The 44,885-nt window shown below is 57.3% G+C and carries 46 protein-coding genes and 1 pseudogene (1 of these 47 running past the window's edge); 20 read left to right on the forward strand and 27 right to left on the reverse strand.

Translation table 11 applies throughout. From position 1 onward, the window contains the following. Positions 1-565, forward strand: the 3' portion of a protein-coding gene (locus EI77_RS19120) for a TIGR00266 family protein (RefSeq protein WP_133796912.1). 458 nt of this gene lie to the left of the window's left edge; 565 of the gene's 1,023 nt are visible here — the last part of the coding sequence; its start codon lies beyond the left edge, outside the window; its stop codon occupies positions 563-565. A gap of 37 nt (positions 566-602) precedes the next feature. Here the strand turns inward: EI77_RS19120 and EI77_RS19125 are convergent, their stop codons facing one another. Continuing rightward, the gene (locus EI77_RS19125) at positions 603-1,973 is read right to left on the reverse strand and encodes an NCS2 family permease (protein WP_133796913.1); all 1,371 of its coding nucleotides are present in this window, start codon (positions 1,971-1,973) and stop codon (positions 603-605) included. 132 nt (positions 1,974-2,105) lie between these two features. Between EI77_RS19125 and EI77_RS19130 the strand changes: the two genes are divergently transcribed. The 3 genes from EI77_RS19130 (at position 2,106) to EI77_RS23445 (ending at position 4,991) form a co-directional block, all read left to right on the forward strand. Next, positions 2,106-3,596 (forward strand): sulfatase family protein, encoded by a 1,491-nt coding sequence (locus EI77_RS19130; RefSeq protein WP_166647368.1) that lies wholly within the window; start codon positions 2,106-2,108, stop codon positions 3,594-3,596. A 178-nt stretch (positions 3,597-3,774) separates the two neighbouring features. Continuing rightward, complete coding sequence (locus EI77_RS19135) at positions 3,775-4,794, forward strand: OmpA family protein (RefSeq protein ID WP_208300413.1); 1,020 nt, start codon at positions 3,775-3,777, stop codon at positions 4,792-4,794. Between the two features lie 50 nt (positions 4,795-4,844). Beyond that, a complete protein-coding gene (locus EI77_RS23445; protein ID WP_166647369.1) occupies positions 4,845-4,991 on the forward strand; it encodes a LamG domain-containing protein in 147 nt (48 codons plus the stop codon). On the opposite strand, the gene EI77_RS19140 is transcribed toward EI77_RS23445, so the two are convergent. The 10 genes from EI77_RS19140 to EI77_RS19185 form a co-directional block, all read right to left on the reverse strand. Beyond that, on the reverse strand, positions 4,992-5,684 hold the full coding sequence (locus tag EI77_RS19140) for a DUF2238 domain-containing protein (protein ID WP_133796916.1): 693 nt from the start codon (positions 5,682-5,684) through the stop codon (positions 4,992-4,994). A gap of 86 nt (positions 5,685-5,770) precedes the next feature. Further along, entirely contained in the window at positions 5,771-6,250 is a 480-nt protein-coding gene (locus EI77_RS19145; protein WP_133796917.1) for a hypothetical protein, read from the reverse strand. Further along, complete coding sequence (locus tag EI77_RS19150; RefSeq protein WP_133796918.1) at positions 6,247-6,573, reverse strand: hypothetical protein; 327 nt, start codon at positions 6,571-6,573, stop codon at positions 6,247-6,249. Before EI77_RS19150 ends, EI77_RS19145 begins: the two co-directional genes overlap by 4 nt. An 80-nt stretch (positions 6,574-6,653) precedes the next feature. Continuing rightward, a complete protein-coding gene (locus EI77_RS19155; protein WP_133796919.1) occupies positions 6,654-8,399 on the reverse strand; it encodes a sialate O-acetylesterase in 1,746 nt (581 codons plus the stop codon). 113 nt (positions 8,400-8,512) lie between these two features. After that, positions 8,513-8,755: a hypothetical protein gene (locus EI77_RS19160; RefSeq protein WP_133796920.1), complete on the reverse strand. Its 243-nt coding sequence runs from the start codon at positions 8,753-8,755 to the stop codon at positions 8,513-8,515. Between the two features lie 126 nt (positions 8,756-8,881). Continuing rightward, complete coding sequence (locus EI77_RS19165) at positions 8,882-9,865, reverse strand: c-type cytochrome (RefSeq protein WP_133796921.1); 984 nt, start codon at positions 9,863-9,865, stop codon at positions 8,882-8,884. Between the two features lie 81 nt (positions 9,866-9,946). After that, entirely contained in the window at positions 9,947-10,507 is a 561-nt protein-coding gene (locus EI77_RS19170) for a hypothetical protein (protein WP_133796922.1), read from the reverse strand. Between the two features lie 69 nt (positions 10,508-10,576). Next, positions 10,577-11,455: an aminoglycoside phosphotransferase family protein gene (locus EI77_RS19175; protein WP_133796923.1), complete on the reverse strand. Its 879-nt coding sequence runs from the start codon at positions 11,453-11,455 to the stop codon at positions 10,577-10,579. Positions 11,456-11,494: 39 nt separating this feature from the next. Then, positions 11,495-12,589, reverse strand: a complete 1,095-nt coding sequence (locus tag EI77_RS19180) for an amidohydrolase family protein (RefSeq protein ID WP_133796924.1) — start codon at positions 12,587-12,589, stop codon at positions 11,495-11,497. 398 nt (positions 12,590-12,987) lie between these two features. Next, the gene (locus EI77_RS19185) at positions 12,988-13,806 is read right to left on the reverse strand and encodes a DUF899 domain-containing protein (protein WP_133796925.1); all 819 of its coding nucleotides are present in this window, start codon (positions 13,804-13,806) and stop codon (positions 12,988-12,990) included. A 122-nt stretch (positions 13,807-13,928) separates the two neighbouring features. Between EI77_RS19185 and EI77_RS19190 the strand changes: the two genes are divergently transcribed. Further along, complete coding sequence (locus tag EI77_RS19190) at positions 13,929-15,149, forward strand: helix-turn-helix domain-containing protein (RefSeq protein ID WP_133796926.1); 1,221 nt, start codon at positions 13,929-13,931, stop codon at positions 15,147-15,149. 10 nt (positions 15,150-15,159) lie between these two features. Continuing rightward, the gene (locus EI77_RS19195) at positions 15,160-15,819 is read left to right on the forward strand and encodes a Vgb family protein (RefSeq protein ID WP_133796927.1); all 660 of its coding nucleotides are present in this window, start codon (positions 15,160-15,162) and stop codon (positions 15,817-15,819) included. Here the strand turns inward: EI77_RS19195 and EI77_RS19200 are convergent. Then, positions 15,816-16,706, reverse strand: a complete 891-nt coding sequence (locus EI77_RS19200) for a LysR substrate-binding domain-containing protein (protein WP_133796958.1) — start codon at positions 16,704-16,706, stop codon at positions 15,816-15,818. The two genes, EI77_RS19195 and EI77_RS19200, sit on opposite strands and share 4 nt — an antisense overlap. 206 nt (positions 16,707-16,912) lie before the next feature. Between EI77_RS19200 and katG the strand changes: the two genes are divergently transcribed. Together katG and EI77_RS19210 are read left to right on the forward strand one after the other, a co-directional pair. Further along, a complete protein-coding gene (gene katG / locus EI77_RS19205) occupies positions 16,913-19,171 on the forward strand; it encodes a catalase/peroxidase HPI (protein WP_425606560.1) in 2,259 nt (752 codons plus the stop codon). A 202-nt stretch (positions 19,172-19,373) separates the two neighbouring features. Beyond that, complete coding sequence (locus EI77_RS19210; protein WP_133796928.1) at positions 19,374-19,880, forward strand: hypothetical protein; 507 nt, start codon at positions 19,374-19,376, stop codon at positions 19,878-19,880. Positions 19,881-19,902: 22 nt separating this feature from the next. On the opposite strand, the gene EI77_RS19215 is transcribed toward EI77_RS19210, so the two are convergent. The 3 genes from EI77_RS19215 to carB form a co-directional block, all read right to left on the reverse strand. Next, complete coding sequence (locus EI77_RS19215; RefSeq protein WP_133796929.1) at positions 19,903-21,555, reverse strand: FAD-dependent oxidoreductase; 1,653 nt, start codon at positions 21,553-21,555, stop codon at positions 19,903-19,905. A gap of 121 nt (positions 21,556-21,676) precedes the next feature. Further along, a complete protein-coding gene (locus EI77_RS19220) occupies positions 21,677-22,291 on the reverse strand; it encodes a transposase (protein ID WP_166647370.1) in 615 nt (204 codons plus the stop codon). A 279-nt stretch (positions 22,292-22,570) separates the two neighbouring features. Then, entirely contained in the window at positions 22,571-25,879 is a 3,309-nt protein-coding gene (gene carB / locus EI77_RS19225) for a carbamoyl-phosphate synthase large subunit (RefSeq protein WP_133796931.1), read from the reverse strand. A 186-nt stretch (positions 25,880-26,065) separates the two neighbouring features. On the opposite strand from carB, the gene EI77_RS19230 reads away from it, so the two are divergent. Continuing rightward, the gene (locus EI77_RS19230; RefSeq protein WP_166647371.1) at positions 26,066-26,629 is read left to right on the forward strand and encodes a Uma2 family endonuclease; all 564 of its coding nucleotides are present in this window, start codon (positions 26,066-26,068) and stop codon (positions 26,627-26,629) included. A 36-nt stretch (positions 26,630-26,665) separates the two neighbouring features. Here EI77_RS19230 and EI77_RS19235 read toward each other — a convergent pair whose 3' ends face one another. Both EI77_RS19235 and EI77_RS19240 read right to left on the reverse strand, forming a co-directional pair. After that, on the reverse strand, positions 26,666-27,499 hold the full coding sequence (locus tag EI77_RS19235; RefSeq protein ID WP_133796933.1) for a hypothetical protein: 834 nt from the start codon (positions 27,497-27,499) through the stop codon (positions 26,666-26,668). 16 nt (positions 27,500-27,515) lie between these two features. Then, positions 27,516-29,213: a serine/threonine-protein kinase gene (locus EI77_RS19240; RefSeq protein WP_133796934.1), complete on the reverse strand. Its 1,698-nt coding sequence runs from the start codon at positions 29,211-29,213 to the stop codon at positions 27,516-27,518. Positions 29,214-29,341: 128 nt separating this feature from the next. Here EI77_RS19240 and EI77_RS19245 point away from each other — a divergent pair, with 128 nt between their 5' ends. Together EI77_RS19245 and EI77_RS19250 are read left to right on the forward strand one after the other, a co-directional pair. Beyond that, positions 29,342-30,082 (forward strand): RNA polymerase sigma factor, encoded by a 741-nt coding sequence (locus EI77_RS19245; RefSeq protein ID WP_133796935.1) that lies wholly within the window; start codon positions 29,342-29,344, stop codon positions 30,080-30,082. Between the two features lie 86 nt (positions 30,083-30,168). Continuing rightward, on the forward strand, positions 30,169-31,056 hold the full coding sequence (locus tag EI77_RS19250) for a DMT family transporter (RefSeq protein WP_208300415.1): 888 nt from the start codon (positions 30,169-30,171) through the stop codon (positions 31,054-31,056). A gap of 51 nt (positions 31,057-31,107) precedes the next feature. Here EI77_RS19250 and EI77_RS19255 read toward each other — a convergent pair whose 3' ends face one another. The 5 genes from EI77_RS19255 to EI77_RS23455 form a co-directional block, all read right to left on the reverse strand. Beyond that, positions 31,108-31,551 carry a TA system VapC family ribonuclease toxin gene (locus EI77_RS19255; protein WP_133796936.1) on the reverse strand — a complete coding sequence of 148 codons (444 nt, stop codon included), beginning with the start codon at positions 31,549-31,551 and terminating at the stop codon, positions 31,108-31,110. A gap of 21 nt (positions 31,552-31,572) precedes the next feature. Beyond that, entirely contained in the window at positions 31,573-31,827 is a 255-nt protein-coding gene (locus tag EI77_RS19260) for an antitoxin (RefSeq protein ID WP_133796937.1), read from the reverse strand. Between the two features lie 61 nt (positions 31,828-31,888). Beyond that, entirely contained in the window at positions 31,889-32,647 is a 759-nt protein-coding gene (locus EI77_RS19265) for an inositol monophosphatase family protein (RefSeq protein WP_133796938.1), read from the reverse strand. A gap of 42 nt (positions 32,648-32,689) precedes the next feature. After that, positions 32,690-33,340: a phosphopantothenoylcysteine decarboxylase domain-containing protein gene (locus EI77_RS23450; protein WP_166647372.1), complete on the reverse strand. Its 651-nt coding sequence runs from the start codon at positions 33,338-33,340 to the stop codon at positions 32,690-32,692. Then, positions 33,337-33,882 (reverse strand): flavoprotein, encoded by a 546-nt coding sequence (locus EI77_RS23455; protein ID WP_166647373.1) that lies wholly within the window; start codon positions 33,880-33,882, stop codon positions 33,337-33,339. Before EI77_RS23455 ends, EI77_RS23450 begins: the two co-directional genes overlap by 4 nt. Before the next feature lie 85 nt (positions 33,883-33,967). Between EI77_RS23455 and EI77_RS19275 the strand changes: the two genes are divergently transcribed. The 9 genes from EI77_RS19275 to EI77_RS19315 all read left to right on the forward strand — a co-directional run bounded on the left by EI77_RS19275 (position 33,968) and on the right by EI77_RS19315 (position 40,472). After that, positions 33,968-34,468: a hypothetical protein gene (locus tag EI77_RS19275; protein WP_133796939.1), complete on the forward strand. Its 501-nt coding sequence runs from the start codon at positions 33,968-33,970 to the stop codon at positions 34,466-34,468. A 66-nt stretch (positions 34,469-34,534) separates the two neighbouring features. Further along, positions 34,535-35,131 (forward strand): TetR/AcrR family transcriptional regulator, encoded by a 597-nt coding sequence (locus EI77_RS19280; protein WP_133796940.1) that lies wholly within the window; start codon positions 34,535-34,537, stop codon positions 35,129-35,131. 63 nt (positions 35,132-35,194) lie between these two features. Continuing rightward, positions 35,195-35,512 (forward strand): thioredoxin, encoded by a 318-nt coding sequence (gene trxA, locus EI77_RS19285; protein ID WP_133796941.1) that lies wholly within the window; start codon positions 35,195-35,197, stop codon positions 35,510-35,512. Between the two features lie 28 nt (positions 35,513-35,540). After that, positions 35,541-35,978 (forward strand): DUF5069 domain-containing protein, encoded by a 438-nt coding sequence (locus EI77_RS19290; RefSeq protein WP_133796942.1) that lies wholly within the window; start codon positions 35,541-35,543, stop codon positions 35,976-35,978. Between the two features lie 33 nt (positions 35,979-36,011). Continuing rightward, positions 36,012-37,034, forward strand: a complete 1,023-nt coding sequence (gene ahr / locus EI77_RS19295; RefSeq protein ID WP_133796943.1) for an NADPH-dependent aldehyde reductase Ahr — start codon at positions 36,012-36,014, stop codon at positions 37,032-37,034. 16 nt (positions 37,035-37,050) lie between these two features. After that, positions 37,051-38,127: an alkene reductase gene (locus EI77_RS19300; protein WP_133796944.1), complete on the forward strand. Its 1,077-nt coding sequence runs from the start codon at positions 37,051-37,053 to the stop codon at positions 38,125-38,127. Then, the gene (locus tag EI77_RS19305) at positions 38,127-39,353 is read left to right on the forward strand and encodes an MFS transporter (RefSeq protein ID WP_133796945.1); all 1,227 of its coding nucleotides are present in this window, start codon (positions 38,127-38,129) and stop codon (positions 39,351-39,353) included. The genes EI77_RS19300 and EI77_RS19305 overlap by 1 nt, the downstream gene beginning before the upstream one ends. After that, entirely contained in the window at positions 39,350-39,745 is a 396-nt protein-coding gene (locus EI77_RS19310; protein ID WP_133796946.1) for a nuclear transport factor 2 family protein, read from the forward strand. The genes EI77_RS19305 and EI77_RS19310 overlap by 4 nt, the downstream gene beginning before the upstream one ends. A gap of 49 nt (positions 39,746-39,794) precedes the next feature. After that, positions 39,795-40,472, forward strand: coding sequence for a 3-keto-disaccharide hydrolase (locus tag EI77_RS19315; RefSeq protein ID WP_133796947.1), 678 nt, complete (start codon positions 39,795-39,797; stop codon positions 40,470-40,472). Between the two features lie 89 nt (positions 40,473-40,561). Here EI77_RS19315 and pncA read toward each other — a convergent pair whose 3' ends face one another. The 5 genes and pseudogenes from pncA to EI77_RS19345 all read right to left on the reverse strand — a co-directional run. Then, the gene (gene pncA, locus EI77_RS19320) at positions 40,562-41,158 is read right to left on the reverse strand and encodes a bifunctional nicotinamidase/pyrazinamidase (protein WP_133796948.1); all 597 of its coding nucleotides are present in this window, start codon (positions 41,156-41,158) and stop codon (positions 40,562-40,564) included. An 11-nt stretch (positions 41,159-41,169) separates the two neighbouring features. After that, on the reverse strand, positions 41,170-42,630 hold the full coding sequence (locus EI77_RS19325; protein WP_208300416.1) for a nicotinate phosphoribosyltransferase: 1,461 nt from the start codon (positions 42,628-42,630) through the stop codon (positions 41,170-41,172). A 686-nt stretch (positions 42,631-43,316) separates the two neighbouring features. Further along, positions 43,317-43,766 carry an IS200/IS605 family transposase gene (tnpA, locus tag EI77_RS19335; RefSeq protein ID WP_133796951.1) on the reverse strand — a complete coding sequence of 150 codons (450 nt, stop codon included), beginning with the start codon at positions 43,764-43,766 and terminating at the stop codon, positions 43,317-43,319. A gap of 373 nt (positions 43,767-44,139) precedes the next feature. Next, positions 44,140-44,481, reverse strand: a pseudogene (locus EI77_RS19340) (hypothetical protein); the annotation flags it as partial. A 64-nt stretch (positions 44,482-44,545) separates the two neighbouring features. Next, positions 44,546-44,885, reverse strand: a 340-nt coding sequence (locus EI77_RS19345; protein WP_208300418.1) for a transposase, incomplete at its 5' end; no start/stop codon positions are given.

Genomic DNA, 44,885 nt, shown 5'->3' on the forward strand with positions numbered 1-44,885 from the left:
CATGACGCATTTCACCAACCGTGCTTCTGCCGGGAAAAAACGCGTCGCTTTTGCCGCCCCCTATCCGGGTAAAATCATTCCGCTGAAGCTCACGGACTACGGTGGTGAAATCCTGTGTGAAAAGGATGCCTTCCTTTGCGCAGCCTATGGAACATCGGTGGGTATCGCCTTTCAGAAGCGATTTGGTGCAGGCCTCTTTGGTGGTGAGGGATTCATTTTGCAGCGTCTCCAGGGGGATGGAATGGCCTTCATCCATGCGGGTGGCACGATCATCAAAAAGGAGATGAAGGGGGAGACATTGCGCGTGGATACAGGCTGCCTCGTCGCCTTTACGCAGGGCATCAGTTATGACATTGAGCGGGCGGGAAATTTGAAGAGCATGTTTTTTGGCGGTGAGGGTCTGTTTCTCACCACCCTTACCGGACATGGCACCGTCTGGCTGCAGAGCCTGCCCTTCTCGCGGCTGGCGGATCGCATCCTGGCCAATGCACCTTCTGCAGGTGGCAAGGCAACGGGTGAGGGTTCCGTTCTCGGTGGCATCGGCCGCATGTTTGACGGGGAATAAACTCCGATTAAAGATCGCTGAAGGGGCTGGTGCAGGTTCAGTGCACCAGCCCCATTGTGTAATAAGCGGCGCACAGACCAGCCAGCACCCACATGCCAGCATTCAACTCCCGGCCCCGGCCGGCAGCCACTTTTAGGACCGGGTGGATGACGAAACCTGCGGTTAGGCCGTTGGCAATGTTGTAGGTGAAGAGCATCATGACGATGGTGGCAAAGGCGGGCACCCATTCGGTTAGGTCGTCGAAATCAATGCGCCTGACGGAGGACATCATCAGCACGCCCACGGCGATCAATGCCGGGCCATAAGCAAAGCGGAGCTGCTGCAGCGGCTCAATGAGCGGGATGAAAAACAGCGAGAGGGCAAACAGGCCTGCGGTGACCAGGGCGGCGAGTCCGGTGCGCGCACCTTCTGCAATGCCCGTTGCAGATTCGATATATGCGCCGCTGGTGGAGGTGCCCACCAGTCCGCTGAACATGCAGGTCAGTGCATCCACAAGCATAGGCTTTTCAATCTGTGGAAAATTGCCTTTTTCATCCAGCATGTCTGAGGCGGCACCTAGCCCAGTCAGGGTGCCGAGCGTGTCCAGGAAGCTCATCAAAAAGAGAGTGAGAAGGACCGGGAGAAAGCTCAGTTTCAATATGCCCAGGATGTCCAGTTTAAAGGCGATGGCAGTTAGATCATAGTCTCCAATGAAAGGCAGCGCAGCCAGCCCTTTGGGAGCGTGTCCGAAACCGCATAGGCCACCGATAAGCCCCGTGATAACCATGCCGATGAGAAGGGCACCGCGCACTTTGCGGATCATGAGAATGGTCATGAGCACAAATCCAAAGAGGGCTAGAAGGACCTGTGGATCTCGCAGGTTGCCGATCTTAACCGGAACTGGAGGAGCCGCAAGAAGCTCCCCTGCCCCGGTGGCCAGGGCCTGGACAGGCATGCCAGTGATGAAGCTGGTAACGATGCCCGTTTCATACAGTCCGATGAAGGCCAGGAACAGGCCGATGCCGACTGCAAAGCTATGCTTCAATCCCGTTGGAACTGCATTGGCCAGCCAGCCACGGATGCCTAACAAAGTGATGAATAAAAACAGTGCGCCACTGACGAAGACCGCGCCGAGCCGTTGCTCCCACCCAATGCCGAGGGCCACCAGGCCAAAGGCGATGAAGGCATTTTCCCCCATGTAGGGTGCGACGGCGATGGGCCGGTTGGCGATCAGACCCATCAGCAGGCAACCGAATACCGCCGTCAGGATCGTGGCTACTGTGCCTGGTCCTGAGGGAATGCCTACGAAGGCGAGGATGGCCGGATTCACCACCATGATGTAGGCCATGGTAATGAAGGTGGTGACGCCGCCTAACAACTCCTGACGCACCGTGGTGCCGCGTTCGTGCAGTTTGAAGAAGGCTTGCATGATTTCTGATGATGGGAGCGCAGGCTATCTAAGCCGCAATCGGAAAAATGAAAATGCCATGAGAGTCAGCTTTGCACTTTGATGAATCAAAGGCCGTCATGTGGCGTTGTAGTGGCGAACTGGAACACTTTCATGAAACGCCTCTTCTGCTCCCTTGTACTCCTGCTGATACCGCACATCCAGGCCGCCACTCCCAAGCCGGATGTGCTGGTCATTCTGACGGATCAATGGAGCCCGCGTTACTTGAGCTGGGAGAACCCGGAGGTAAAGACGCCGAACCTGGACCGCATCGCCAAAGAGGGGATGATTTTTGATGCCTGCTATACGACCTCCCCCGTATGCATGCCGGCGCGCATCTCGTTGATCACGGGCCTGTATCCGCACAATGGCGGGCATTCGGTTTGGGGGAATGTCAGCAATTACGCGGTGCCCACGGAAGCGGCACCGATGTTTCGTGACATTCGTGCGGCGGGTTACACAACGGCGCAAGTGGGCAAGCTGCACTGGACGGGCGGTGGAGCGTGGAGGGAGAAGTTTGCGTCTCAGGCTGAGTATCAGACCGCCCTGGGGCTGGATCATGTGGTGGATGTTCCAGGTCCGCCGGATTCCGCCACAGACCGCAGTGCCTATGGACAGTACCTGAAGAAGCTGGGGCTGTTGGATGCCGTCGCCAAGGACCTGCATGACCGCTATGTGAAGTGGGAATTCGAACCGCGTGCCAGTGTGGTGAAGCCGGAGGATTACCACGATACCTTCGTGGCCGGTGCCGCCGTGGATTTCATCGACGGTCAGCCCAAGGAGAAACCGCTTTGCCTTGTCGCCAGTTTTCATTCTCCCCATCCACCGCTGGATGCGCCTGGGGAGTTTGCGACGATGTATGATCCTGAGAAGTTGACGCTGCCTGCTAATGTGCCGGATGTTTATCTGCGCGAAGGCCATGCGCTGAACCATGCGGAGACCCGCGAGGCCCTGGCCAATTACCTGGGCAAGATCGCCCTGGTGGATGAATGCGTGGGCAGGCTGGTGGAAGCGCTGAAGAAACGGGGTACGTGGGACAATACGTTGGTGCTTTTCACGGCTGATCATGGGGAGATGATGGGTGCGCATGGCTACCTAACCAAAGGTCGTTTTTATGAAGAATCCGTCCGTGTGCCGCTGGTGGTGCGTTGGCCCGGCCAGGTGAAGGCCGGACGAACACAGGCCAGAGCGCAGATGATGGACGTTTACCCGACCATCGTGGAGGCCATTGGTGGTGAACTTTCACCTGGTCGTTTTGCGGTGTCCCAACTGCCCGTGGCCACCGGCCAGAAGAAGACGGTGCGCCGTGTCGCCATCAGCGAGATTGGGACCGTGGCACCGCTGCGTGTGATGGCCCGTGACGCCCGCTACAAGTGGTGGGCGGAAGAGGAGAAGGAGTTCCTATTCGACCTTCAGGAGGATCCTCTCGAAATGAACAATCTGGCCGACAAGCCGGAGCATCGCGAGACCCTCCAGCACATGCATGATGAAATGCTGCTGCATCTTCGCAGCACCCAGCTCAACCTTTCCGCAGGCTATAAATCCAAAGTGGCCAGGCTGCGGGAAGCGGAAGGGAACACGAAGGAGAAAAAAGCGAAGGAGTGAATCTGGAAGGGTGCTCTACCAGACCTGACGTGCGGATGGCCGCTTATCTGTTGGCTGACGGACGTTTCATCAGCCCCCCTAACTTTATTTACTTACTCATCTCGACAGCTTGCACAGGAAGGTTTTACATCGCGGTCTCATGAAGACCTCTCTTTCGTTTTGGTTGGTGGCCACGAGTATGGTCGCCCTTAATTTTGGCCACGCTCAAACAAGTCCTGAGTTTACCAAGGATGCACCAGGTTCAAAAGACCATCCCATCCTGAAGCGCATTGAGGGATCGGTGATCCTGAAATATGCGACGAAGAAATTTGATTCCCATCAGGTGGCGCTGGGTCCGGTGATCTTTGACTATGCGGAGCAAAAGACCAAGGAGTGGAAGAAGATCGATGCTGAAGGCGCAAGGACGACGCTATTCTATCGTGCACCGGCCGATGCCAGCACGCTGGAATGCCTGCGGTCTTATCAGGCTGATTTGAAGGAGAAAGGTTTTGAGATCCTCTTTGAAGGATACAGTGGCGGTAAGCCTCAGGAGGATGGTAATACTCTGGACAATGGCTATGGCCGATTTGTTGCAGGCGTGTACAAAACGGAGACCGATTATGGTCTCCAGGAATACACGTTGCCGGGTTCAGAAGACTTCCGGTATACGGCGATGAAGAAAACGGGAGAAGGCGGAGCCGGAGATGTGTATGTGACCATCTTTGCCGCTGCCGTGACGGATTCCTGGAAGGATCCTGAAAAAGGTATCCTGGCGGGCACCGTGGTGGCGCGAGTGGATGTCATCGAAACCCAGGCGATGCAAAACCGCATGGTGATGGTGAAGGCGGATGAAATGGAAAAGCAGATCACCACCACAGGCCGCGTGGCTCTTTACGGCATCTATTTCGATACCAACAAGGCGACGCTGAAACCGGAATCCGACGAGACTTTGGCTGAGGTGCAAAAACTGATGAGTACGGATCCCGGCATCAAGCTGCTTGTTGTCGGACATACCGACAATGTGGGAGAATTCGAATTCAACCGGGACCTTTCCAACCGCCGCGCTGCCGCCGTGGTGGAGGCATTGACGAGCCGTTATGGGATCTCCTCCCAGCGTCTATTTCCTTTTGGATGCAGCTTTGCCAGCCCAGCCGCTCCAAATGCGACTGAGGACGGCCGGACGAAGAACCGTCGTGTAGAGCTGGTGAAGTGGAATTAACTGGCTAGGGGCGGGCGTGCCGTGCCGGGATCTGTCGCTTATCATCTGCCATGTTTACACGTCGTCATCTCCTCACCACGGGGACTGCCGGGCTGCTGCTGGATTTTCACGGCACTCTGGCTGAAGTGGCCATCTATCCCCGTGTGCTGAGCGCCCGGGAAATCGCGGATAACGATCGCGCAGGCAGGGCGGGGTGATCAAATCGGAGAGATGTTCGGATGCGCAGCCACCTTCAGGCTGTCTGACCATTCACGGGCGAAGTCCCGCTGGTAACGCCAGTTGATGAAGGCGATGATGAGCACGGCGATCAATGCACCCAGACCGGCCAGTGCCATGTCCTTGTGGGCATCCCACACATCGCCCTGCGTGCCCAAATAGGCCGCACCCAGTTCGCCGCCGAAGGCCCCCGCGGCGGCCCATTCGATGAGTTCGAACAAGGCCGAGGTGGAGAGCATCACATCCAGGGGAAGGAAGTAAGACCAAAATCCGCGCACCCTGGCCACGCGCAGAAAGATCTCGCGAAAGGGATAAGCACACAGCAGGCCATACAGGAAATGGAGAAGGCGGTCGAAGTGGTTCCGCTCCCAGCCCATGAGGGCATTGAAGCTGCCGCCAGTCAGTGCCTGCCACCATTCATCGTACGGCACCTTTTCGTACGTGTGATGTGCACCGATTTCGTGCAGGCAGAGAAACACAAAGATGAGCGTGTGTGACACCCGCGAAAACAGCCGCCTTTTCCAGCCCCAGATCAGCAGGGCCGCAGCCGGTACGAGCATCACATTTTCCAACAGCCAGTCATGCCGGTAAGAAGGGCTGATGGCCAATGCCGCCCACCACAGAACAAAAAGAACGAGCAGTGTGCAGGTATACCTCTCATAGCTGAGTTTCATGGTGGGGATGAAACGGGAGCGCGGAGAACGTGCTGTGAAATTGAAACAATTGGATGAATATTGAAGGAAGCACAGCGCTTCAAAATTCAGTTGGTTATGCGAATCAAATTTTGAATGAAGGTCGAAAATCTGATTACCTCATGCCATGGAATTTCTGGATAGGAATAAATAGCCGGGCATTCTACTTCGCTGCGTCCATTCAGCCACGGGTATTCAGGATTTAGACGCTCTATTCCGCCTACAGGCACCAAATTCTGAATTCTCTCTGCCCACGGAATGATTTTATCTATATAACTTTTGAATTGTTTAGGATTATTCGAAAACTTCAGACGGTCCCGTATCTCTGGTCGTGAGGGCAACATCCGGAGAAAGGAAACCAAGACAAGATGGGATTTTTCATCCAGGCTTTCATTTCCGGTCAACATGAAAAACTTCGCCAGCTTTTCAGTCGCCATCTGCAGATAATGCAGGCGATGGCACATTGGAATTTGAGGCTGGGCTTTGAGATGGATAAAAACCTCGTAATCACTTATCGCCTGCTGACGAAAAGCCTCTTTCCATGTCATCTTGACTCCTCCGTATTGAGGAGTTCTGCTTCCTCCCAAGTCCCCCAGCCTCTGGGGAGTCCAAGTCTGCCGTCTTCGCCGTCACGGATTAGGGCAACACCGGATGGGGCGGGCAGATTGTGCTCAGGAGATGCAGGAAAATAAAAAGGCTGAATGTTATCGATTAGAGATGGTTGCATGTCTGTCGCCACCTCAACAAGCCGCACCTCATTATCAGCGGGGAACCAGTAGAACTTAATGATATTAGGATCCGTCCGCCGCGCCTCTTCTGCTAGCAGTTGGGCTTGTTTCTGGATCGTTGTATTGAAAGTCAAGGTGCTCATAACTTCTTGCTGAAGAACGTATTCAGATTCAGGTGCTAAGCAATTTGCTTTCCATGGATAGCTCTGAAGTGGCCTCCGCTTTACTTCTTCGGAGCCAGGGTCTTGAGTTCAGCCAGCATACCCTGGATCTTTTTGCGCAGGGCTTTGAATTCGTCGCTGCCTTTATCGAGCTTGCTCAACTGGTCGTTGAGGGTCTTGATTTCGAGAGCCTTGGCGCGGCGTGCTTGAACGCCTGTGGCGGAAACGGGGCCTTCTTTGGGCTCCACGTCATCCCAGTCATCGGTGCGGAAGACGGAGGCGGGCAGGTCTTCGCTATTCACCAGATTTGCGCCTTCAGGATTGGAGGCCCAGGCGTAGCGAACGGCAGCGGGCTCTTTCACTTCTGGGCTGCTCACGACCACGCGGTCCGCGCCTTCAATCTTCGCGGTTGCCCAATGCCAGACGCGGTCTGCACCAGCGATTTCAAAGCGCTTTAAGTCACCTCCGTCGCGGGCTTTTAATCCGGTGCCAGCATGGTCAAAGGTGATGTGCATGGCACTGTCTTTAACTTCGGACGATTTGTACAGGGGACTGCTGTAAATGAGGTCGCGACCATAGTCCTTGGCCAATGCCCAGCGTGCGAGCCGGTAGCCGGGAGTCATCTTGTCTTTCGGGTGGATGTCGCTGACCTCGCCCACGTCATTGATGACGGCCATGCCCGTCTTCGGTGTGGTCTGGAGAATGAGGCGCATGCGGTCCTGGAGCAGGGCCCAGTAATCCTGGGTGCCAGGGGCGGTGGAGGGGGTGCGGTAGTTGGCAAGTTGGACGAAGTAAAAAGAGAATTCATCATTCCAGCGCTGGCGCCAGTCTTTGATCATGAGGGGCAGCGTCTGGTCATACGGCACAGCTCCAGCCTTCGCGTTACCTTCTCCCTGATACCAGATGGCTCCACGCATCGTGTAACCGGCAAAGGGGTTGATCATGGCATTAAAAAGCACGCCCGGCTTTCCTTCGGTGATGAGCGGAGGTTTCGGCGCGGCCGGTTTTTTGGGCAGGCGTTTGCGTGCTTCTGCGGGTTTGTCTTTTGCTGCTGCCATGGTGGCCTTCCACTGTTCCAGACGTTTGGCATATTCGGCGTCGGCGCTGGCCTGATTGTAGGTGGCGGCTTCGGTCATCAGCTTGTCAACGAGTGCCTTGGTACCAGGAAGAGTGTTCAGGGCTTCACGGCTGGTGAAGGTCTCCACGGGTTTGCCACCCCAGCAGGTTTTAAGTACACCGACTGGTATCCCCAATTCCTGATGCAGTTTCAACGCATAGAAAAAGGCAACGGCAGAATAACCAGGAACTGTTTCAGGACTGCACAGCGACCATTCACCCTCAATGTCATCCTGGGGTTCCGCTGCCGTTACCAGCGGCGCGTTGAACATGCGAAGGCCGGGATAATTGGCCTTGGACATGAGCTCCTCGTAAGCAGGCACCCGGTTCATGGTGAAATACATGTTGGATTGCCCGGAGGCCAGCCACACTTCTCCCACCAGCACATCGGAGACAGCGATGCTTTTGTCTCCTGATGCCACTTTCAGTTCCGCGCCTTGAGCATCCGCTGCGCCGGTTTCAATGGCCAACCGCCATTGGCCCTCCGCATCCGCTTTGGCCGTTGCAGTCTTGCCTTTGAAAGACACGTTGACCGCCGCATCGGGTTCCGCCTTGCCCCAGATCGAGGCAGCTCGCTCGCGCTGGAGGACCATGTGGTCACTGAAGAAATGAGGCAAGGAAAGCTGGGCCCACGAGCTGGCAGGCAGGCTCAGGGAAAGGAGGGCGGATAGGACGAACAAATAAGGCTTCATGGCAGATAGGCTGCTGGCAGAACGAAATCCACGCAGCAGACTTTCAGAAAACCTGGAACAGCTCCGGTCCTTTCGTCCCAAGTGACCTTCAAGTCCCAAGCGCACTCCCGAGCTTAATAGTGGCGGTAGCTGCGGCGGTGACCCGAGTGGTGATGGTGCCCGCGATGTGAGCGGTAGTTGTTGTTATTGTTGGCCAGGCCATAGGCGAGCAGGCCCACTGCGGCTGCGCCGACAACGGCGGTGCCGGGGTCCACCACCTGGATAGGACGGCCGTAAGCATCATACGCAGTGGTACAACTCGTGACAGTGGTAATGAGGGTGACGGCGGCCACCAGACGAATCAATGAAGTTTTCATACACTGATTCTGACGGGAGCCTCCCCCGCCTATTCAAAAAACAATGCTGAATTTCCGAGATTCAGACAGTGGCATGCCGACCCGTGGACTAACGTTTATGCCAATGAGGCAGCGAGCGTCTCCAATTTATTTCTTTGCTGCGGTCCAGCGTTCCACTTGGTTTTCGATTGCGGGAAGGGTTTTGAGGTATTCGTAGAGGGCACCCAGGTCCTCCTTGGTCATGCCTGAATACATGGTCCAGGGCATGACGGTCTGCATTTCGCCCTTGCTGGCATCCACCGGTGGGGGGGTGAATGTAGCAGGGTCATAAGCCTTGAAGCGTTCCACAAACATCTGCTTCGTCCAGGCACCAATGCCCGTGGTCGCGTGAGGGGTGATATTGGGAGAGCGGACGGTACCGCTGGGCATGGCAAATTCGAATCCACCCGCATAAGGTTCCCCTGCAGGCTTTCCCTGGACCATTTTGGTGTGGCATTCGGTGCAGCCTGCGGCGTTGGCCAGATAACCGCCATAGGCTACCGCGTCAGAGGGTGCGGGTAGGGTGACGGGTGCTGCAGGCCTCGGCATCAGGTGCATGATGATATTTACCGGCGGAGCCGCTTTGGAAGGAGTCGTGCTGTTTTCCACCGCAGGCAGACTGCGGATATAAGCCATGATGCTGTAGATGTCCTCCGTCGCCATTTTCCGATAAGCCGGATAAGGCATGATGGGGAATAACGGATGGCCGTCCTTGCTGACGCCGCTGGCGATGGCGCGATAAAGTTCCCCGTCGCTCCAGTCCTTCAAAGCATGAGGGGTGATATTCGGGGCGATGAAGGCCCCGGGAAAATTCATCGTCTCGTCAAAGCGTTCGCCGCCCATGCCGAGAGTACCTGGCTTCAGCGGGCCGGAAAACAGCGCCCAGTCCCGGCTGCTATGACAATCCATGCATACAGCCACATTGTGGGCTAAATACTTCCCGCGCGCGATGCGCTCGGATGTCGCCTCGACCCTCAGCTCCTGCTGAACAGGGATGGCAGGCAAGAAATTGACCACAAACAATGCGCTTGCTGCACCGAGAAGAATAACAACGGCGACGAGGATGGCCAGGATTTTAAGCGGCTTTTTCATGGGGGTGCAGTCTGCTAGTCGAAAGCCGTCTGAATTTCAAGAGGTAGGAGTGAGCGCACCAATTACAGATTGTGCCACCTGCTATTCCCGGGTGTCTTCCCCCTGACCGAGGCGGGGCTCATAACCTTTGGCAATACGCTCAATCCAAGGCGCATACTTTTTCTCTTCAGCATGTGGATAATTGATGCCCCATCCTGAGACATAATGTTTGTTAGCTGTGAAGCGTTCGTAGAATGCGGAGCCGTCCTCGCTGACTCCAGAGATGACGTACCAGTCCTTCGTCTTGCGCTTGTAAGTGACTTTACGGCCAGGGAGGTTGAGGTCCGTTTTATACCTCGCATCAATGTCGTCATTTCCTTCGATAAAAAAAGCGCTGTAAACGTGGAACTGAACCTGGTTATCCAGGGAGGCGAAGGCCTGGCCGTCGCCATTGTACGGTGGGATCAGCGCGCGCATCCCGGGTGGAACAGGGATCACGGCACCAAAGCGGGCATTTTTGTAGATCATCCAGCCATCGGCTCCAAGGGTCACTGGGACTTGGACTTCTTCTTCTTCCTGCTGAGCCCCGAGATGAGGAGCATTCAGAGCGAATAATGAGAGGGCACAGATGAGGAGACCATGGAATGTAGGGGCAGGCTTCATGAGAAATTCCGGTGTTATCAGATGCCCACTTCTATCCTAAACAAGGCAAATCTGCCAGCACTGTTCCAATCAAGAGTCGATGGCCGAGAGCCAGTCTAGACGGAACTGCAGTTTTGCTTTACGCTCCGCATTTGGATTTGGATATAGGATGGGATACCAGGCAGACATGACGGCTGCTCTCGCGACGAGGCATTGATGAAGGGCTTGCTCGTTGTAGCTGCCACCCGCTTCAAGGTAAGCGTTGAGGATCTGGTTCACCGTTTCGTGGTCTTCTTCCAAAATCCGGGCGTTCCAGATGACAGAGGCGAGATCCCATTCGACAGGCCCAGAAAAGGTATCCTCCCAGTCTGTCCATAAAAGGCCAATTGTGGTGTTCATGAGATTCCCAAGGTGGGCATCTCCATGAAGCGGCTGATGCGGGAAAGTGTCCAGAATGGCAGTGGATTCCGTCAAATGCCGGCGCAGCAAATCAAGCGTGGCAGCAGGCAATAGCTGGCGCTGTGCCAGAGTGTCCAGCAGAGCCAGGCTTTCTGTGAGGATGGCCAGCTTTGGCAGAACTGCCGGGAAGCTCCGCAAAAGATCATGGCACTGCCACAGGGTTCTGCCTACACCCTTCGGCTCGGGTGGAGCCGGGACCGCAGTAACGTATAACCAATAGTTAATTGGATACCCCAGGTGCTGATGCGGTCCTGGAGGCAGAGCTGGATGAAGCGGAATGATGGGTGCTCCATGTTGCGTGAGATGGAGAGCCATCGCATTTTCTCGCGCAAACCATTCCGTGCCCTGCCGTGGCCCGTCCACATCCTGTACCACTCGGGCGACGAGGGTCTCCGTCAGCCGGAGCACCAGGGTGCTTCCGTCTTGAAGAATATCGCAGCGGTCCGGTGTGATGCCATGAGCCTGGGCGGTTTCCGTGGCGGCGCGGATGGGGAGCGTAAGATGTGACATCAAAATCCAGGGCAGTAGTGGTGGACAGGATGCCGTGATTCAGGCCAAAATCCGCCAAGTCAGCTCCAGACCCATGCCTGCGGGCAGAGGCATGACGGGTCCGGCGGGTGTCTCCAGGACCGGTGTCTGTGAGGCTGTCTTTTCCATCCGGAACCTCTTTGATGATGCAGGGAAGCCGTAATAGGCAGGTCCGTTAAGACTCAGGAAACGCTCAAAGAGTGTTTGTCCATCGGAGCTGCCCAGATCGGCACCTGCTTCTTCAAAAGCCATTGCATAGAGCTGGGGTGCGCAACCCCCGGTGAAGCAGCCTGCTGCACAGCCACAGGCGGTGGCTTTGGTCGTGTGGGGAGCGCTGTCGGTTCCTGCGAAAAACTTGGTCTGCCCGGCCTTGGTGACCTGCTGGCGTAAAGCTGTGCGGTCATCCTGAAACTTGACGATAGGAAGGCAGTAAAGGTGATACTTCAGCCCCTGAATCAAATGCCCCAAGGTGTAAAGCAGATGCTGGGGCGTGATGGTCGCACCCACATGCTCCGGTGCGGCCGCGACGAACTCTGCAGCCGTGCGTGTGGTGATGTGCTCACAGACGATGCGCAGTTTCGGATGTGCTGCTAGCAGGCGCGGCATCCGCTCGGAATAGAAGCGTGTCTCAGCATTCTGCTGCGCATCAATGTAGTCTGGTCCGCTCAGCGCGTGCTGCTCACCATGAATGCAGAGGATAATGCCATGCTCCTCCATGGCCCCGAAAACCTCACCTCCGATGAGGTCATCCATCGGCATACCATGTTCGGAGTTGGTCGTGCCGTGAGGCGGATAATATTTGCAAGCACGCAGCAGGCCTGTGGCAGCCCCTTCGCGAATCATTTCCGCCGTGGTCTGACGGGTCAGGTAAAGAGGGACGATGAGCTGCTCAAACGCATCCGCTCCCGCTGCACGCAACTCGGCAGAATAGCTTTCGATGGACCAGCCATCCGCCTGCGCCGCACCGGACACTTTGGAAACAGGCGGCTGGGTATTCGGCATCGCCAGTGCTCCTGCGCATCCCATGTCATGATGAGCCTGGATATAAGCCGCCGTGGCAGGTCCTTGGCGGAAGTGAGTGTGGAGGTCAAACCATCTGGGCAGATCAAGTGTCATGCTGTTCTGTTAGCGCGAGAAAGCGAGGGATCAATACCCAGGTGAAAGAGTCGTGATGACTCCTTCATCCTGGGCTATATGCCGCGTCTGCTGAGCTTACCGCTAATGAACCCTTCGCGTCTAACGCGGCCTTATTTTCGAACCCGCACTTCCACGCCAGAGCTTGTGAAGCCCGTGGACCACGAGGCAGGCCAGAACGCTGAGGCAAGCCATGAAGAGGCCCCACCGCAGGTGTGAAGCCACGGCGGTGGAGACGCTGATCCCGGTGATAAGCGCCACATAAGCAGCCATGCATACAGGACACTTGGGCATCAGGATGAGCGTCACACTGGAAAGGAGAAAGCCTGTGAAGTGCGTCACTCGTCGTTTTGACACTTCTGTGCAGCAGGGAAGTTTGTTCATCTATGTGCGGCGGGTTGGCAGCAGGACGTTGTGTTGGGAATCGCGGGACCATATTGATCATGGTGACGCCACCAGACCCCGCCCTCTTCATTGCGACCTAGCGGAGCCCGATCCAGCCAGGGATACATGCCCCACAGACCGTCCACACCCCGCGAGTAGGTGGAGTAAGTGTGATAGACTGTGCCGTCTTTCTGGATGAATGCACTCATCCCTGGTCTCTGCCGAAGATAGGTCGGTGTATTGACACCGCAGAGAGTGGCAAATTCGAATTCAGCCCCTTCGCCTCCACCCGGTTCACCAGCACGCCATTGCTGCTGCGGCTCCCGGGTAAAATTATAGTCGAGCCCCTCACGCTGCTGAGCTTCGGTATAGGAGGCGCAAAAATCGGAGTTGAAATCGCCGCCCATGGATGAAGCCCAAGGAAAGGTCCAATCCATGCGCTTCCTGAAGGCCAGGAGTTTTTCCAGGGGTGCCAGTGACACTGCTGTCAGCATGACATCGTGATTGGCCAGGTGAACACAAATGCCGTTAAACCCATCCGCAATGGACGAGCAGGAGGGACAGCCTGCCGTGTAGTCCGGTCCATACATAAAATGATAAACCAGTAGCTGGGAACGGCCCTGAAATAGGTCCTCCAGCCGGGCCTCGCCAGCTTCGGTCATGAAGGGGTAATCTTTGGCGACTGGCACCCATGGCAACTGTTGGCGGCGCTGGGCCAGCTCGTCACTTTTCCGAGTGAGTTCCTTTTCTGCTTTCAGCAGTTCCATGCGTTCTGTGAGCCATTCTTCATGGGTTCCGATTCGGTGTGCGGTCATGTGTATTCCTCCGTGGATTGAAATGTTGGTTTCCTGATCGTGACAACCCTGTTTGGGCTAGCCGGGATCAAGTTATCGCTTGGCAGCAGCGTGTGTGAGTGACAACGGTGGCGTGATTTTTCATGGACTCGCTCATCACTGCGGCTGCCTCTGCCCTCGCTGCGGGTGACCCCCTGCGTGCCCTGAATTGTGTGGCTCTGCGTGAAGACGCACCCGCTCTGGCACTGAGGGGCATCGCCATGGCACAATTGGGGGATCTCACTCAGGCTCGCCATCTTTTGAAGCGGGCCGCGAGAGCCTTTGGGCCGAAGCAGGCCGTGGCCCACGCCCGTTGTGTGCTCGCCCAGGCGGAGATCGCCTTTGTCTCCCGGGACCTAGGATGGCCGGTGAAAGCGCTCGCCGCAGCCCAGGCAGCTCTTGAGCAAAATGGGGATGCGATCAATGCCATCCATGCCTGCCATCTCCAGGCCAGACGCTCTCTTTTGTTAGGCCAATTAGATGAAGCAGAGCGAGTGCTGAGGGCAGTGGAGCCGGCGCTTTTGCCACCCATACGGCGCGCTGCGCATGAAATGATCCTTGCAGGCATCGCCATGCAGCGGCTGCGCACGGCTCCTGCACGTGCAGCCTTGGTCCGTGCTCAAGCCGCTGCCGATCTCTCCCGCATCCCAGCTTTAAAGGCAGAGGTAGCGACTGCTGCGGAGCGTTTGGATGCACCGGTGGCGCGGCACATTGCGGGTGGCAAAGAACGCCTCATTGCCCTGGCAGATGTGGAGGACTTATTAGCCTCAGGGACACTGGTGGTGGATGCCTGCCGTCGTGTCGTGCGTCGTGGTAAAGTGGTGGTCCCGCTGGCTTCACGTCCGGTCCTGTTTGCCCTGGCGCGCGCATTAGCAGAAGCCTGGCCTAACGATGTATGCCGAACGGATCTCCTGCGAGCCGCCTTTCAGGCAAAGCGGGTAGATGAATCCCATCGCGCACGGCTGCGGGTCGAGATGGGTCGCCTGCGTCAGTTGCTGCGGCCATTAGCCGATGTGCTGGCAACCTCACGTGGTTTTGTACTTCAACCTCGCCAAGCCTCCGCCGTGAACGTTTTAGCCTGGCCGGTGGAGGAGGAGTATGGCGCGGTGCTGGCCTTTCTTGCCGATGGTGAGGCCTGGTCCAGCTCCGCCCTCGCCTTGGCTCTCGGCATCAGCCAGAGGACGGTGCAGCGTTCTCTCGACACTCTAGCGGCTGAGGGAAAAGTACAATGGTTTGGGCGTGCGCGTGCGCGGCGTTGGACAACCGCGACAGTGCCAGGATTCACGACGATAATGTTACTCCCCACCCTGTTATCCGACGGTTAGAATGGACCCCATGAACCCAACATCCCCAGCCGATATTGTTTGCGAATTTGGTCCTTTTCCGGGCAACGCCAAAGTTCACGGAGTCACCTACGATGGCGAGGTTGTCTGGTGGGCCTCGGACAATAAACTCAATGCGCTCGATCCTGCTAGTGGTGAGATCGTCCGTTTCCTGGAGGTGCCCGCCCATTCTGGGACTGCCTATGACGGCAAACATCTCTACCAGATCTCCGAGGGCCGCATTCAGAAGATCAATCCTGAAACTGGCGATATCCTCACCACCATCCCTGCCCCTACTGCCGATGACAACACTGGCCTCGCCTGGGGTGAAGGCAGCCTCTGGATTGGCCAGCGTGATGGCCGCAAAATTCATCAGCTTGATCCTCAAACCGGAGCCATCCTCCGCACCATTCCCTCCAACCGTGTCGTCACGGGTGTGACCTGGGTGGATGGCGATCTCTGGCACGGCACCTGGGAAGATGATAGCGAGTTGCGCCGCATCGACCCTCACTCCGGCGAGGTTTTAGAAAGCCTCGCCATGCCTCCTGGCATCGGCGTTTCCGGCCTCGAATCCGATGGTAAAGATCGCTTCTTTTGCGGCGGTGGCAGCGCCGGAAAGTTGAGGGTGGTGCGCAGGCCCAAGCGCCGGACTCATGCAGGTGGTGGTGCTTAATGCACCGAAGAATGAGCGGATTGCAGACGCACATGCTCCATCAGGGCTTTGACGGCTTTCCCTTGGTAGCGATAAGAGTTCCACATCATTGCCACGGTGCGAAAAGGTTTTTCTCCGGAGAAGGAGCGATAGACGCGCCTATCACTGAGGTCGAGCCTGCGCGCCATCTCCGGGACGATGGAGACACCATGGTCCAGCGCCACGAGTTCTTGAACGGTTGTGAGCTGGCTGGTGCGCTCGATGGTGACGGGTTGAACCGACTGCCGCCTGCAGAAGGAGGAAATGTTTTCCGAGAGGCAATGCGCCTCATTTAACATGACAAAAGGATACCCGTCCACGGCCTCAACCAAGAGGGGATCTTGGGTGGCCAAGGCATGTCCAGCGGGCAGAACGAGGAGCAATTCTTCAGAGAATAGCGGCTCGATCTCCAAAGCCTTTGCAATGATGGGCAGCGCGACGATCGCCAGATCAATGTCCCCCTGATTGCAGTTTTTAATGAGAGTCTCCGTCGTGTCTTCCTGAACGATCACGGAGATATCGGGATATTTTTCGGCGAAGCTGCTGAGAAAATTCGGCAGAAAATAAGGTGCGATGGTGGGTATCGTCCCCAGGCGGACGCGGCCTCGGCGGCCAGCTTCATCCAGCTCCGAAAAGGTGTCCTCGACCAGCTTTAGGATTTTCCTGGCACGCTCAAGGAGGAGCTCGCCAAAGTCAGTCAATACGACCTCGCGCGGTTTGCGCTCAAACAAGGACTGGCCAAGCTGGTCTTCGAGCTTTTGAATGGCCCGGCTAAGAGCCGATTGAGAGAGATTTAAGTCCGCCGCCGCACGCGTGAAGTTTTTGGCTCGGGCCAGGGCGACGAAATGTTCGAGCGATTGCAGATCCAGGCCATTTCTCATTCCGGAAGCTTAATGATGCGTTAAGCGCATGGCAACCATTCAAATAATGCATTGGATGCATCGCACATCTTCAAGCAAGTGGGAGATGCGGATCCAACCCAATCCGCAACACAACACCCAACCCAACCAAAACAGCTATGATATTACCAAGATTCAGGGCTCTGCTTTCCACTCTGATGCTGGCTCCGGTCATGATGGCTTCAGCCCAGGACGGCACGGCTCCGACCGTAACGGACAAGCCTGAAGAAGCCGTCGGCAAATGTCCCGTCATGGGCACGCCAGCGGGTCCCATGAGACACACCGCAGCAGGAGGCATGACCAATAGCGACTGGTGGCCGGAGCAACTGAATCTCAAGATTTTGCACCAGAATTCGCCCAAAGGAAACCCGATGGGTGGTGAGTTCGATTACGCCAAGGAATTTCAGAAGCTGGACCTGGAAGCCTTGAGGAAGGACCTGCGGGAACTGATGACCAGCTCCCAAAAATGGTGGCCGGCGGACTATGGCAACTACGGTCCCTTTTTCATCCGCATGGCCTGGCACAGTGCCGGTACTTATCGTCTGAGCGATGGCCGGGGCGGTGCTGGATATGGCACTCAGCGGTTCGCCCCGCTCAATAGCTGGCCGGACAATGCTAACCTGGACAAGGCACGTCGCCTCCTTTGGCCCATCAAACAGAAATATGGCAATAAGATCTCCTGGGCCGACTTGATGGTGCTCACGGGAAATGTGGCGTTGGAAACCATGGGCTTTAAGACCTTCGGTTTCGGTGGTGGCCGTGAGGATGTTTGGGAACCGCAGGAAGACATCTACTGGGGCCCTGAAAGTGAATGGCTGGGTGACAAGCGTTACAGTGGTGACCGGGAGTTGGAAAAGCCTCTCGCTGCTGTCCAGATGGGTTTGATCTACGTCAATCCGGAAGGCCCCAATGGCAATCCTGATCCCCTGGCTGCGGCCAAGGACATCCGCACCACCTTTGGCAACATGGCCATGAACGATGAGGAGACCGTCGCCCTCATCGCCGGTGGCCACACCTTTGGCAAGGCGCACGGTGCTGCAAAGCCGGATGGAAACGTCGGCCCTGAACCTGAAGGTGCCCCGCTGGAGGAGCAGGGTCTCGGCTGGAAAAATAAGCATGGCAAAGGCAACGCCGAAGATACTATCACCAGCGGCCTGGAAGGTGCCTGGACACCCACACCTGCCGCCTGGTCCCATGGTTACTTCACCAACCTGTTCGCCTTCGAATGGGAAAAGACCAAGAGCCCGGCTGGAGCCACCCAGTGGATCCCCAAAGGCGGTGCTGGCAAGGACATGGTGCCTGATGCGCATAACCCCGCCAAGCGCCACGTGCCCATCATGTTCACCACGGACATCGCTCTGCGCGAAGACCCGGCCTATGCCAAAATCTCCAAGCGGTTCCTCGATAACCCGGACCAGTTTGCTGAGGCTTTTGCCAAAGCCTGGTTCAAGCTCACCCATCGCGACATGGGCCCAGCCGAACGCTATCTAGGCCCCCTGGTTCCCAAGGAGAAACTCCTGTGGCAGGATCCCGTTCCTTCCGTGGACCATGAACTCATTGTCGAGCAGGACATCGCTGCTCTGAAGAGCAAGATCCGCGAGTCTGGCCTCACCATCCCTCAGCTCGTCTCCACCGCCTGGGCCTCTGCGTCCACGTTCCGTGGCAGTGACAAGCGCGGCGGTGCCAATGGTGCCCGCATCCGTCTAGCCCCGCAGAAAGACTGGGAAGTCAACCAGCCGAAGCAGCTTGCCAAGGTCCTGGAGACTCTTGAAAAGATCCAGAAAGAATTCAACGACGCGCAGTCCGGTAACAAGAAGGTCTCCCTGGCGGATCTCATCGTGCTCGGCGGCAGCGTCGGCGTGGAAGAAGCTGCTAAGAAGGCTGGTCACACCGTCCAGGTAGCCTTTCACCCTGGTCGCACAGACGCCACCCAGGAAATGACCGACGTGGATGCCTTTGCCGTGCTGGAACCGAAGTCCGATGGCTTCCGCAATTTCCTCGGCCATGAGCTTGACCGCCCCGCTCCAGAAAACCTCGTGGACCGCGCCCAGTTGCTGAAGCTTTCCGCTCCAGAAATGGCCGTCCTCGTCGGTGGCATGCGTGTCCTCGGCACCAACGTTGGCGAGCCGAATCTGGGCGTGCTGACCAAGCGGCGCGAAACCCTGACCAATGACTTCTTTGTCAACCTGCTGGCCATGGGCACCGACTGGAAAAAGTCCGAAATGTGCGAGTACTTCTATGAAGGCCGTGATCAGGAAACCGGTGAGCTAAAGTGGACTGCCACTGCTGTGGACCTCGTTTTCGGTTCCAATTCCCAGCTACGAGCCATCTCCGAAGTCTATGCCAGCGCCGACGCCGAGCCGAAGTTCGTTACCGACTTCGTCGCCGCCTGGAGCAAAGTCATGAACGCAGATCGCTTTGATCTCGTGAAATAATCTCCCGAGCCAACCCCCCCCGGACTTGTCCTTGCGGATAAGTGGCAAACCCATCTCAGCCCCTGGCTGGGGTGGGTTTTTGGTGTAGATACTTCGACAGGAACAACATCACGGATGCAAAGTGTGAAACTAATCTAATGTGGATTGTACTTATGGCATGACGCCAGATCTTAGAATCAGGAAATCAGATTTACATTAAGAAATGGCCAGTTTTCATCACCTATATGATCCAGAGGAAGAGATCTGGAACATCTATCTACAATTCGAATTTGCAGATTTAGAAAAGGAAGCACCACCATCACTTGAGCGAGTGATTCAGTGGTTTCAACAATACCCTGGGTTTGAGGGTTATCCCGGATTCATCGTCAAAGAAGGGGTCCCCTTAAAAAACGTCACGGGAAAAACTATTCGGGAGATTAGTTCTAACCACGGTATTGAGTTTGTGGAACTCTCCATCAAGCACGCCGTTAATAACTTCAGCAATAAACAATTGCTGCCAGGGCAGTCTAGGCTTCTGGCTGAAGCTTTCATGTCAGAATTTGAGTCACCTCTGGTTTTTTGCAACCAGTGTCGAGGCTCCGGCCCCCACTATTGGACATCTGGTTTCGGCGGCGTCACCCATCCTGAATTCGGCCACACCATCGAGTATTTTCTCTGCTGCATTGACCACAAGCGAATCGGATTTGTGTTCACGTTGAATGATGAATGATATGCGCCTCAGGATGCGGGTTCTATTCGGCCAGCGGAGGAACAATCTTTTGGCCTCGCTCAAGGAGCTTTTGCTGAAGTTGCGGATAGGGGACGTCCTGGACCGCGCAATCCTTTTCCAAAGCCATAACCGCAGCAGCACCTGCCGATTGACCCAGAACCATGAAGGTCCATTCCAAGCGGATGGCACCGTAACCTGCGTATGAAGCGGAGAGGGCGGAGGGGACCAGGAGATTGGTGCACTCGCTGCGCTTCGGAACGATGGCGCGATAGGGGATGCCAAAAGGGGCGTAGTTTTGGTAATTGATGAAGGCACCTTCATTATAGATATGACCATCGCGAATGACGGTGCGGGCGGCATGGAGATCCACAAACCACCAGCAGATGCCAATGGGGTCGTCCACAGGCGGAGTAGGCTGTAGAGTGCCACCAGTGGCACTTTCTCGCGGACGGGCGAGCACGTCGGCCTCGGTGATGACGTAATCGGAAACCATGCGGCGGGTGCTGCGCAGGTAAAGCATGCGGGGCCAGCCGCCATTGTCGGTGAACTCATCCGCACACAGCCCCCACTGCGACCATTCCTGACGGATCTTTTCAGGCACGGAGGCATCGGTGGAGAGGAAATAAATGAGCCCCTGCGTGTACCGCCGATGCTCGTCATAGATGGCCTTGCGCGCGCTGTAGCTGCCATTCGGGTAGCCATGGTTGCGGCCATAAAAATTGGCGGAGAGCTCGTGCCAGCTACCCAGGTCAACGAGGCGTTTTTTGGGATCGGTGCTCGGACTTCCAGGGCCATTCAGCCAGTCGTTCATGCCGCCAGCCGCTAGGAAACGACGGTAGATCTCATAGTCGGAGGACTGGTAGCCTTCCGGGGCGGTAATGGCGATTTTATTTGAATCATCTTTGGTTAGGGGCAGCCGGAAGCAGAAACCCATCGCGCTTTTGTCAGGTGCACCATGTTCACCCACTTCCTCATTCTGCACCCCGACGATGGTGCCGGAGGAAGGATCGCCAGGCGTTTTGTACGGATCCACCTTGACTCGAAACTGCTGCTCCAGCGTAGGATTGATGACCCCGCCCACGGTCTCCCCATATTTGGCATTGCCCTCCCGGCCCCATGCATAACTGACGCCGGAAAATGCCATAAGATCGCCCTCGACGGTGCCATCAATGAAGACCTTGCCGCTGATGCGTGTGCCATCCTCACAAAGAAAGCTGGTGATGCGGCCATCCTCTTTCACCACAGCACCCGGCGCTTCTGAAATGCGCTTGCTGCGCAGCACGGGGATCTTTTTCTCCGCCAGCCAATCATCCATCACTTTTTCCGCGATGGAGGATCGAAATCTGTATCGGGGTTCCGTCGCCCTGGGATCGTGGGCGCGGGCGATGCGGACAAAGAACTCTCGTGCGAGTCCTCCGACGGGCTCTCCATTTCCCGCCCGTTTGTCCACATCCTGATTGCCCAGCCCCTCCGCGATGATCCCGCCTAAATGCTGCACCGGGGAAACCAAAAGCACCTTCTGCCCGCCATCCGCCACCTCAATCGCCGCCATGATCGCCGAAGGCGAGTCCCCGTAGACAATGATGTCCGCCGAGTGCTCTTGGGGCGCATCTGCGAATGCAGACAGGGCCGTGAAGAAGCTGAGTAAACAAGTGAGCAAGTAGCGACGGATCATGCGGTGTTGAGGGGAGCGCGGAGACTCCTCTCCGCAATCGAAAACACAAGCGGCGAAGCCGCGACATTGAACGATGCGGGCAGGTGCGTAGCCGCGAAGCGAATGCCCACGCTCCTCTCGATCAACTTCGTTCCCACAGGATGAAGCCGGACTTCAGCCCAGCTTTCGCGGGATTCTCGCGGATGTAGGCGCTCACGGTTTCAAGATGTTCGGGACTGCGGATGAGACGGTCAAAGTATTCGGGCTGCCAGAAAGGATTGAGGTCGCAAAGACCGTTTTTGTGAATAAATCGACTGGAGACACCCTTCCAGCCTTGGAGGATGGCAGGGAGTGACTCGGCTACTTCCATCGAGAAGAGAACATGCACATGGTTAGGCATGATGACGTAACTTTGTAAGCGGTAGCGCTGATTATCGAAGTGATGCAAGCGCGCTTGGACGATCTGGGCAATGGGCGGAAGACGCAAAACAGCGGACCCGTGACCCGCATCCAGGGCTTCATCCAGCTTGTTTGAAAACAGTCCGTGGAAGCAAGCTTCCGTGATTTCATCCCAGGGTTGGGGGTGGTTGATGAAAAACATTTCCCGCTCAGTATGCCAGGTATCTACGACCTCTCGGGGCAATGAATCCGCCAGACGAAACGTCACAAAGACAGGCACTTCATCCTGCTGCCAATGAGGCAGCCTGTGCTCCGTCTTTTCGATTTCACCCCTCGGATTGAAGAACTTCACAGACACGAGGGGAGCGTGGAGACTCTTTTCCGCAATCGAAAAACTAGGCGGCGAAGCCGCGATGAGAAGATGCGGGCAAGAGTGCCCACGCTCCTCTCGGGATCTTTCGACTCGAAGGTACTTTTGGTGATTTGAGAGATTTCCCTCAACGTCCGTTAATGCCCTGGATTTGAAATGGCCAAGCGATGCGAGGGGAGCGCGGAGACTCCTCTCCGCAATCGAAAAACATAGGCGGCGAAGCCGCGACATTAAACGATTGCCCACGCTCCCCTCAACCCTGCTTGCTTACTGGTGATACTCCTGCAACGCCCTGACCTCCACCTCACTCCCTTGCAATGACTTGATCGCTCTCATCGCAGCATCCGCCCCACGCAGCGTGGTCATGATGGGGATGCGGTTTTGCATGGCGGCGGTGCGGATCTTGATTTCGTCTTCGCGGGGGTTTTTGCCGCTGGGGGTGTTGATGACGAGGGCCATGTCCTTGTTCTTCATGAGATCAATGACGTTCGGGCGCTGGCCGCTGGCGAGCTTCGGCAGGATATTGACGGGGGTGCCGCTTTCGGAGATGACCTGGCCGGTGCCGGCGGTGGCGTAGAGGGTGAAGCCGAGGTCGGCGTAGCCTTTGGCGATGCGGGCGACATTGGGGCGGTCGGTCTCTTTGACGCTGATGAAGACATTGCCTTTCGTCGGCAGGGTGCCGCCAGCGGCCATCTGGCTTTTGGCAAAGGCGAGGCCCATGTCCATGTCGATGCCCATGACTTCGCCGGTGGATTTCATCTCAGGCCCAAGGGCGATGTCCACGCCCTGGAACTTGCTGAAGGGGAAGACGGCTTCTTTGACGCTGAAATGCTTCGGATGGACTTCCTCGGTGAAACCCAGTTCCTTGAGGGTCTTGCCAGCCATGATCTTGGCGGCGAGCTTCGGCAGCGGAATGCCGATGGCCTTGCTGACGAAGGGGGCGGTGCGGGAGGCGCGGGGGTTCACCTCGATGACGTAGAGGTCGTCGCCTTTGACGGCGAGCTGCATGTTCATCAGGCCGCGCACGTTGAGGGCTTTGGCCAGCTTTTTGGCGGCATCGCTGATGCGGCCCTGCATCTCGGCGGTGAGGCTGAAAGGAGGGATGACGCAGGCGCTGTCGCCGGAGTGAATGCCAGCCTCTTCGATGTGCTCCATGATGGCACCGATGACGGTGGTCTCGCCATCGCTGATGCAGTCCACATCCACCTCGGTGGCGTCTTCCAGGAAGCGGTCCACCAGCACGGGGCGGTCGGGTGTGGCCTCGACGGCGTTCTTCATGTAGTGGGTCAGTTCGGCATCGCTATAGACGATCTGCATGGCGCGTCCACCGAGCACGAAGCTGGGGCGCACAAGGCTGGGGTAACCGATGCGGGCGGTGATGGCCAAAGCCTCCTCCAGGGAGGTGGCGGTGCCGCTGGGGGCCTGATGCAAGCCGAGCTCATCAAGCAGGGCAGCGAAGAGCTTGCGGTCCTCGGCCAGCTCGATGTTTTTCGGGCTGGTGCCGATGATGCGCACGCCGTTTTCCTCCAGGCCTTTAGCGAGGTTCAGCGGGGTCTGGCCGCCGAACTGGACGATGACGCCCAGCACCTGGTCGTTGCGGTTTTCACGCTCGTAGATGTTCAGCACGTCTTCCAGGGTCAGCGGCTCAAAGTAGAGCTTGTCACTGGTGTCGTAGTCGGTGGAAACGGTCTCCGGATTGGAGTTCACCATGATGGTCTCATACCCCAGCTCGCGCAGGGCGAAGGAGGCATGGACGCAGCAGTAGTCGAACTCGATGCCCTGGCCGATGCGGTTCGGACCGCCACCCAAAATCATGACCTTCTTGCGGTCGTTGTCGCGGACTTCGTCTTCGGTGCCGTAAGTGGAGTAGTAGTAAGGCGTCTGCGCTTCGAACTCAGCGGCGCAGGTGTCCACGAGGCGGTAGGTGGGGATGATGCCCGCCGCTTTGCGGAAATTACGGACATCTTTCTCCGAATTGAGTTTGTGAAGGCCAAACTCGGTGCCTCCTTTAACTCCCAAAATTTCGAGCTTCGTGCGATGGGAGATTTGGCGATCTGAAAAACCGAGACGTTTAAGTTTGCGAATCCGATCAACATTCCAAATTCGGGCGGCCGCGTCGGGCTGTCTTTCCTGATTGATGGCATCGCCAATAAGCTCGTCATCTTGCTTCACAATCTCCTCAATCTGCCTCAGGAACCACCGGTCGATCTTGGTCAGGCCAAAGACCTTCTCCACATCCCAGCCGATGGCAAAGGCCTGGCCGAGGAAGAAGATGCGTTCGGCATTGGGGACGGTGAGTTTGGTGGTCAGGGTCTCTTCGTCCACGACCACATCGGCACCGTCGCCGATCAATCCGAAGCGTTTGATTTCCAGGCTGCGCAGCGCCTTCTGCATGGATTCCTTGAAGGTGCGGCCAATGGCCATGGCCTCGCCCACGGACTTCATCTGTGTGGTCAAGGTTTCATCGGCACCGGGGAATTTTTCGAAGGTGAAACGGGGGACTTTGGTCACCACGTAGTCAATGGTCGGCTCAAAGGAGGCGGGGGTCTCGCGGGTGATGTCGTTCTTCAGTTCGTCCAGGGTATAACCCACAGCGAGTTTGGCGGCGATCTTGGCGATGGGGTAGCCGGTGGCCTTGGAGGCGAGCGCGGAGGAGCGCGACACACGCGGGTTCATCTCGATGACGATCATGCGGCCCGTGTCAGGCTGGATGGCGAACTGGATGTTCGATCCGCCTGTTTCCACACCGATCTCGCGAATGCAGGCGAAGGACGCATCGCGCATGATCTGGTATTCGCGATCCGTCAACGTCTGGATGGGGGCCACGGTGATGCTGTCACCGGTATGCACGCCCATGGGGTCCAGGTTTTCGATGGAGCAGATGATGACGCAGTTGTCCGCCTTGTCCCGCATCACTTCCATTTCGAATTCCTTCCAGCCCAGCAGGGACTCTTCGATGAGCACCTCGCTGACGGGGGAGAGGTCCAGGCCGCGACCCGTGATGTATTCGAATTCTTCCTTGTTATACGCAATGCCGCCGCCGGTGCCGCCCAAGGTATAGGCAGGGCGGATGATGAGGGGCATGGTGCCGATCTCCTCGGCAATGACGCGCGCTTCCTCAATCGTATGGGCGACGCCAGACTGTGGCAGGTCCAGCCCGATGGCGAGCATGGCGTTTTTGAATTTGAGGCGGTCTTCACCTTTCTCGATGGCGTCCGGTTTCGCACCGATCATACGCACGCCGTGTTTTTCCAGCACGCCGGAATGATGCAGGGACATGGCCGTATTCAGAGCTGTCTGGCCGCCCAGGGTGGGCAGGAGTACGTCCGGCTTTTCCTTGATGATGATCTTCTCGACGATCTCTGGGGTGATCGGCTCGATGTAGGTCCGGAAGGCGAATTCCGGGTCGGTCATGATGGTGGCCGGGTTGGAATTGATGAGCACGACCTCATAACCTTCCTCGCGCAGCGCCTTGCATGCCTGGACGCCGGAATAGTCGAACTCACAGCCCTGGCCGATGACGATGGGGCCGGAACCGATGACGAGGATGCGTTTGATGGAGGGATCTTTGGGCATGGAGGCGGAGGGCGGAAAGAGAAGAGAAAGCTTAGGTTGGGGCTTTCAAGGCTGCCACAGGTGGAGGCGGCGGTTCCGGGAACCGCTCATCTTTACGGCGGCAGCCGGGAAAGCGCGGCATCTTGCACAGAGCAGACGCGCTGTAAAGGGCGGAGGATGAAGATGTGTTGCCGGAAGGCCCTGTTTGTGGCATTTTCTGCCCCGGAATTCATGAGTGCGCTACGGATGCTGCCGGAGATCCCAAACCAGACGGCCTATAATCTGGACCGCCGGGATGAACTGGGCCGTGAGGTCCAGGTGCGAAACTGGCCCGGTAGGGTCGAAACGGACCGCTTTGGCCGGATGGTGATGTTACGATATGAAGAATATGACCATGGTTTCCAAATGGCGTCCATCTCGGCGGAAATGAAGCGCCTGCTCAGCGATGGAAGCCTGTCCTTTGCCTGCCCCATCTCCACCTCTGATGGCGTGAAGGTGGCGGATGTATCCTGCGTCTCGAAAAAGCGCCTGCTCAAAATTGGTGGCCGCACCGCTCTGTCCGCCGCACCCGAGATTTGCGTGGAGGTCATTTCCCCTGCCAATACCCGGGGCGAGATCGAAGAAAAACGCCGCCTCTACTTCGAAGCCGGTGCCAAGGAGGTCTGGATTTGCGACAAAAAAGGCCGAATGATTTTTTTCCTCAAGGACGCTCCATCCCTCGCGGCCAAGCTGTCAAAACTCTGCCTACAAATGCCCAAAAACATTGTCTGAGGCGGAGGAAAACAGGCATGTTCTCGAAACAGCAGGCTAGGGCGGATTGGCGAGCCGCCCAAACACCGTCCGCATCTGCTCCACGCTACCAATGGCCAGGACCACCTCATACTCAAAAACGAGTCCCGGTTTCAGGGCAAAGGTCCGAATGGGGGCACAGTAGGAGCAGTCTCCCCGGTTGCCATTCCGTACGCGGTAGCTGGTCAGCTCCTGTGCGTGCGGAACATAAAGCCCCAGGCCGGAATCCCGGGCATCCACCCAGGCGGCCCAGGGTTTCGGACCCAGGCGAAAAAGCTCATTGGGGAAGCCAGGTTGTTTTCTTTGGAGGCTGCCGTCTTCCCCCACAAAGACCAGGGTTTCCAGGGTCGGCTTCACAAAGAGCGCGGGCAGCTCCTGGTGGTAGGGTTTGTGCTCCTTTTCCCCTGTGTAGGTGACTTTGAACTTCAGCCGTGCTAGGCCGCCTTCCAGCTGCAGCCATTGCTCCAGAGTCACTTCCTTCAGGAGTTCTCCAGTCGCCCAGTGGCGGGGGATGATTTTGGCATACAGCAGGTCCTTTTCCTCCCGGCTTTCCACGATTTGGGCGGGCTGGTTACGCCAGCTCCCGCCCTGCACAGGGTTGTAGCGCCAGGGTTTGCCATTCCAGTCACTACCGTCGGCATCTCCGTAATAGGACTGCTGGAGGTAACGCCCCACATCGTAGGCATTGAGGAGATTGTCCGAGGAATGTGAATGTGAAAACCAGCCGATGCAGCCACCTGCGCTGAGGTTGGCTCCCAGCCTTACCTTTCCGTTGTCCAGGAATACCCAGTGCTCAACGGCGAAGCAGGCGCAGGATTGCACCATCAGGATGAAGAGGAGACGATGAATCATGCGCGTAGCTCTAAAGTCATTTTACCCCGAGTATTTCCAGAGCTTTTTCTTCGCTGAGGCCATCCAGGAGCATGCATTCGATGTCACGAAATTCACCATTCATGGACCAGAGGGAAATACCACCGTTGGTGACAGGTCCCACCACAGGATAGGGCATTAACGGGCGGTCATCCACCCAGCCATAGGCATTGTCTCCTACCACCGCCAGGGTCAGCAGGACTGGAGAATCCGTTCCCTCCCGGGGTTTGAGCTTCAATGCGCTGGGCGCATTTTCCTCCTCGGGTCCCTGGCCAAACCAGACTAAACGGGTGCCGAAGTTCAATTTGATACCTTGCGGTCCTCTGACCCTTGCTTGAAGGCCGGACATTTTGACTCCAGCAGGACGTTGCAGGCGAGTGCGCACTGCGATGTCGGTGCCATACACGCCCAAGCTTTTTCCATGAGTCGCCTTGAGCACTCCTTCGGGAGTGACGACCAAGTCACCCAAAGATGGATTTCCAGGGTAGAAACGAATGGGAAACCACTGCCCCGGGGATTTTGGAAAAAAAGACAGGGGTGTTTTGTGAGGCACAGCCGCTGCCGTTTGTAACGTCGTCGTGCGCCACCAGGACCCTAGCGCGATGCACATGAGCAGGAGGCACAGAACAGCCAGGGCCAGTAGTGGAGATTTGAGACGCCTCGAGCCGGTACCTTTTTCTGGAATGTGTGTAGTCTTGGACCTGCCCGCTAAACTGCCCAGGCTTTCATTGATTTTGAGTGGGCTTGTGTAAACCCGCTCCCGTGCACCCGCCTTGATCACGGGCTGCGTCATGATGCGGTCCAGGTCGGCACGCATGTCGGATGCCTTGGGGTAGCGTAGATCGCGGTCTTCGCGCAACGCTTTGGCGATGATGCCGTCATAGCGTGGATCCAGCCCAGGCACCTGCATGGAGGGTAGCTCAAACAAGCCCTGGGGCAGTTTCCCGGTCAGCATGTGGTAAAGCATCACGCCCAGGGCATAGATGTCTGCCCGCAGATCCACCGTCATGTTCGGAGTCAACACTTCAGGGGCCATGTAGTGGGGAGTGCCCAGGGTACCGCCGCTCTGGGTCAGGTGTTGACTTTCGCCTCCCTCATGGAGCTTGGCCAGGCCAAAGTCGGTCACTTTCACCGCCCCGTCAGACCTGACCATGATGTTGGACGGTTTGATATCCCGGTGGATGATACCTTTCTCATGGGCGTATTGAAGGGCATCACAGACATGGGTGGTGATGACCATGGCGTGTTCCGTATGCAGGCGATGATTGGCCGTGATCAGCTTTTGGACATCCGTACCTTCCACATATTCCATGACGATGAAGAGCAGCCCGCAGGAAGTCTCTCCAAAATCATAGACAGTCACGATGCCCGGATGGCTCAGCCTGGCCATCGCCCGGGCTTCGTTTTTAAAACGGCTGCTGGAGCTGGTTTCGGTTTTTTCCATACTGCTTGGAAGGATCTTGATGGCCACCTGCCGGTCAAGATTCGCCTGCCGACCCTGATACACCGCGCCCATACCACCCCGGCCTAGCATGCGCTGGATCAGATATTGGGGCAGCAAAGCTTGCAGGTCCTCCACCTCCGGCGGTTGCCACCCATGGCCATGCTTGCTCGTGCCTAACAATACATCCTGCATCGCTGACGCCTGGCCCGCCGGGAAGCCGTCAGGGGATGGAGCCGGAACATCGTTACTCATGGGACGTGATTAAACAGAAAGAAAACGCGGGAACTAACAAGGCCCTTTATATGAACTCCGCACCTGCAAAAAGGGCAAAAGTGGGGTGGCGCTGCTTTTGAAGTCTGGTAAGGCATTCTGCTGAACAAATGTCCGTTCCCCCCGCCCATGGCCCCAGTTTTCAGACCACCCGCTGGACGCAGGTGATCCGGCTGCGTGAAGGGGCCGGTGAAGCTGAGCGTGATTCCATCCTGCAGCAGCTTTGCCAGGCTTACTGGCTGCCGCTTTACGAGTATGCCCGGCGGTCTGGAAAGTCCCCCCACGATGCGGAGGACATGACCCAGGGCTTTTTCCAGCATGCCCTTGGCCAGGACCTGTTTGCCAAAGCGCGCCAGGACAGTGGAAAAATGCGCAGTTTTCTCCTCACCGCTTTTCAAAACTACATCTCCAATCAGTACCAGCGGGACACGGCGGCCAAACGCGGAGGGAAAACACCGGCCCTGTCTCTTGATGTCATGCAGGCTGAGGCGCGATACCAGAGTGAACCCCGGCATACTGCCACACCGGAGGAGCTGTATAACCGCCGCTGGGCCCGGGATTTCTTCATCGCAGTCCAGGAGAGTTTACGCACGGAATACAGAAGCAAAGGCAAAGAGCCCTTTTTTCATGCCCTCCAGCCCTGGCTGTTTGTGGAAGCGAAAGCGGCGGACATTTTACTTCAGGCAGAAGCTCTCGGGGTCACGGAAGGTAACTTGCGCATCATGCTCCTGCGCTTCCGCAAGCGTTACCGTGAGCTCTTCCATCAAGGCGTGGCGGATACATTGGACTCCGCCTCCAAAGAAGAAATTGATCAGGAAGTCCGGGAATTGATCCGGCTGGCGGCTGCGTGATGACGACGGGCATTTTCGTCTCATTAGTATAGGGAGCGGTGCCCGTCCCTCCTTGAGCGGTGGGGTAGCCCGTGTTATCTGCGGGGGTGCCTCCAACCCTTGCCACCATTGTTTATCCGCTGATCGCCGCGCTGTTGTATGCTTTCGGAGCTTTGGTACTGAAGCGGTCCAGCGAACTGGGCGTGGGCCTATGGCGCACCACCTTCGTGGCCAATTTCATTGTGGCCGGTCTCTTTTCCCTCCTCTGGCTGCTGGGTGGACCGCCCATTGAAAAGGAACTGCTCTGGCAGCCGGGCGTGATCGCCATGTGTCTCTTTGTGGGCCAGATCTCGCAGTTCATCGCTTTGGAAAAAGGGGATGTTTCTGTGGCGGTGCCGGTCTTTGGCCTGAAGGTCATCCTGGTGGCCTTTTTGACACCCATTCTGATTGGCGATGCGGTCGGGCTCCGGTTGTGGGCAGCCGCTTTCTTGAGCGTTATTGGCATCGTATTTCTCAACAAGAAAGACCAGGGTAAGCGTCCCCGTGGACTAGGCATCACCCTGCTGGCTGGCGGAGTCGGGGCGGTATGCTTTGCGGTGTTTGACGTGCTGGTGCAGAAATGGGGCCCGTACTGGGGCGTAGGCCGCCTTTTGCCCTGCATTTTCTGGATCAATGCCCTGTTTTCCTGCGGGCTGGTGTTTCGTTTTTCGGCACCGCTTAGCGCTATTCCACGCCCGGCCTGGGGCTGGTTAGGCGGCGGTTCAGTTCTTCTGGGCACGCAGAGCATTCTTTTCGTCAGCACGCTGGCCACTTATGGTAAGGCCACTTCAGCAAACATCGTGTACGCCTCGCGCGGCCTGCTCAGCGTGGCTCTGGTATGGATGATCGGCCATTGGTTTTTCAATACGGAGCAAAACCTCGGCCCCGCTGTCCTGCGCTGGCGGCTAGCGGGTGCCCTCCTGATGATGAGCGCCATCGTGCTGGTGGTCGTGTGAGCCACAAAGACGGCGACTTTTGCCGTATTGACAAGGCTGCTCGAGCTGGACTTACGCGACGAGTGGATTCCACACTTCGGAAAAGCCAAAGCCTTCGAAGTCCTTTACGTTGGCGGTAGCAAAATCAGTGACGCCAAAAGCGCGAAGGCTGAGCGCAGTGCGCGCGTCATAAATACGCCGACGGGCGAAGCCGTGGGTGGATGCGTGTTGCCATAGTCCGGCATGGAGTTCGCGGCTGGTGGGGGGAAAGCCAAAGACTTTCCAGCGGGGATGCTGGCGATAGCTTTGAATAACGGCAACGGCTTTGGGCGCAGTCAAGGGAGAGGTGAGGACGACGGGGTTTCTCAGCAGGAGGTAGAACTCGGTGAGTACAAATTCGCTGAGGGCCACATCTTCGCGGACAGAAACCGATTCGATGAACTGGAGGGCTGCGGCGTGATGCGGCGAGGCCTCGCTGTAGCTGTAGAGAAGGAGATTGGCGTCAATGGAAAGCATGGGGCTTCAAAGTAGGCCCGTTCACGCAAGTTGCGGGTCGCCATCGGCAAAGGCTACCTCGCGGAGTTGCTCGGCAGACAGTCCTTTCCAGCCCACTTGTTTAGAAGTGGGTGGACTCCAGGCGGGGGCAGGGCCCGTGGGCGGATCAGGATAAACTTGGAGCAGCAATTCAGCCCCTCGGCGGAAAGTTTCCGCAAGGGACCATTCACGCTGTTTGGCAAAAGTGCGGAGTTCATGAAACAGCTCCTCTGGAACCTGGATCTGGGTTTTCGTCATGCCTCAAATTACCATGTCCATCAAAATGATGTCAAGGATAGAGGGCGCTACCGAAACCTTTTTACAGATACGGCTCGATGTCCAGTTTGCCGTTGGTCGCGCAGATGAACATGGTGCCGGGTTTCACCGTGCTGTCTCGGGTGACGATTTTGCCCCCGGCGGCTTCCACCAGCATCACGCCGGCGGCCACGTCCCAAAGGCTGATCTGCTCCTCCACATAGGCATCCAGCCGACCGCAGGCGATGTAAGCCAGCGCCAGTGCTGCGCTGCCGAGCATGCGGGTCTTGAAGACCTCGTAGCTGATCCGGCGGTAACGCTCGAACCCGGCGTCCAGCGCAGATTTGCTTTTGGAAAAGCCGACAGTGACGACGGCCTGGCTCATCTCACTGCGGATGCTTGTGGAGATGGGCTTGCCATTCAGAGTGGGTACGCCGCCTTTGACGACGGACCAGGTTTCATTCTGCATCGGGTCGTGGATCACGCCCAGGAGCGGCTCCTTCGTGGAGCGTACCCGAGCACCGATGGACACGCAAAAATGGGGGATGCCGTAGAAATAGTTCACCGTGCCGTCGATGGGGTCCACGATCCATTCCACATCGCCATCACCGCCCACATCGCCTTCTTCTTCACCCAGGATGCGGTGGTCCGCATGATAGCCCAGGATGATGTCTGCAATGAGCTGCTGAGTGCGCACATCCAGCTCCAGTTTCACATCGCGCCGGTGCATCTCGTTGACGGTCTTTTCAGATCCGAAGTTGTCTTTGATCAGCTTGCCGGCCTGGTGGGCGGCTTCAGTGGCGATGGCGATGAGTTCTGGCATGGAAGTGTGGGGACGAAGTTCCCGGTTCGTCGGAATAAGGATTTAAGGGAACTTTTTCAAAGACGCCTGCTGGGTGATAAACGCGATCAACTCACGGGCCAGCACGGCTTTGGACTGACGCGGCAGGGGGAACGGCGAGGCATCAGGCAGGCACAGAGTGACTTCGTTCTCCGCGCTGTCAAATCCGATGCCTGCCCTGGACACATCATTCGCGATCACCAGATCACAGCCCTTGCGCACCAGCTTGTCATGCGCGTGCTCCAGCAGCCGCTCTGTCTCCGCCGCAAAGCCAACTAGAAAACCAGTGAAACCAAAAACACGGCGGGCGGAGCCCAGGATGTCTTCCGTTTTTTCCAGGGTCAAGGTCAGCGTCTCGCCCGTCTTTTTGATCTTTTGCTCGGCGATAGCAGCAGGCCGGTAATCAGCCACCGCTGCGGAAAAAATGGCAATGTTCTGCCCCTCCATGCGGTCGCGCACGGCTTCATACATCTCTCGCGCGGTTTCCACTTTGATCAGGGACACCCCTTCGGGAGCAGCCAGCACGACAGGTCCAGAAATCAACGTCACTTCATGGCCTTTGTCACGGGCAGCCTCAGCCAGGGCATACCCCATTTTACCGGACGAACGATTGGTCAGATAGCGCACCGGGTCGAGCGGCTCACGCGTGGGACCGGCGGTGATGAGGATCTTCATGCCTGGCCTTTTTCTAAAATAGCCTGTACCGCCGCCAGGATCTCTTCCACAGGGGCCAGCCGTCCCACCCCCTCATAACCGCAGGCCAGCATGCCCTCTGCTGGCTCCACCCATTGGGCACCCCATCCCTTCAGCGTTTCCACATTTTTTTGCGTCGCCGGGTGCAGCCACATTTTCCCATTCATCGCCGGGGCGATCAGGATGGGTGCCCGGGTCGCCAGAGCGATGGCTGTCAGTGCATCGTTGGCAAAACCATGCGCCAGGGAGGCCAGCACGTTGGCCGTGGCGGGGGCGATCAGGAGCAGGTCCGCATCATCGGCGAGCTGGATGTGGCCTGGCTGCCAGCCTTCTTTTTCCGCAAACAGATCCGTCACCACCGGGCGGCGGGAGAGGGTGGCCAGCGTCAGCGGGGTCACAAATTCCAGTGCACCCTTCGTCAGCACACAGGTCACTTCATGCCCTGCCTTGGTGAGCTGGCTGGCCAGATCCGCCGCTTTATATGCGGCAATGGAGCCGGTGATGCCGAGGACGATGCGTGACATAGGGAGTCAATAAACCGGGCCTGCCTCTCTTGCAAACACCGCCTTTGTCCGTGCAATCCATCAAATGTGTGGTTAATCCCGGCGCATGTCTTTCCTGAAACGCTTCGAAGTCTGGCTGCTCATCATCCTCAGTTTGGGAGCCACCATCTGGGTTTTCACCATGGATTCAGATCCCAGCATGGACGATCCTCAGCCCGTCCTTGCCGATGCCTCCAGTGAAGCTGCCCTTAAAATCCATCGCACCACTCTGGAGCGTGATTATGGCAATGCCCGTCTGGATATCGAGCTGCGCTACCGAAATAGCAGCCCCCGGCCGCTTTCGCTCCAACCTCCCGATGTGAGGCTTCTGACGGCCGATGGCAAAGAAGTGCCCCCTTTCACGCTTGCCACCGAGAAGCCACCCCAGATCCCTGCCCAATCTGCCCAGGATGTGCGCCTGCGCTATTGGCTGGAGAAAGGGCATCTGAATGGAGCTTTAATCCTCGAAATACGGGGTGAAAAAGCCGACGTGAAGACGGCTTCCCCGATAGACCTGGACACCCTAGAAAACGGCAAGCCGAAGACCTGGACCGGTGCCATTCAATAGCTTACTCGCGACCTGTTTTGGAAAACTCTTGACGAATTAGACCAATCAGTCTATTCTGTTCTCGTTATGAGCGACAGGACCACCAAGGAACGCATTCTCGACGCAGCCGAAGAGCTGATGCTCGAGAAGAGCTTTCATGCGGTCGGCCTGAATGAAATCCTCAAGGCTGTGAAAGTCCCCAAGGGTTCCTTTTATCATCACTTTGAGTCCAAGGAGCAGTTCGGTGTGGAAATGCTCCGGCATTATGTCGCGGAATCCACCGCTTATAAAACCCGGCTGTTACTGCCCCCAAACCCTGAGCCGGATCCCCTGCTCCGCCTCTTGACCTACTTTGAGTCTAACATCGCCAAAGCTACTGAATCCCAAGGGAGATGCCCATGTTTGGTGATTAAACTAGCCTCTGAAGTGGGAGGTTTTAGCGAGCCCATGCGCCATGTCCTTGCTCAGGGCACACGGGAGTGGACGGGCGTTTTTGAGCGCTTGCTTGAGGAGGGGCTGGAGAAAGGCAAGATCTCACCCGCAATCCGTCCTGCCCTCATGGCCCCCGTCATCCTGGACTTGTGGACCGGTGCTATGCAGCGTGCTTCCACCACCCGCAGCGTGACTCCTCTTCGTGAAGCCATCGCTTTTTTGAAGTCCATGCTCGCTCCACCGCAGAGCTAAATTTTTCCAACAATAATTAAACCGACTGGTCTAATACACTCGTAAATCTCAACTCTAACTCATATGAAACCTCAAGCACTCACCAACGAAACTTTTGATGCCGCCATCAGCAATACCACTGGCCAACCCGTCCTTGTGGACTTCTGGGCAGAATGGTGTGGTCCTTGCCGCATGCTGGCCCCCATCCTGGACCAGCTCGCCGGCGAGCAGGAAGGCAGCGCCACCATCGCCAAGGTGGACATTGATGCCCACCCTGAATTGGCCGAACGCTTCGGCATCCGCGCCATCCCTACGCTCATCGTTTTCAAAAACGGCAAGCCTGTGAACACCATTACTGGCGTCAAGAGCAAGGCTTTCCTTGAAGCCGCCCTGGCTGCGTGATTCGATTCCGAAAGATTGCCCTTTCCCTATGAATCTCTCCCAGCGTCCTCCCCGCAGCCCACGTGTCCGCCTCGGCGGATACGTGTTGCTGCCCCGTGTACTCGACAAATGCCGGGCTGAAATCGCCGGTACCTCGGGCGATTATCATTACAACTGCCCCATGGACCGCCGCTTTTTTGAGTTCGCCGGTTTGGACCATGAAGCCTTGAAAGCCGAAGTGGCCAAAGGCGGTGGCGATGGTGAAGTCCTTGCCTGGATCCTTACCAACCGGAAGAACCAGCATAGCGACTGGGAGATCGCTCAATGGAGCGCCCATCGTGAAGCTACCGCTCCCTCCGACAACGAAAGCCGCGATTTCATCAACCAGATGGTCGCTCAGGCCGGTGGTGCCACCCGTGAAGACATCGCCACCATCTTCGATTATCTGGACCTCGACGATTATGTCACCTTTGGTGGCAAAGCTTAGCCTCTCCCCTCGCATCCACACACCCACACCACCATGAGTACTCCCGTGCACGCCCTTGCCGCCTTAGGTTCCAAACAGGCCCTCCAGCCCTTCGAGTTCACCCCTGGCCCTCTCGGTGACGAGCAGGTCGAAATCGCCGTGGAATCCTGTGGCCTCTGCCATAGCGACCTCTCCATGCTGGACAATGATTGGGGTGCCTCCACCTACCCCTTTGTTCCCGGCCATGAGGTCGTGGGAAAAGTTGTGGAACTGGGCCCTCACACCAAGCGCCTAAAAGTGGGAGATCGCGTCGGCCTCGGATGGAATTCCGGCAGTTGCGGGGCTTGCGCCCAATGCCTCTCGGGAAATCAAAATCTCTGCCCCACAGCCGAGGCCACCATCATCGGCCGCCATGGCGGATTTGCCACCCGGGTACGTGCCCACTGGACCTGGCTGAACCCCATTCCTGAAACATTGGATGCCAGCAAAGCCGGCCCGCTCTTCTGTGGCGGCATCACCGTTTTTAACCCCATCATCCAGTGCGGAGTCCAGCCGACGGATCGCGTCGGCGTCATCGGCATTGGCGGTCTGGGCCACTTGGCGCTGAAGTTCCTCCGCGCCTGGGGCTGCGAAGTCGTCGCCTTTACCAGCAGTGAATCCAAGCGCGAGGAAGCCCTGCAACTGGGTGCCCATCGCACCCTGAATTCCAGAGACAAAGGCGACCTCAAAAACGCCGCCAGCAGTTTCGACTTCATCCTAAACACGACCAACGTCGCGCTCGACTGGAACACCTACATCGCCGCTCTCAAACCCAAAGGCCGCCTACACACCGTCGGTGCCGTTCTGCAGCCTCTGGACCTCGCCGCCTTCCCCATGATCTCCGGCCAGAAGTCCGTCTCCGGTTCCCCGATCGGCAGCCCCGCCACCGTGGACACCATGCTGGAATTCTGCGCCCGCCACAGCATCGCCCCCACGACAGAAACCTTCCCCATGTCCCGCGCCAACGAGGCCCTAGACCACCTCCGTTCCGGCAAAGCCCGGTATCGCATCGTCCTGGAGAATGATCTTAACGCCTAACTAAAGATCCATCCCCATGTCCTCGCTCTTCACTCCCCTCACCCTCGGTGGCATTGAACTGCCTAACCGCATCTTTATGGCCCCGCTCACCCGCTGCCGGGCGGATGCAGACCACGTCCCCACGGATCTGATGGTGGAATACTATTCTCAGCGCGCCAGCGCCGGCCTCATCATCGCCGAGGCGACCATGGTCATGGAAGGAAACTCCGCCTTTGCCGGTCGTGAACCGGGCATCTACTCAGACGCTCAAATCGTCGCCTGGAGAAAGGTCACCGATGCTGTCCATGCGAAGGGTGGGCGCATCTTCCTCCAGCTCTGGCACGGGGGCCGCGCCTGCCATCCATACTTCAATGATGGAGCCACACCTGTCTCCGCCAGCCCCATTCCCATCACCAACGATGAGGCGCATACGCCTGAGGGCAAGAAACCCTACGCCACTCCACGCGAGCTGCGTGAGGAGGAACTGCCAGCCATCGTCGAAGCCTTTCGCAAAGCAGCACTAAACGCCAAAGTGACCGGTTTTGATGGCGTCGAAATTCATGGGGCCAATGGTTATCTACTGGACCAATTCCTGCGTGATGGTAGCAACCGCCGTGGCGGTGAATATGGAGGCCCCATCGAAAACCGCGCTCGTCTTCTGCTGGAGGTGGTCGATGCCGCTGTCAGTGTTTGGGGAGTGGGTTTCGTTGGCGTGCGCCTGTCCCCTCTCAACAGTTTCAATTCCATGGAGGACAGCGATCCCGCCGGTCTAACAGCTTATGTGGCAACGCAGCTCGATCAACGCGGCATCGCTTACCTGCATCTGATGCGCGCCGATTTTTTCGGCCTGCAAAAAGGCGATGTCGTCAGCATCGCCCGCGCCGCTTTCAAAGGCACCCTCATTGGTAACATGGGCTATACTCCCGAAGAGGCTGCGGCGGCGATTGAAGAAGGCACCCTCGAAGGCGTCGCCTTCGGTCATCATTACGTCAGCAATCCAGATTTGGTCGAGCGTATCCAGGCTGGCATTCCCTTGGTGGAACCTGATGCCAGCACTTTCTATACTCAGGAAGCCAAGGGTTATACTGACTATCCAACCCTGGCCGCCGCGTGATGTCCTCTTCACGCCCGCCCATTTCTGAAAAAGCCCTCCTGATCCTTCTGGCCGCAGTCCAGTTCGCCCACATCATGGACTTCATGGTCATGATGCCGCTGGGCCCGCAGCTCATGAGGGAGCTAAACATCGGCCCGGAACGGTTCAGCGGCATGGTGGCTGCCTATACCTTTGCTGCCGGTATTGTCGGCCTCCTGGCAGCCCCTTTCATGGACCGCTTTGACCGGAGGAAACTGCTGCTCTTCTGTTTTGCCGGATTCATCCTCGGCACCCTGGCTTGTGCACTCTCCCATACGGCTGAGGCACTCACGCAGGCCCGCATTGTTTGCGGGGCCTTCGGCGGCGTTTCGGGCGCTCTCATCATGGCCATCGTCAGTGATGTCGTGCCGCCCGTCCGGCGTGCGGCAGGTATGGGCATCATCATGACAGCCTTCTCTGTCGCCGCAGCTTTGGGTGTTCCTTTGGGGCTATACCTCGCGCAGGCGTTTAGCTGGGAAACCCCCTTCTTTGTTATCGTTGGAATGGGGGTTATTACCTGGATCGCCCTTTGGTATTACCTGCCCCCCATTCGCGATCATTTAAATACCAGTTCTACGCTGCGTGGCCAGGCATTCTGGGCTCTGCTTCGCAATGGCAATGCTGGGTGGGCTTTATTATTCATCTTCATGCTTGTCATCGGGCACATGATCATGATTCCGCTGCTCTCACCTTACCTTGTGCATAACCTGGGACTGCCCGAGAAATATCTGTCCTTCGTTTATCTCATCGGCGGATGCCTGACCCTCTTCACTTCCCCCTGGGTGGGCCGTCTGGCGGATCGTCTAGGTCGGATTCAGGTCCTGGGCATCATGATCATCGTCGCCGCCGCCGTGGTGCTCACCATCACAAACGCGCCCCCTCTTCCCATCGCGGCCATCCTGACGCTCAGCGGCCTGTTTTTCATCTTCGCCAGCGGCCGTTTTGTACCTGCCCAGGCCATCGGTTCCTTAGCCGTGCCCCCCGCCCAGCGCGGCGCTTTCATGAGCCTGAATACCTGCGTGCGTGACATCGGTGGGGGCGTTGCCGCCAGCCTGGCCGGATACATCGTCACCACCGCTCCCTCAGGTGAAATGGTTAATTTTCATCGCATTGGTTACGTGGCCGTCGCTGCCTCCGCACTCAGTTACTGGCTTGGCACCCGCGTGCGTACTCAGGATATCACCCCACCCGCACCCCTTGTCTCATGAGCTCCACTGAAACTATCCGCGACCTTTACCGCGCCATGCGGGAGCAGGACGACAGTGCCGTCTTCGCCATTTGCACACCGGACATCATCTGGCAGCAAAGCACTGGCTTCCCCGGTGGCTCCACTTGGCATGGACCCGCCTCCGTCATCGAAAACGTCTTCCGCGCCAACGCCCGCCGCTGGACCGGATTCGCCTTTACAGAAGAAGAAATGATCGCCGCAGGAGATCGCGTCATCGTCCTCGGTCATTACTCCGGCACCGCCCCCGCCACAGGCAAGGCCATGCGTACCGCCGTCGCCCATGTTTATGATCTCACTGACGGCAAGGTCTGCCGCTTTCGAATGTTTGCGGATACCCATCCCATGTGGCAGGCCTTAAGTTCAGACAGTTGAGATATTCCGCCAGATGTCCCCGGCTGGCAGCGTTCATGACCTCCCTATCATGAAACCCAGCCTGTTACTTCCACTCGCCCTTATCTCTTTCTTCACCGTCGCCCGCGCTGAAGAGGCCTTCGTGCCCCTTTTCGACGGCAAAACCCTCACCGGCTGGGAGCAGCACAGCGGCACCGCCGAATACCGCGTCCAGGACGGAGCCATCGTCGGCAAGACCGTGCCGAATACCGGCAACTCCTTCCTCTGCACCGCCAAAAAATATGGCGACTTCATCCTCGAACTCGAATTCAAGGTGGAGCCTTCCATGAACTCCGGCATCCAGTTTCGCAGCAACTACTACACAAAGGACACTGAAGTTGAAATCGCGGGCAAAAAGAAAAAGTTCCCTGCAGACCGCGTCCATGGTTACCAGTTTGAGATCGACCCCAGCGCACGCGCCTTCACCGGTGGCGTTTATGATGAAGGCCGCCGCGGCTGGCTCTTTGACCTCAAGGAAAACGAAGCTGCCCGCAAAGCCTTCAAGCAGGGTGACTGGAACACCGCCCGCATCGAGTGCAAAGGCGATAGCATCAAGACCTTCATCAATGGCGTACCTGCCGCCGATCTCAAAGACGACCTCACTAAAGAAGGCGTCATCGCCCTCCAGGTCCACGGCATTGGCAAAAAGACCGAAGCCGTTGGCAAAGAAGTCATGTGGCGCAACATCCGCATCCAGGAGCTGAAATAAAGAAAGTAGTCCAGAGCTTTAGCTCGCCAGGATATGGAGATAGGGAAAAGATCCTTCCTCCGGTTCTGGTGGGCCAAGCCATCCCGGAGTCACCCCACCTCGCACCCTGCCTCCCGCATCTCCTCCACGGCCCGGTCCACATCCCCGGGTTGCAGATTCACCCCACGGCAGGCTTCCAGCAGCAGCTTTACCTGGAAGCCCTCCGCCAGCGCATCCAGCACGGTGAATTTCACGCAGTAATCCGTGGCGACGCCCGCCACATGCAGTTCCGTCACACCCTGCGCCTTCAGCCATTCACTCAGGCCCGTTGAGGCGCGGTGACCGTTGTCATAAAGACCGCTGTAGCTGTCGATCTGCGCATTCATTCCTTTGGTAAACACTCTCTGGATGCGTCGCGTCTCCAGCCCCGGCGCGAACAACGCCCCGCCCGTATTTTGCACGCAATGCACCGGCCATAGCGTCTGCGGCAGCCCGTCTAACAAAATGTGCTCATACACTGCCTTGCCCGGATGGTTTGCCGCAAAGCTACCGTGATCCTGCGGATGCCAGTCCTGCGTCGCCACCACCAGGTCAAAATCAGGCATCATTGCGTTCACCACCGGGATGATCTCATCACCCCTTGCCACAGCCAGTGCACCGCCCGGCATGAAGTCGTTTTGAATATCAATAAGCAGAAGTGTTTTCATGTTATATTTTGTTAGGCCGTTGCTCCCACCTTTCCCTTCGCCTCCACCATCATCGCCAGCTTCCTCTCCGCCAGCGTGCGCTCCACACCGGCCGGATACTCATGCGGATGCTGCAACCGCTTCACCGTGGCATGGAGATGAGTGAGTTGCTCCTGGCATCGTGCCTGGATTTCTTGCAGCGTCGGCTGTTCCCCCACCAGCACGCCTTGGCGAAAAACAGGCCGCAATAAATCCTCATGCACTGTACCCTCCGGCATCGCTTTCACACGCGTGGGATCAGCCGGATGCATGATCTCGGTCGGCACCGTGCAACCGCTTTCTTCATCATATATTGCATCACCACGAAACTCACCATTGAGCGTAAACCGCCTTACCTGCTGGATGCCCGGATTGCTCACTTTGATGGCCTGCTCGCTCAGCTTGATCTTCGGCTGCCACTCCCCGTTTTCATCGCGGATCGCGCCCAGTTTATACACGCCGCCCAGCGCTGCCTGCTCGCCCCCCGTCACCAGCTTCGTCCCCACTCCCCAGACATTGATCGCCGCACCCTGATGCTTCAGGCTTTCGATCAAATGCTCATCCAGGTCATTGCTCGCCACGATCGTCGCCTTGGGAAAACCCGCCTCATCCAGGATACGCCGCGCCTCGATGCTCAACCACGCCAGATCCCCTGAATCCAGCCGGATGCCCGCCAGTTCATGCCCTTCGCGTCGAAGCCGCTGGCCGATCTCCACTGCATGCCTCACCCCCTCCAGCGTGTCATAGGTATCCACCAGAAACACACAGTTGTTAGGCATCGCCTCCGCATACGTCGCAAAGGCCTCCAACTCCGTATCGAACGACATCACCCACGAATGCGCATGCGTCCCTCGCACAGGGATCCCATGCCTCATGCCCGCCAGCACATTCGAGGTCGAAGCACACCCACCGATGAAAGCCGCCCGGCTCGCCATCACCGCCCCGTCCGGTCCCTGGGCACGCCGCAGGCCAAACTCCAGCACCGGCTCACCCTGCGCCGCTAGGCATACCCGCGCCGCCTTCGTAGCGATCAGCGTCTGAAAATTCACGATGTTCAGCAGTGCCGTCTCCACCAGTTGCGCCTGGATGAGCGGCCCCTGAATTCGCAGCAGCGGCTCATGTGGAAACACCACCGTTCCTTCCGGGATCGCTTCCACGTTACACTGCCATTTCATCGTCCCCAAATAGTCCAAAAACCCTTTCTCAAACAAAGGCCGCCCATCCCTTCCCGGCAGCGTCGCCAGATACTCCAGCTCCTCCTGGCCAAACCGGAAACCCTCCAGCCACCGCACCACATCCCCCAGCCCCGCCGCAATGGCATACCCCCCTGCAAACGGCAGCTTGCGGAAGAAAAGATGAAACACCGCCTCCTGCTCCGCCTTGCCAGATTTCCAGTATCCGGCGGCCATCGTGAGCTGATAAAGATCCGTGAGAAGGGGGGTGTTTGTCGTCATAGGAAAAGTATAAAGAAAGAGATCGAAAACATTAAAGACGGCCATCCAGATAATCCCGCAATCGCGGATTCACCCGCTCTGCCCACACCCCGTGATACCACGGCGAGCGCATCTGCAGCCCAATCACTAGCAGCGTCACCGGCACCTGCCATCCACACGCCGGCCACCAACCCAGGTTCCCTTGAGCCACATGAAAAAGCACATTCAAAACCAAACTGGCAGCCCATAGCAGCTCCCACCTCCGCCACACCATGAACACATTGCAAAACAAAAAGAAATGCCCCACCGCCACCGGCACAATCCACCACATCTCATTCCCCCGAACCCTCAACCACCACGCCAGCCCCGCCCCTGCAATCAAGACCCCCGCATCTCGCAAAGAGAAGCGCAACCCGTGATGTCGTGGAGGTTGTTGATTTGAAATCATCATTTTAATCTAACAAATAGTTATTCAATGTGTCGTCTTATCACGCTCAAATACTCCCCACTCGCCGATGTCCTCCTCCCCAGCCCCAAAGGGGCGAGACAACACAGCCCAGGGCAAACGAAGTGCAGCCCTGGGGAGTAACATCCTGCGCATATCACCGCCATAGAGCCCTGAAAGGGCGGGACACTCCACCCCTTTCTCTGAAAAAGCCTGCGAACTTGCACCGCCCTGCCTGTGCGTGCTCTTGCTATTCATGATGTCAATCCCACACATAAGCCTCGTTGTATTCAATCTGGTAAACATCCAGCAGCTTCCGAAACTCTTCCTGAAAAGATCTTCCTGTATGATGTTGCTCCTGGTTGCGGATGTAGTGCGTCACTGCCTCCACCTGGGAGGCGCTCACCGAAAATGCCCCATATCCCCCCTGCCACGCGAACTCTCCAACGCCCCCTTCCTCCTTCATCCATTTCGAAGACTCCACCTTCACAGCCTTCACCGCATCCGAAAGCGCCACTGTCCTCGCCAGCCGAAACAGAACATGCACATGGTCCGGCATCCCACCCACGCACAAGACTGGGCAGGCAATCGCATTCAGCGTCCCCGCCAAATAAGCATAAAGCCCCGGCTGGATCATCTCCGCCACCCAGGACTCCCGCCCCTTCGTCGAAAAGACCAAATGAACATAAATCTGCGCAAGTGATTGTGGCATAATGTAATATGTTGGGAGGTATAGTTTGTTAGGTTAACTGCCCGACCTCCAAGCAGCCACAAAGGCCGAGGCAACGCAGCCCCAAAGGGGCGTGACAACAAAGCCCAGGGCAACGCCCTGGGTAGGGGCAAGCCACGCATTCCTCCGCCATAGAGCCCTGAAAGGGTGAGACACTCCACGCCCTCCGCCGGTTCGTCTGCAAACTTCCACCAATGCTATCGAGTCCATCATAGTTCCAGATTGAGGCACAGTTCCGCATTCATTGTCTCGCCCCTTCAGGGCTCTTTGAAGATTAACCATCCTTCACCTCCTCCCCAGGGCTACGCTCCTTCGTCGCTTGCCCTGGGCTTTGCTGTTCTGCCCCTTCGGGGCTGGGAAAAAAGGATTGAGTGACCTCAATCGAGCCCACGATATGACGGTTAAATTCTTCGAGCTCTTCCGCAGGTACCCACAGCTCGCGATGAACGTTTCCACCCACGACTTGCTCTCCGTAGCGGATCAAGAATTCAGCATCCACATCGAACCGAGTCACGAACCCAGATCCTGAGGCTGCAACATTCCAGTCACGGGCAATCTGGATCGCATACTCCTCATTCATCACCGGATAAAAGATGGGTTGTTCCGGTAAACGCGGAGGAAATGCTTTCCATCCAGATTCTTCAATCAGTTTCAGTTCTCTAGGGCCAACAGGCCGGTATAAAGTCTTCGTATTCATAAGGATCAATTTTCAATTAAACAGCCCCAAAGGGGCGCGACAGCACAGCCCAGCAACTGTGTGGTTACGCAAAGGTAATTTTGTCGTTTTTTAGGGCGGCGTTAAGCAGGACCAATAGCTTTCTGGCCACCGCAGTGAGAGCCACTTTGCCGGGTTTGCCGGCGGCGCGCAGACGCTTGTAAAAAGCTTTCAGGATAGGGTTTTTGCGAGCGGCGGTCAGGCTGGCCAGGTAGAGGGTGCGACGCACCGGTGCACGTCCTCCGCTGATGCGGCGCGGGCCTCGCCACTGGCCGCTGTCGCGGTTGAAAGGTGCCAGCCCAGCCAGGGCCGCCGCCTGGCCGCGGTGCAAGGTTCCCAGTTCAGGCATGTAGGCGCACAAGGACAGGGCACTGCGCCAGTCAATG

This window comes from Prosthecobacter fusiformis, assembly GCF_004364345.1.
Classification (GTDB): Bacteria; Verrucomicrobiota; Verrucomicrobiia; order Verrucomicrobiales; family Verrucomicrobiaceae; genus Prosthecobacter; species Prosthecobacter fusiformis.

Coding starts and splice junctions, on each gene's coding strand:
- pncA (WP_133796948.1), bottom strand. CDS start 41,158: ATGAAAACACTTCTGCTTATTGATATTCAAAACGACTTCATGCCGGGC.
- EI77_RS19125 (WP_133796913.1), bottom strand. CDS start 1,973: ATGCAAGCCTTCTTCAAACTGCACGAACGCGGCACCACGGTGCGTCAG.
- EI77_RS19275 (WP_133796939.1), top strand. CDS start 33,968: ATGTCTTTCCTGAAACGCTTCGAAGTCTGGCTGCTCATCATCCTCAGT.
- EI77_RS19215 (WP_133796929.1), bottom strand. CDS start 21,555: ATGATCCGTCGCTACTTGCTCACTTGTTTACTCAGCTTCTTCACGGCC.
- EI77_RS19240 (WP_133796934.1), bottom strand. CDS start 29,213: ATGAGTAACGATGTTCCGGCTCCATCCCCTGACGGCTTCCCGGCGGGC.
- EI77_RS19160 (WP_133796920.1), bottom strand. CDS start 8,755: ATGAAAACTTCATTGATTCGTCTGGTGGCCGCCGTCACCCTCATTACC.
- EI77_RS19190 (WP_133796926.1), top strand. CDS start 13,929: ATGGACTCGCTCATCACTGCGGCTGCCTCTGCCCTCGCTGCGGGTGAC.
- carB (WP_133796931.1), bottom strand. CDS start 25,879: ATGCCCAAAGATCCCTCCATCAAACGCATCCTCGTCATCGGTTCCGGC.
- EI77_RS23455 (WP_166647373.1), bottom strand. CDS start 33,882: ATGTCACGCATCGTCCTCGGCATCACCGGCTCCATTGCCGCATATAAA.
- EI77_RS23445 (WP_166647369.1), top strand. CDS start 4,845: ATGTTTACACGTCGTCATCTCCTCACCACGGGGACTGCCGGGCTGCTG.
- EI77_RS19290 (WP_133796942.1), top strand. CDS start 35,541: ATGAATCTCTCCCAGCGTCCTCCCCGCAGCCCACGTGTCCGCCTCGGC.
- EI77_RS19185 (WP_133796925.1), bottom strand. CDS start 13,806: ATGACCGCACACCGAATCGGAACCCATGAAGAATGGCTCACAGAACGC.
- EI77_RS23450 (WP_166647372.1), bottom strand. CDS start 33,340: ATGAAGATCCTCATCACCGCCGGTCCCACGCGTGAGCCGCTCGACCCG.
- EI77_RS19195 (WP_133796927.1), top strand. CDS start 15,160: ATGAACCCAACATCCCCAGCCGATATTGTTTGCGAATTTGGTCCTTTT.
- EI77_RS19175 (WP_133796923.1), bottom strand. CDS start 11,455: ATGTCACATCTTACGCTCCCCATCCGCGCCGCCACGGAAACCGCCCAG.
- EI77_RS19180 (WP_133796924.1), bottom strand. CDS start 12,589: ATGACACTTGATCTGCCCAGATGGTTTGACCTCCACACTCACTTCCGC.
- EI77_RS19150 (WP_133796918.1), bottom strand. CDS start 6,573: ATGAGCACCTTGACTTTCAATACAACGATCCAGAAACAAGCCCAACTG.
- trxA (WP_133796941.1), top strand. CDS start 35,195: ATGAAACCTCAAGCACTCACCAACGAAACTTTTGATGCCGCCATCAGC.
- EI77_RS19315 (WP_133796947.1), top strand. CDS start 39,795: ATGAAACCCAGCCTGTTACTTCCACTCGCCCTTATCTCTTTCTTCACC.
- EI77_RS19210 (WP_133796928.1), top strand. CDS start 19,374: ATGGCCAGTTTTCATCACCTATATGATCCAGAGGAAGAGATCTGGAAC.
- EI77_RS19305 (WP_133796945.1), top strand. CDS start 38,127: ATGTCCTCTTCACGCCCGCCCATTTCTGAAAAAGCCCTCCTGATCCTT.
- EI77_RS19170 (WP_133796922.1), bottom strand. CDS start 10,507: ATGAAGCCTGCCCCTACATTCCATGGTCTCCTCATCTGTGCCCTCTCA.
- EI77_RS19310 (WP_133796946.1), top strand. CDS start 39,350: ATGAGCTCCACTGAAACTATCCGCGACCTTTACCGCGCCATGCGGGAG.
- ahr (WP_133796943.1), top strand. CDS start 36,012: ATGAGTACTCCCGTGCACGCCCTTGCCGCCTTAGGTTCCAAACAGGCC.
- EI77_RS19235 (WP_133796933.1), bottom strand. CDS start 27,499: ATGATTCATCGTCTCCTCTTCATCCTGATGGTGCAATCCTGCGCCTGC.
- EI77_RS19135 (WP_208300413.1), top strand. CDS start 3,775: ATGGTCGCCCTTAATTTTGGCCACGCTCAAACAAGTCCTGAGTTTACC.
- EI77_RS19140 (WP_133796916.1), bottom strand. CDS start 5,684: ATGAAACTCAGCTATGAGAGGTATACCTGCACACTGCTCGTTCTTTTT.
- EI77_RS19280 (WP_133796940.1), top strand. CDS start 34,535: ATGAGCGACAGGACCACCAAGGAACGCATTCTCGACGCAGCCGAAGAG.
- EI77_RS19325 (WP_208300416.1), bottom strand. CDS start 42,630: ATGACGACAAACACCCCCCTTCTCACGGATCTTTATCAGCTCACGATG.
- EI77_RS19145 (WP_133796917.1), bottom strand. CDS start 6,250: ATGACATGGAAAGAGGCTTTTCGTCAGCAGGCGATAAGTGATTACGAG.
- EI77_RS19255 (WP_133796936.1), bottom strand. CDS start 31,551: ATGCTTTCCATTGACGCCAATCTCCTTCTCTACAGCTACAGCGAGGCC.
- EI77_RS19130 (WP_166647368.1), top strand. CDS start 2,106: ATGAAACGCCTCTTCTGCTCCCTTGTACTCCTGCTGATACCGCACATC.
- tnpA (WP_133796951.1), bottom strand. CDS start 43,766: ATGCCACAATCACTTGCGCAGATTTATGTTCATTTGGTCTTTTCGACG.
- EI77_RS19300 (WP_133796944.1), top strand. CDS start 37,051: ATGTCCTCGCTCTTCACTCCCCTCACCCTCGGTGGCATTGAACTGCCT.
- katG (WP_425606560.1), top strand. CDS start 16,913: ATGGCTTCAGCCCAGGACGGCACGGCTCCGACCGTAACGGACAAGCCT.
- EI77_RS19165 (WP_133796921.1), bottom strand. CDS start 9,865: ATGAAAAAGCCGCTTAAAATCCTGGCCATCCTCGTCGCCGTTGTTATT.
- EI77_RS19265 (WP_133796938.1), bottom strand. CDS start 32,647: ATGCCAGAACTCATCGCCATCGCCACTGAAGCCGCCCACCAGGCCGGC.
- EI77_RS19245 (WP_133796935.1), top strand. CDS start 29,342: ATGTCCGTTCCCCCCGCCCATGGCCCCAGTTTTCAGACCACCCGCTGG.
- EI77_RS19155 (WP_133796919.1), bottom strand. CDS start 8,399: ATGAAGCCTTATTTGTTCGTCCTATCCGCCCTCCTTTCCCTGAGCCTG.
- EI77_RS19260 (WP_133796937.1), bottom strand. CDS start 31,827: ATGACGAAAACCCAGATCCAGGTTCCAGAGGAGCTGTTTCATGAACTC.